37 protein-coding genes and 3 riboswitches are annotated in these 54,238 nt (G+C 43.0%); of the genes, 15 read left to right on the top strand and 22 right to left on the bottom strand.

All coding sequences use genetic code 11. From position 1 onward, the window contains the following. The 6 genes from BM736_RS23355 to BM736_RS23330 form a co-directional block, all read right to left on the bottom strand. Positions 1–215 (bottom strand): transposase domain-containing protein (locus BM736_RS23355; RefSeq protein ID WP_179079049.1); only part of this gene is annotated, 215 nt, incomplete at its 3' end. Between the two features lie 131 nt (positions 216–346). Beyond that, complete coding sequence (locus tag BM736_RS23350; protein ID WP_076416688.1) at positions 347–1,492, bottom strand: GGDEF domain-containing protein; 1,146 nt, start codon at positions 1,490–1,492, stop codon at positions 347–349. A 142-nt stretch (positions 1,493–1,634) separates the two neighbouring features. Beyond that, positions 1,635–3,212, bottom strand: coding sequence for an alkyl hydroperoxide reductase subunit F (gene ahpF / locus BM736_RS23345; protein ID WP_076416687.1), 1,578 nt, complete (start codon positions 3,210–3,212; stop codon positions 1,635–1,637). Between the two features lie 215 nt (positions 3,213–3,427). After that, positions 3,428–3,997, bottom strand: coding sequence for an alkyl hydroperoxide reductase subunit C (ahpC, locus tag BM736_RS23340; protein WP_076416686.1), 570 nt, complete (start codon positions 3,995–3,997; stop codon positions 3,428–3,430). A 408-nt stretch (positions 3,998–4,405) separates the two neighbouring features. Beyond that, entirely contained in the window at positions 4,406–5,149 is a 744-nt protein-coding gene (locus tag BM736_RS23335) for a spermidine synthase (RefSeq protein WP_076416685.1), read from the bottom strand. 117 nt (positions 5,150–5,266) lie between these two features. Next, positions 5,267–6,004 carry a dienelactone hydrolase family protein gene (locus tag BM736_RS23330; RefSeq protein WP_076416684.1) on the bottom strand — a complete coding sequence of 246 codons (738 nt, stop codon included), beginning with the start codon at positions 6,002–6,004 and terminating at the stop codon, positions 5,267–5,269. 217 nt (positions 6,005–6,221) lie between these two features. Here BM736_RS23330 and BM736_RS23325 point away from each other — a divergent pair, with 217 nt between their 5' ends. The 3 genes from BM736_RS23325 to BM736_RS23315 all read left to right on the top strand — a co-directional run bounded on the left by BM736_RS23325 (position 6,222) and on the right by BM736_RS23315 (position 7,547). Continuing rightward, a complete protein-coding gene (locus BM736_RS23325; protein ID WP_076416683.1) occupies positions 6,222–6,632 on the top strand; it encodes a hypothetical protein in 411 nt (136 codons plus the stop codon). After that, the gene (locus tag BM736_RS23320; RefSeq protein WP_076416682.1) at positions 6,607–7,137 is read left to right on the top strand and encodes a bifunctional 2-polyprenyl-6-hydroxyphenol methylase/3-demethylubiquinol 3-O-methyltransferase UbiG; all 531 of its coding nucleotides are present in this window, start codon (positions 6,607–6,609) and stop codon (positions 7,135–7,137) included. The genes BM736_RS23325 and BM736_RS23320 overlap by 26 nt, the downstream gene beginning before the upstream one ends. Positions 7,138–7,238: 101 nt before the next feature. Beyond that, complete coding sequence (locus BM736_RS23315; protein ID WP_076416681.1) at positions 7,239–7,547, top strand: hypothetical protein; 309 nt, start codon at positions 7,239–7,241, stop codon at positions 7,545–7,547. A gap of 241 nt (positions 7,548–7,788) precedes the next feature. Here BM736_RS23315 and BM736_RS23310 read toward each other — a convergent pair whose 3' ends face one another. Continuing rightward, on the bottom strand, positions 7,789–8,025 hold the full coding sequence (locus BM736_RS23310) for a hypothetical protein (protein ID WP_076416680.1): 237 nt from the start codon (positions 8,023–8,025) through the stop codon (positions 7,789–7,791). A 356-nt stretch (positions 8,026–8,381) separates the two neighbouring features. Further along, positions 8,382–10,598, bottom strand: coding sequence for a winged helix-turn-helix domain-containing protein (locus BM736_RS23305; RefSeq protein ID WP_076416679.1), 2,217 nt, complete (start codon positions 10,596–10,598; stop codon positions 8,382–8,384). Between the two features lie 208 nt (positions 10,599–10,806). Between BM736_RS23305 and rluA the strand changes: the two genes are divergently transcribed. From rluA to BM736_RS23290, 3 genes are all read left to right on the top strand, one after another. After that, entirely contained in the window at positions 10,807–11,484 is a 678-nt protein-coding gene (gene rluA, locus BM736_RS23300; RefSeq protein WP_076416678.1) for a bifunctional tRNA pseudouridine(32) synthase/23S rRNA pseudouridine(746) synthase RluA, read from the top strand. A 273-nt stretch (positions 11,485–11,757) separates the two neighbouring features. Beyond that, positions 11,758–12,219 carry a transcriptional regulator AsnC gene (asnC, locus tag BM736_RS23295; protein WP_076416677.1) on the top strand — a complete coding sequence of 154 codons (462 nt, stop codon included), beginning with the start codon at positions 11,758–11,760 and terminating at the stop codon, positions 12,217–12,219. A gap of 202 nt (positions 12,220–12,421) precedes the next feature. Continuing rightward, entirely contained in the window at positions 12,422–16,276 is a 3,855-nt protein-coding gene (locus BM736_RS23290; RefSeq protein WP_076416676.1) for a S8 family serine peptidase, read from the top strand. A 124-nt stretch (positions 16,277–16,400) separates the two neighbouring features. Here the strand turns inward: BM736_RS23290 and BM736_RS23285 are convergent, their stop codons facing one another. From BM736_RS23285 to BM736_RS23275, 3 genes are all read right to left on the bottom strand, one after another. Beyond that, positions 16,401–17,507 (bottom strand): succinylglutamate desuccinylase/aspartoacylase family protein, encoded by a 1,107-nt coding sequence (locus BM736_RS23285; protein ID WP_076416675.1) that lies wholly within the window; start codon positions 17,505–17,507, stop codon positions 16,401–16,403. Positions 17,508–17,590: 83 nt separating this feature from the next. Continuing rightward, positions 17,591–18,940: a lysine-sensitive aspartokinase 3 gene (lysC, locus tag BM736_RS23280; protein ID WP_076416674.1), complete on the bottom strand. Its 1,350-nt coding sequence runs from the start codon at positions 18,938–18,940 to the stop codon at positions 17,591–17,593. 147 nt (positions 18,941–19,087) lie between these two features. After that, positions 19,088–19,262: riboswitch (Lysine riboswitch) on the bottom strand. Between the two features lie 225 nt (positions 19,263–19,487). Then, positions 19,488–19,946 (bottom strand): DUF3293 domain-containing protein, encoded by a 459-nt coding sequence (locus BM736_RS23275; protein ID WP_076416673.1) that lies wholly within the window; start codon positions 19,944–19,946, stop codon positions 19,488–19,490. A gap of 577 nt (positions 19,947–20,523) precedes the next feature. Between BM736_RS23275 and arcA the strand changes: the two genes are divergently transcribed. Beyond that, positions 20,524–21,243 (top strand): two-component system response regulator ArcA, encoded by a 720-nt coding sequence (gene arcA, locus BM736_RS23270; RefSeq protein WP_076416672.1) that lies wholly within the window; start codon positions 20,524–20,526, stop codon positions 21,241–21,243. A 225-nt stretch (positions 21,244–21,468) separates the two neighbouring features. On the opposite strand, the gene BM736_RS23265 is transcribed toward arcA, so the two are convergent. Continuing rightward, positions 21,469–23,613, bottom strand: coding sequence for a DPP IV N-terminal domain-containing protein (locus BM736_RS23265; RefSeq protein ID WP_372828713.1), 2,145 nt, complete (start codon positions 23,611–23,613; stop codon positions 21,469–21,471). A 434-nt stretch (positions 23,614–24,047) separates the two neighbouring features. Here BM736_RS23265 and BM736_RS23260 point away from each other — a divergent pair, with 434 nt between their 5' ends. Then, the gene (locus BM736_RS23260; RefSeq protein ID WP_076416670.1) at positions 24,048–25,037 is read left to right on the top strand and encodes a class 1 fructose-bisphosphatase; all 990 of its coding nucleotides are present in this window, start codon (positions 24,048–24,050) and stop codon (positions 25,035–25,037) included. Positions 25,038–25,305: 268 nt separating this feature from the next. Here BM736_RS23260 and BM736_RS23255 read toward each other — a convergent pair whose 3' ends face one another. Then, on the bottom strand, positions 25,306–27,093 hold the full coding sequence (locus BM736_RS23255; protein ID WP_076416669.1) for a flavocytochrome c: 1,788 nt from the start codon (positions 27,091–27,093) through the stop codon (positions 25,306–25,308). A gap of 399 nt (positions 27,094–27,492) precedes the next feature. Between BM736_RS23255 and BM736_RS23250 the strand changes: the two genes are divergently transcribed. The 3 genes from BM736_RS23250 (at position 27,493) to BM736_RS23240 (ending at position 32,094) form a co-directional block, all read left to right on the top strand. Then, positions 27,493–29,568, top strand: a complete 2,076-nt coding sequence (locus BM736_RS23250) for an ATP-binding protein (protein WP_083700514.1) — start codon at positions 27,493–27,495, stop codon at positions 29,566–29,568. Then, entirely contained in the window at positions 29,565–30,947 is a 1,383-nt protein-coding gene (locus BM736_RS23245) for a sigma-54 dependent transcriptional regulator (protein ID WP_076416668.1), read from the top strand. Before BM736_RS23250 ends, BM736_RS23245 begins: the two co-directional genes overlap by 4 nt. Before the next feature lie 376 nt (positions 30,948–31,323). After that, the gene (locus tag BM736_RS23240) at positions 31,324–32,094 is read left to right on the top strand and encodes an ABC transporter substrate-binding protein (RefSeq protein WP_083700511.1); all 771 of its coding nucleotides are present in this window, start codon (positions 31,324–31,326) and stop codon (positions 32,092–32,094) included. 105 nt (positions 32,095–32,199) lie between these two features. Here the strand turns inward: BM736_RS23240 and BM736_RS23235 are convergent, their stop codons facing one another. The 7 genes from BM736_RS23235 to BM736_RS23210 all read right to left on the bottom strand — a co-directional run bounded on the left by BM736_RS23235 (position 32,200) and on the right by BM736_RS23210 (position 42,837). Continuing rightward, positions 32,200–33,465 (bottom strand): dicarboxylate/amino acid:cation symporter, encoded by a 1,266-nt coding sequence (locus BM736_RS23235; protein WP_076416667.1) that lies wholly within the window; start codon positions 33,463–33,465, stop codon positions 32,200–32,202. Between the two features lie 499 nt (positions 33,466–33,964). Continuing rightward, the gene (locus BM736_RS23230) at positions 33,965–35,185 is read right to left on the bottom strand and encodes a phosphoenolpyruvate carboxylase (protein WP_076416666.1); all 1,221 of its coding nucleotides are present in this window, start codon (positions 35,183–35,185) and stop codon (positions 33,965–33,967) included. A gap of 1 nt (position 35,186) precedes the next feature. Then, the gene (locus tag BM736_RS25490) at positions 35,187–35,315 is read right to left on the bottom strand and encodes a hypothetical protein (RefSeq protein ID WP_256717999.1); all 129 of its coding nucleotides are present in this window, start codon (positions 35,313–35,315) and stop codon (positions 35,187–35,189) included. Then, on the bottom strand, positions 35,315–35,968 hold the full coding sequence (locus BM736_RS23225) for a hypothetical protein (protein ID WP_076416665.1): 654 nt from the start codon (positions 35,966–35,968) through the stop codon (positions 35,315–35,317). Before BM736_RS23225 ends, BM736_RS25490 begins: the two co-directional genes overlap by 1 nt. Further along, the gene (locus BM736_RS23220; protein ID WP_076416664.1) at positions 35,968–39,648 is read right to left on the bottom strand and encodes an ATP-binding protein; all 3,681 of its coding nucleotides are present in this window, start codon (positions 39,646–39,648) and stop codon (positions 35,968–35,970) included. The genes BM736_RS23225 and BM736_RS23220 overlap by 1 nt, the downstream gene beginning before the upstream one ends. Before the next feature lie 485 nt (positions 39,649–40,133). Continuing rightward, positions 40,134–41,483: a sodium:alanine symporter family protein gene (locus BM736_RS23215; protein ID WP_076416663.1), complete on the bottom strand. Its 1,350-nt coding sequence runs from the start codon at positions 41,481–41,483 to the stop codon at positions 40,134–40,136. A 147-nt stretch (positions 41,484–41,630) separates the two neighbouring features. After that, positions 41,631–41,766: riboswitch (glycine riboswitch) on the bottom strand. 11 nt (positions 41,767–41,777) lie between these two features. Continuing rightward, a riboswitch (glycine riboswitch) is annotated at positions 41,778–41,882 on the bottom strand. A gap of 244 nt (positions 41,883–42,126) precedes the next feature. Then, positions 42,127–42,837, bottom strand: coding sequence for a DUF3581 domain-containing protein (locus BM736_RS23210; RefSeq protein WP_076416662.1), 711 nt, complete (start codon positions 42,835–42,837; stop codon positions 42,127–42,129). A 260-nt stretch (positions 42,838–43,097) separates the two neighbouring features. On the opposite strand from BM736_RS23210, the gene BM736_RS23205 reads away from it, so the two are divergent. From BM736_RS23205 to BM736_RS23190, 4 genes are all read left to right on the top strand, one after another. After that, a complete protein-coding gene (locus BM736_RS23205; RefSeq protein WP_076416661.1) occupies positions 43,098–45,293 on the top strand; it encodes a TonB-dependent receptor domain-containing protein in 2,196 nt (731 codons plus the stop codon). A 354-nt stretch (positions 45,294–45,647) separates the two neighbouring features. After that, positions 45,648–46,838 carry a porin gene (locus BM736_RS23200; protein WP_076416660.1) on the top strand — a complete coding sequence of 397 codons (1,191 nt, stop codon included), beginning with the start codon at positions 45,648–45,650 and terminating at the stop codon, positions 46,836–46,838. Between the two features lie 102 nt (positions 46,839–46,940). Beyond that, positions 46,941–47,471 carry an FMN-binding protein gene (locus BM736_RS23195; RefSeq protein ID WP_076416659.1) on the top strand — a complete coding sequence of 177 codons (531 nt, stop codon included), beginning with the start codon at positions 46,941–46,943 and terminating at the stop codon, positions 47,469–47,471. A gap of 59 nt (positions 47,472–47,530) precedes the next feature. Continuing rightward, positions 47,531–48,388, top strand: coding sequence for a PepSY-associated TM helix domain-containing protein (locus BM736_RS23190; RefSeq protein ID WP_076416658.1), 858 nt, complete (start codon positions 47,531–47,533; stop codon positions 48,386–48,388). A 109-nt stretch (positions 48,389–48,497) separates the two neighbouring features. On the opposite strand, the gene BM736_RS23185 is transcribed toward BM736_RS23190, so the two are convergent. Further along, positions 48,498–50,474, bottom strand: coding sequence for a VCBS repeat-containing protein (locus BM736_RS23185; RefSeq protein WP_076416657.1), 1,977 nt, complete (start codon positions 50,472–50,474; stop codon positions 48,498–48,500). A 948-nt stretch (positions 50,475–51,422) separates the two neighbouring features. Beyond that, positions 51,423–53,804, bottom strand: a complete 2,382-nt coding sequence (mrcB, locus tag BM736_RS23180; protein ID WP_083700508.1) for a penicillin-binding protein 1B — start codon at positions 53,802–53,804, stop codon at positions 51,423–51,425. Positions 53,805–54,238: the final 434 nt, after the last annotated feature.

Genomic DNA, 54,238 nt, shown 5'->3' with positions numbered 1-54,238 from the left:
CAAACCTCTTTGATGGACTGGTTACGTATTAACCCCATCCAAAGCACGAGCCAGACTGCCTGCTGTGCAGGCAAACGGCGATTACGGATACTTGCCTTGTTGGCTGTGAGTAATGACTGCTCTATCCACTCTGAATCAATAGCCTCCATTACAGAACCATAAGACCCACTTTCTTCAACAGACTCATGAACTAGCTCAAGCTCTTGCGCAAACATAAAAAAATCCCCACCAGAATACTGGTAGGGATTATCTTTCATCTGCAGGATCGTTCAAGTCCTCTTAAACGATCGGCATTATCTTTTTATAGGAGGGCTTTTTTAACTTAAGCACTTTTACTTAGGCGATTTTAATTTAGCGATTTACCGCATCCTGCAACATATCTATCTCTTCCCTCAGACTTGGCTTGGTAAAGTAAGTTATCGGCACTAGACATCAAAGATTCCATATTCAAGCCATCCTGCCATTGGCAGACACCTTGAGACACTGTGACCCATCGACTCACATCCGAATCAGGATGAGGCAACTTAATCTCAGCAATTGCCTGCTTGAGCTTCTCTGCAATTATTAGACAGCCCTTTAAATCAGTATCTGGTAACAATATGACGAACTCTTCACCACCATAACGCGCCGCGAGATCTCTGGGTCGATTGGCAATCGAGCTGAGTACTTGAGCAAGCTTTACCAGGCATTCATCACCCACTTGATGACCTAAACTATCATTTAGCTTTTTAAAGTAATCGACATCAATAAGAATGACACATAAAGGGTGGCCATTTCGCTCAGATGCCCTTACCTCTTGAGATAGAATCTCATCGAAATGACGGCGATTACTGATCTGTGTCAAGCCATCAATTAACGCCATTCGGCGAAAGTGTTTCAATAGGTACTGCTTCTCAACATCCCTGACGATAGCTTTTTTAAACCAAGAAAACAGTACCTTTTGGCCTGTAATAATGATGGCAAAAAAGCAGATAAACTTAGTCATAGGGAACAGGTAATTATCTGGGATTTCAGTTATTCGTAAAAAAAGCCCCATTAACATCAGAGGCAATACCCCCGTCCACATCACCCTAGGGTTTGGAAATAGCGCGATTGCGAATGTCAGCACTAAAATATCAATCAGCGTCTCTATACTTGCTAGGGCCTCATCCCCACCAACAAGGGTATCAGTGCTATCAAAGATCCTCCAAGTCAGTAGCAACCAGCTAACTTGCAGGATCAAAAGGTAAAATAGCAGTAGCTTATTAGGTACGGCACTAACAGAGCGGATTTTAATATTTACAGCACCAATAACGGCAATAATTGATGTAGGGAGCATATATAGAATTGCACTGGTAACACTGAGAATAGGCGTTACTTGCATCGCTATGTTGGCAAAAATAGCTAACATAATAAATACTGAGACTAAAGAGGCCCACATTACCCCTTTAATCAAGTAGAGATGACTTTCAATGTCCAACTGTTTTTCTGATGAGGGTAGAGCTAGTTCCATTTATACTCACTCATTGATAGAAAGCCAAAGCTCATAAATTCAAATTATCAGCTCATTTAACCACCCATTATAATTGTCCAAAAAAAAACAGCCAACATTTAAGCTGGCTGTTTTCAATGTAAAACAATGATCAAGCGTGATATTAAGCGGCGCTTTGCTGCTCAGGTTCGCTATTTCTGATTAAGAAATCAAATGCTCCTAGGGATGCTGTGGCACCGCTCCCCATCGCGATGATAATCTGTTTATAGGGTGAAGTCGTTACATCACCAGCGGCAAATACACCCGGAAGTGAAGTCTCACCTTTTGCATCGACAATGATCTCGCCTCGCTCAGTTAATTCAACGACACCACGTAACCACTCAGTATTTGGCACTAAACCTATTTGAACAAAGATACCTGCAAGCTCAATCGAATGGCTGGTATTGGTCGTTCTATCGGTATAGGTTAAACCGTTAACACGTTGGCCGTCACCATTCACTTCAGTGGTCATTGCCTGAGTAATGATAGTGATATTGCCCATAGAGGCGGCTTTACGTTGTAGCACATCATCAGCGCGTAACTTGCTATCAAACTCAAGCACTGTTACATGTTCAACAATATTAGCTAAATCAATCGCAGCTTCGATACCTGAATTACCGCCACCAATCACAGCAACGCGCTTACCTTTAAACAACGGGCCATCGCAATGTGGGCAATACGCAACACCTTTACCACGATACTCCTGTTCACCGGGAACATTCATTTCACGCCAGCGAGCACCTGTCGCCAAAAGCATAGTACGGCTGGTCAGGGTTGCGCCATTTTCTAATTCGATATCGTAATAGCCAGGTTTTGCTGCACTTTGGGCAAGCTTTACAGCCTTTTGATTATCCATCACATCGACATCGTAATCGCGCACATGGGCTTCTAAATTAGCCACTAGCTTAGGGCCTTCAGTGGCTTTCACTGAGATAAAGTTTTCTATGGCGACGGTTTCGCTTACCTGACCACCAAACTTGTCGGCAGCGATGCCAGTTTTTAGTCCTTTACGCGCAGCATATATGGCTGCTGAAGCACCAGCGGGGCCACCACCAACGACTAAAACTTCAAAAGGCTCTTTCTCGTCTAGCTTTGCTGCTTGGCGAGTTACGGCGCCAGTATCTAACTTATTAAGGATCTCGCTAAGACTAATACGGCCTTGGGCGAACTGCTCACCATTTAGGTACACAGAAGGTACAGCCATGATATCTCGCTCAAACACTTCTGTTTGAAATAGGGAGCCATCAATCATCACGTTAGTGATATTCGGGTTGATTGCCGCCATCATATTCAGCGCCTGAACCACATCTGGGCAGTTTTGACAACTTAAAGACACATAGGTCTCAAAGTGATATTCACCTGGAAGCGCTTTAATTTGTGCAATAACATCATCTTCTAACTTAAGTGGGTGGCCACCAGTATGTAATAACGCGAGTACTAAAGAGGTAAACTCATGCCCCATAGGTAAGCCTGCGAATGTAATATTAGTTGCAGTCTCGCTATTGGTAACCTTCATCGATGGCATACGCTCGCCTTCGACTTCAGACAATGAAACCAGTGGCGATAAGCTATCAATGTCAGCAGCAAGTGACTTAAGCTCTTGGGCTTTAGGGCTATCATCTGCAGATACGACAAGTTCAACTGGACGCTTGAGGTTTTGCAGATAGGTTTTCAGCTGACTTTTAAGATTCGTGTCTAACATAATGACTCCTAGGTTATCGCTATGAGTCATGCTCACAGTGAAGATATCTGTTTATAAGAAAAGAAAAATTGCTTTGAAAAATAAAAAAAGTTACTAGCCCGAACCTAAAAGGGGGAGCGCGGGCTAGCAATGGGGATGAAACTAGGATTAATGAGCTACCTCATTAATCAACAGCAGTTCAGGAGATGAAGCTAAACTACTGTTGAGCAGTCGAATTAAATCTTACCGACTAGGTCAAGAGATGGTGCTAGTGTCTCTGCACCTGGCTGCCATGCTGCTGGACATACTTCACCGTCGTGAGTAGCAACATACTGAGCAGCTTGGATTTTACGAACAAGCTCAGAAGCGCTACGACCAATACCTAGGTCATGTACTTCAGCAACCTTGATTTCACCTTCTGGGTTGATAACGAAAGTACCACGTAGTGCTAGACCGTCTTCCTCAATCATCACACCGAAATTACGAGTGATAGCGCCAGTTGGATCACCAATCATTGGGTACTGGATTTTGTTAATCGTGTCAGAAGCATCGTGCCACGCTTTGTGAGTGAAGTGAGTGTCAGTAGATACTGAGTAAACTTCAACGCCCATCTCTTGTAGCTTAGCGTAATGGTCAGCCATGTCGCCTAGCTCAGTAGGACATACGAATGTGAAGTCAGCAGGGTAGAAGAAAACAACTGACCACTTACCTAGAAGGTCTTGCTCAGAAACTTCAACGAAGTCACCGTTGTGAAATGCTGTTGCTGAAAAAGGTTTGATAGTTGTGTTGATAATTGACTGATGCATGTTGTGCTCCATAAAGGGTTATTAAATCTTTCACCTGACGCTGTTTGATGCGTCAGTTTGTTTTCGATGTGAAGATAATAACCAAGGAGAACGATTTAGGATAACGGGTAAAACCTATTATCCTAATCGATTTTTACGAAACATAGTTTAATGCACAATTAATAAACCAAATTAGGGGCTAGTTGTTTATGAAGCATACAAAGTGGATGAGTTACTCGTTTGCCAGAAGCAAATAGCTGTGAGTAGGCTTCACCTCGCGGATTAGTGCCAAGCTTGTTTAATGCAAATCGCCACGTAAATTTTATCCATCACCTGCTATGGGCTTAGCTGCAGATACTTAGGTGAAGATACTTAACTGCAGCTACTTCAAACAGACACTGGCACAGTATTAACCTCGATTGATTAGCGCTACTCCCAAATATCAAACCTTGTCAGTGAGCGTCCCAATGTAAAGTCCAATTGCTGAGAGAGGTTGTGGGCCTTAGCTTTCAGACCACTCGCTGTGATCTCCCGCTTTGATTTGCCGGCTAAAACCACCCAATTTCCACCTCCAGTAAGACAAGCTCTAACTTCTATAAAGTGCTTTTGTAAGTAGCTAAGTAAGAGTCTGTTATTGCTATGTTCTTTCCAACAGTTCAATACGAGGTAGCCTTCGGCTTTAATCATTTTGGCAGCATTTTCGATAAAGGGTTCTGATAACTGGTTTTCGTCGACCCCATCGCCGCCATAAATATCAGCAAAAATAATATCAGCTTTCTTATGGTCACCTTGCAACAGAAATTGGTTGGCATCTTGATGAACCAATGACAGCTTCTTTCCAATTGGTAATTGGAAGTATCGCTTAGCAAGTGATATGACCTGCTCCCTTAACTCTACCGCCGTCACCTTGATACCTGTATCAAAGTTTCGCAGGGCATGAATCAAACCACCTCCTCCCAAGCCAAGGATGATCACACGCTTAGGCTTTATAAATAGCAATACCAAGAGCATGGCTTGAATATAAGTATGCTGTGGAATGTGAGGTTCCGCTTTAAGGAGTTTACTTTGCTCGTCATTATCACCAAATGATAGTACGCGCATATGCTTGTCATCTAAGACAATGAGTGGACCGTATTCATCGTGACTTTCGTGGAGGATCTGTTCGTCTTGCATCAAATTGAGAAACTATCAGGGGTTGGGCCGAGCATTATACGAATTGCACTTAGTGAAAGGAAATTTGTATTAGGCATTACAGTACCAATTGTGCTGCCTAATACAGTAAATACACGGTTAACGTAATAATCGGTGAAAGAAATCAACTGCCTGCGCATACATCTGCATCGCTAATGCTGGATCGTAACGCGCTTCGCTATCTCGCATAAATGCATGTTGAGCATTCACCTCTAGCCAGCTAAAGTGTCGGCCTGTTTGTTCAAGTTGAGAATAAACGACACTTCTGCCTTCGCTAGATACATGGGGGTCTTGCTTGCCCCACACCATGACCAGCTCCCCCTGAATATCTTTGGTACGACTCAAGGAGTCATTCCCCTCTTCACAGGGCAAAGTATTAGAGTGAATATCGGTAGCATATAAACAGAAAGCGGCTGAAATATCAGGGCTAATCGCGGCGCGGTAAGCCAAATGACCACCGATACACACTCCCATACTTCCCACTGCACTGGTACAAAATGTTTGCGCCCGAACAAATTCAACTAATGCTTGTGTATCTGAGTCATGGTGCTCAAGTGGCTTAGTGAACTTATCTTGGTTGCCTTTATCTTTCCCTGCATCATCATAAGCTAACACGGTGCCGATTGGGTTTAACTCATGAAAAACCTCAGGAACCAACACAACAAAGCCATGGCCCGCTAATATAGTTGCAGCGCGAGCAATAGGATCTGTTTGCTGAAAAATTTCCGAATAAAAAATAATGGTCGAAAAAATCCCCTCTTCAACAGGGCGGTATAAATAAGTCCGCATCAAACCTGTTGCAGTAGGAATATCATGAACTTCCTGTTTTACCCTCATAACACTTGCTCTCCAGCTAAATATATCTAGTTAATTTATCAGTCACTGATGCACTTGTCAGGTATTATCGATGCTAATTCAATGAAATAGCTTATGCTTAACTCAGCTAATTTGAGCAAAGTAATTAGCTGCATTGTGAACATTGAAACCTAGCCCCCTTCACAGACTGAAATTTCCTGATAAGCTTGCTGCAATTACCTCGCTTATTCGCTGCAACATGAAAAAATCAAAGATATCTGAAAAGCAATTCTGGGCACAAAGGCTTGGAAAAACTAGCCTTAGGGCGCTACATATTCTTGGCATCACAGGAGCTGGCGGTGGGATCCTACTCGGAGTACCACAAACTGAATGGATCTTTTATTGGTGCATGGCAATGACCACAGGCTCTATCCTGATGCTATGGGAAATAGTCAGAGATTGGCGCTGGCTAATACAATTAAAAGGCGTGTTAACACTTGGAAAGTTGGGGCTGCTGGCGCTATTTATTCCCTTTGCAAGCTACAAGCCTGAATTATTAATTACTGTGCTACTACTCTCTGTTGTGGTTTCACACGGCCCTGCTGGGCTGAGACATTTTTCAGTTATACATGGACGACGAATCGATGGAAAAAAAGAAGTTAAGGGCTGAGCCTGCAGCACTCATTACTGAATGCACAGCATTAAAAGGTGTAGAGAAAGCCCATGTACTTGACCTTGCCTGTGGCAGTGGGCGTAATGGTTTATGGTTCGCGCAACAAGGGCATAAGATTACCTTTCTTGATAGAGATTTATCACAGCTTGAGAGGGATGCATCCGCGCATCAATACCTCGAATGGGATTTAGAACTGGAGCCTATTCCTCAACTGCCTAAAGAACAATACGACATCATCTTGGTATTTAACTACCTACATCGCCCACTCTTTCCTCAAATTGCTGCTGCCTTAAAGCCTGGTGGCATAATAGTTTATGAAACCTTTATCGAAAAACAAGCTGAAATAGGCCGCCCTAGAAACCCTGACTTTCTGCTAAAAACGAATGAGCTGAAATCACTATTTGATAAATGGGAATGCTTACAGTACTTTGAAGGTGAAGTTCATAATAACCAAACCATGAGCTTCAAGGCTCAACTTATAGCAAGAAAGCCTCAAGATTAGTACTACCTCTTTGAAGCATCTGTATTTGTTGTAAGCATCAAAATGGCCACTAGAGACTATAATTAACTCAGTGGTCATTCATTAATGAATATGGAGGTTTAATGTTTGCTAACCCAGAACAACACCGTCACGCAATGCCACCACTCATTACTGGATTAATGGTAATATGGGCGCTGATAGCACGCTTACTTTTTGCTGAATCTCATTTATCTCTTGCCCACGCGCTCAGTTTCTACCCGCTTTTTGCTTTTTTCCCTCTCGTTATTCTGCTACATACCAAGATGATTTGGCAAGCCGGTGATGGTATGGAGAGGCTTGACCAAATGGTTTATGCACTCATCCATTGCTTACTCTCATTTGTGGTTTGGACCTTTGCACTAATGCTTGTTAACGGAAATAGTTTTTCTTAAGTATCGCCTTCTACAGATAAAATTTATACATAGGTAATTTACAGACAAAAAAAGGCGTATTCAAAATGAATACGCCTATGTCTAAAAAGGGAGATGACTATATTTTTCTATCTAATACATTTGAAAACATACGTAGTTAGGTTAGCTGCCAACAAATTTAATCGGATAGTAAATTTAAATATTGATTTCATCTTATCGACAAATCTTACTTCAATATGGTTTAGCTAAATCTCAAATCAATCTACTTCTCAAGCTGCCCGCATAAAGGCCAAGGTGAACAATTTCCCATTGGGGAAATGATAACATCCTCATTCGGAGTGTTTTCACCATCTACACGGTATAGTTCATTTAACTTTTTAACTTGAAACTTTTGAATAACTGACAAATCAGACTCAATTTGTTCTTCATTAGAGTGTTGAGCTGCAAAAACAGAAGAACATACAACACAAAGTAGACTTGCCTTAATGATATTTTTCATGATTCACCCAAGTATTATTTATATTAAATTAAAAATTACACTTTCAATTTGCGACCGGTTAGCCCATTCATAAATCAGCTAAAAATTTAATCTACCAATACTATATGAGGCTGCATTCCTGGCTTAAAAATTATCAATCTAAAACTATATAGTTATTAAACCGTATGGACCAGATACGGATAGATAACAATAAACTGTATATGCAGTTAGTACTGAATAAACCCAGGGTAAAGTTTAATTAAAAATCAACCTACCTAAAAATGAGCTAACCCGTCTGCAAACAAAACTACATACCAGTAAGACAACAGGCAATAATGAGAAAGTGATAAAAATGTGATACCATAAAAAACAATAACTTAACTAGCAACGTAATCCTTGTACTGCAACTTTATAATATCAATATTTTTTGCTGTTGAAGTTACAATCAATACTATGCCATTTTCATCGACTGATATTGAGTGACCAACAAGACCATCAAAAGGGATTGTTAGCCTTATTTTATCCATTGTTGAAAGCTCGATACGATCTAAAAAGTAAATACCATCATCAGAGGTTAAGTTATACAAATAACCGCCAACAACGGTCCATGAAAGATTACTTTTTATCGTAAAATCTTTAATGAGTATTTTTTCCTCTCCATTAATTACTCTCCAAAGTCCATCTTTCTCTCTCTTGGTATAATAGAAATCCCCATTAAGTGCGTACTTTCCATACTCCCCCCCGGAGGCCATCACCTTAATTACTTTGCCACTGTCAATATCTAACAACTTAAGCTTTGACTCTCCAAGTACATCAACGCTCGCCACTATACTATTACTGTCAGGCCCCCAGGATATGCTGTAAGCTTCACTTTCAAAATTAAACTTAATAAACTTAAATTTTTTCAATGTTAGATCATAAACAAATGGTCTATTGTTTACTCTGCCCAATACCTTAGTGCTATCTAAAGAGAAACTAACGTCTTTAATGTTTTTTATGCTTTTAAAATGACTAAGCTGTACCTCATTACCACTGCTAAGCTTTAGCCATAATTCAGGCACACCGGTTCGATTCGAAATAAAGGCGACTTTCTCTCCATCAATACTAGTGGCTGCCATGTGATTACCACCATAGGATGAAATATAAACCAAAGATGATGAGTTTTTACTGTCTACTTCCTTATAACTTGAAAGTGATGACATTTGTTCAATCATCTTAAAACTATCAATTCTTAATATTTTTGTTTTAAAAAAATCTCCTAATACCGCAACAACCTCTCCATTTTGATTAGATGTTGGCGATATAATTGGCTGCATGATGTTAGTCATTTGCGCATGGGTTTTATTCTCTAAGTTATAACGAGTCAAGTTTCCAGTCATTGAACGGTATATTAATGATCCACTTTTTCTATCCCACGCTATGGTGTGTAGTAAATGAGATAACGTAAAAAGGCTTTGCAGATTGCCAGTTTCTAGTGAAAGTAGCATGACTTGAGTTTGATACCAGCGTACATTTCTTATTACAGCAATAAAACGGCCATCTGGAGATAAACTTAATGAATAATCCCCTCGACCAATAGAGTATGGCTGACTTAGTTGCTGCCTATTGCTTCCGTCTATACCTATTGAGAAAACTTTCTTTTCAGTTAAGTAATCATATTGATGGTCTTCATCGATAAAAAATAAACCTTTACCTGAACGTTTCCACACGATGCTCGTTTCTTGCATTAGCCTCTTACAAGATGTGATCGTATTGATCTCAGAAAAACTGCCGGCTTCGATTTTTACAAGATTAATTCTACAATCACCGGACTGATCATATGACAGATACGCAACCTTGCTTCCATCAGGGCTAAAAGCAGGAAAACCTTGGCTATCCATAGGATCATCGAGGTAAGTAATAATTCTACTTTCTAACTCCATTAAACCTATACGCCAATTTTTCTCTCCTAACTCTCGTTGCGAAAAAGCCAAGTACTTTCCATCAGGAGAAAGTATTGGGCTAAACTCCTGTCCATCTAAAAATGTTAAACGCTTAAGTTCTGTACTATGGTGAAGAGGAACATCAACATCACTCTTGAATAGAAATTGCCAGCCAAACCAAAAAGATACCCCAACTAAGCCAACAAACAATAAAATAGAGGCTTTTGAATACTTATAAAGTAAAGAAAATATTTTTCTTTCTAGCGACTTCTCGCTATTTACTCCTCTTTCTTCAATATTGCTTCCGGCAATCACCTCCTCAGTAAACTTTTCTTCTCTCGAGGCAGCTTTAACAAAAGCAACCTCGGCAATCAGCACATAACCCACTTTTGGAAGTGTCTTAATAAAGCTTGGAGACTTAGCATTGTCACCTAATTGGTTACGCAGTAAACCTATTATGCGATTTATCGCATTATCTGAAACTTCCCCCCCTGACCACACCTCTTCAAGCAACATATCTCGACTGACTGGCTCTCCAGCGTGCTTTATTAAACACACCAATACCTGCATCGCCCTCAGCTCGACCTTGAGCAAGGTGTCATCTTTAAGAATTGTACATTGGCTGGGGTCAATCAGCCTGTCAGCCAAGCGATATCTAGGTTGAGTTATCATTAAATACCAATCAATTAATCAATGACTTAAATTAGGTCTACATTAGAAAGAGGTGAAATTAGAGCAATATCTGTAGACTAAATCAATACTGCTCAAATATAAGTACAGTTATATAATTAAAAGAAATGCCTATAGAGTTGATTTTTACCTTGCCTCAACTATCAGCTAAAAGGTATCTTTGCCCCGAATTCACTCAAAGGCAGTTCCTATGTCCCACTTTATTTACGCCCCGCCAACCGAACCTTGGCTCGAAATACTCTATCAAGATAAAGATATTTTGGTTGTAAATAAACCTTCTGGATTACTTTCCGTACCAGGAAGAGCTCCTGAACATCAAGATAGCGTATATAGCCGAGTGCTTGCTGAACACCCAAATGCTCAGATAGTTCATCGACTCGATATGTCTACTTCTGGTGTCATTGTTGTCGCTCTTAGGCGAAATGCAGAAAAAGAGTTGAAAAGGCAGTTTAGAGACAGAGAAACCAAGAAGACATACTTTGCTCGTGTGGCAGGGCATCTGAAACAACAGAGTGGAACTATCGAACTTCCCCTCATCTGTGACTGGCCTAACCGCCCTAAACAGAAAGTCGACCATGACATTGGTAAAGCATCTGTCACTCACTTTGAAGTGATAAGCTATGCTAAGCGTTCCACATTGGTGAAATTAACACCTATCACAGGCCGCTCTCACCAACTCAGAGTGCATATGATGGCTATGGGGCACCCCATTTTAGGCGATAACTTTTACGCAGATCCTTTAGCTAAACGCCTATCAAGTCGCTTATTACTGCATGCCCAAGCACTCACAATTAAGCAGCCTTACTCGGGAAAAGAACTCAGTTTCAACTGTGAGGCCTCATTTATACATCCTGTAAACGAGCAGTAATGTAGATTTCGACATATCTATTTACCTTTATACCTCATTACTTCGAGATCCAAGCTTATCTACCGCCACTTGCTCTGCTTTAGACGATAGCCTCAATATTATTGAGGCTACTTTACTGCCTTTAATCACTATACCTCTCACTACATACTCTCATTTTGCTCTCAGTCCTCACAGTACAATCATAAATGATAACCAAAGCTTAGTTGTAGCTAGTAAATACTCAAAGTAAAGGGTAAATTAACATCTAATTATTACTAAAATTATAAGTTAACTATGGAAACCGCATTTCAACGTGATCAGCTGGACAACCAAATTTTATCCGCATTAATGAAAGAGGCTAGAACGCCTTTTGCTGAGCTGGCAAAACGCTTCAATGTCAGTGCAGGAACGATCCATGTTCGAGTAGAAAAAATGAAGCAGGCTGGCATCATCACTGGCGCACAGATAACCGTTAACCCTAAAGCACTTGGCTACGATGTTTGCTGCTTTATCGGTATCAATCTCAAGAGTGCCGGTGACTACCCTGCAGCTATCTCTAAACTGAATGAACTTGAAGAGGTCGTAGAAGCTTATTATACCACCGGTAATTACAGCGTATTTGTAAAGGTAATGTGCCAATCCATCGATGGTTTGCAACATGTACTCATTAATCGTATTCAATCTATTGATGAGATTCAGTCAACAGAAACTTTAATCAGCTTGCAAAACCCCATTGTTAGGGCGGTAAAACCATAGAACAAATAGAAATAAGTTATTTCGTCTATTTAGTAGACTAAATAATGTAAATTACAACTTTTTTCTCTTTCAAAGTTAAATATGTAAAGCTTTTGTGTTACAAGTTACACAACCCCAACATAGGGGCAACAAAATAACAAAAGCATATGAATGACATTGCACGGTAACTATATCTGTGCCATCAGTTGACAAGGAAGAAGTTGTGAAAACAAAACTATCAATAGCTATAACAGCCGCGCTGGTATCAAGCGCAGCTATGGCAAGCAGTGAATACTCTGCTAATAAATTTTCTCCAGAGATCACCTCAGTAGATAACTATAAAAAATCTGCAGTGTCTAAATCAGCTGTGAGCGCACCACAGCGATTTATTGTTGAACTTGAATCTCCTGCTATTGCCAAATATCAGGGTGGCATAGATACATTCTCTGCGACTGCTCCAACTAAGAAGGGTGAGCGAGTAAATATCCAGTCAGCACCCGCTATAAGCTATGCGAGTCACCTTCAATCAGAGCAGCAAGCTTTTCAGTCTGCACTTTCAAAGGCTACACCAAACGCTAAAGTTGAGCGTAATTTCAAAACATTATTTAATGGTGTGACGCTCGTAGGTCAAGGCCTTACCCTTGAACAGCTATCAGCTATGCCTGGTGTTAAATCTGTTTACCCTGAAACCATGTACCAAACCAGCATGGACGCATCCCATGAGGTCATCAACAGTGCTGCTATGTGGGAAGCGGTATCGGGCATGGAAAATGCGGGTAAAGATATTCGTGTAGCGGTCATTGATACTGGTATTCGCCCTGAAAACCCAATGTTTTCTGGTGAAGGTTTTAGCAAACCTACAGCCAACATGCCTACCGATGATTACTGTTCAACGGTCGATACTAGCTTTTGTAATGACAAGCTGATTGTTGCGCGTTGGTCTCAACCAACATTTGCTGTATGTGCCGATGAACATATGAGCCCATTAGGTTATGGCGGTCACGGTTCACACGTTGCAGGCACCTCTGTTGGTAACAAGGTTTCAACCACATTCAAGGACATAGAAGTAGAGCTTTCTGGTGTCGCACCTGCAGCATATTTGATGTCTTATAAAGCGCTCTTTACTAAAGAAGATTGTTCTGGTGGTAGCGGTTCAAATATCATGTTGATGGAAGCTCTAGAGCACGCTGTTAATGATGGTGCCGACGTTATCAACAACTCATGGGGTGGTGGCGCTGGTGGCGATCCTGCAAACAGCCCATACAAGACGATGTTTGAAGCAGCTGAAGCTGCTGGTGTCGTAGTCGTTACCGCTGCAGGTAACGATGGTAATGGCGCACAAACTATCGGCTGCCCTGGTTGTATCGAATCAGGAATAACTGTTGCTAACAGCACTACCGGTCGATTCTTTGCCAATGGGTTTACAGCTGGCGGCGATGAACTTCTAGCGATTGAAGCTAACAACGGCCTACTCACCGAAGATATCTCTTTACCTGTTATCGCAGCAGTTAACATTAACGCAGATAACTTCGAAGGCTGTTCTGCATTCCCTGCAGACTCTTTTAAAGATGGTATAGCACTGATTTCTCGTGGCCTATGTGCATTTTCTGATAAAGCGGCAAATGCAGAAGCTGCAGGTGCAAAAGCTATGGTTGTCTATAACAGCAAGCCTGGTGCACCAATTAGCATGTATATGCCAGATGCAACATTACCTGGCGTAATGATTTCTGATGCTGATGGCGCTGCAGTTATTGATGGGCTAGGCGATGAAACAGTGGGTACTATTGGCGCTGAAGTAAAACGTATTTCGGATATGGCACTTGCTGATCTCATAAATGCCTCTAGCTCACGCGGTCCGAACGGTAATCAAAATATTCTTAAGCCTGATTTAGCCGCTCCTGGTACCTCAATCCTTTCTGCAACATCACCAGATGAAGATGGGACTGACTTTACCACTATGACGGGTACAAGTATGGCCAGTCCTCATGTAGCCGGTGCTGCTGCGCTTATGAGCCAACTTCATCCAGAGTGGAGTGCCAATGATATTAAAACGGCGCTAACCTCTACTGCACATATGAGTGGCGTACTTGACGATGATGCTGAAACGCCTGCATCGCCGTTTGCTATGGGCGCTGGACGTATGGATCTTGATGCCGCAGCAAAGGCTATTCTAACCTTTGATAAGCCTTCTGTAGCTTCTGACTCATGTGTTGGTCCATGTACATTTACTCGTACCGTATACAACAAGAGTGATGAAACGACATCATGGACTCTGTCAGCATCTGCAGATAGTGCCGGTGTTAGCGTTTCTCCATCAACACTTGAACTTGAAGCAGGTGCATCCGCTGAGTTTATGGTTACTGTTGATTCAACATTTGCTGAATATGGTTCTTGGATCTTTGGCAATGTGATGATTAAGAGTGATGAAGGTAAGCAAGATGCCCACCTTCCATTGGCAGTTATGGCAAAAGAGTCGAGCGACTCATCCCTAATTTCTGCAGTAACAACGGCTACAGATATTAAAGCGAGCGACGAGTTCCCTATTAAGGCTGTGGTAAACAACTCTATTTTTGAAAATACTGTTACCGTAACGGCAAATGCTCCAGAGGGAACGGCACTCACCTCTAAAGATGACGTGAGTGTTACCATCAATGGCGCTAACCAAAATGGCTTTGACGTCAATGAAGACCTAGGCTTAATAACTTGGGTTGGTAAACTTGATCTGCCTGAAATGTCTTCAGTAAAAGGAACTGGAGCAAGCCCTAGTATCTTCGACTTAGGCATCGCTTACGTCCCAGCTTGTGACGAAGGTTGTGATGAAAAAGCATTTACCTTTGGCACGCCAGAATATAAGTATAACGGTACGACATACGACAGCATAACCATCTCTGATAACGGTATCGTTATTGTTGGTGGTGGTACTACATCAGGCACTTACCTAAACAAAGAGCTACCTGATTCATCAAATCCAAACAATATCTTAGCTCCACTATGGTCAGATTATGATCTATCTGACGGTACATCTGGCGACACAGGTGGTGGTCAGCTAGGAATTCAATTTGCCGAGTCTGGTGACGATACTTGGATTGTAGTCGAATGGAACAAAGCCCAAGTCTATGGCGACACATCTGGTGATGCTTATACGTTTAGTGTCTGGATTAAGGCTGGTGCAGAGGAAGATATCTGGTTTAACTACCATGATATTCCAAACATGCCTGAAAATGTAACTATCGGTGCTGAAAATATTGGCGGCAGCGTAGGTACTACCTTCCATTACAATGGTGAGGGTAACACTGTCGTCACTGACGATTATGTACAACTGCAACAAGCAGCTGCTGGTAGCGTTGAAATTGATTACATGGTCAAAGCGACGAGCTTTAATCACGGTCAGGCAAACACTGCGACAACAGATGAAGAAAGCAGTGTCGAACTCAATGTACTTGAAAATGACACCATGCCAGATCAAAAAGTTGCTCGAGTTTCAGTGACTGGCGACGGCATGACAGCCAATGCACAGCGCCTTATTGACGTATCCCCAGATGGTGCTCTAGGTAAGGCAACTATTGCAGATATGCCAGAAAACGGTACCGTAACTTTAGCTGAAGATGGTGCAGCGGTTTATACACCGAATGATGACTTCTTCGGTAAAGATACGTTCAGTTATACCTCTGAAGATGCTGCGGGTAATGTATCAACACCAACTATTGTTACTGTTACAGTAAATAACATTAACGATGCGCCTACAGTGGCTCCAAGTGCTGGTAATACCATTACAGGTCGCCCAACTATGGTCGAATCAAATGCTTTCGATGCAGATGGTGATGAGTTGACCTTTAAGTGGACTCAGACAGCAGGTGATGCAGTAGACTTTAATGAGACAGATGAAGATATCAGAATCACTCCAACTAAAGCAGGAACATACTCATTCAGTGTAGTCGCTAGCGATGGCACACTTGAAAGTGAAGCTGGTTCTGCAAGCTTTACAGTGAAGGAGAGAGATGAGGATAGTGCTGGCTCTCTAGGCTGGTTAACTATGCTACTTCTTCCACTTGCAGGCCTACGTCGTCGTAAGCGTTAATGGCAAGTTGATATAGTCAGTAGTAAAACAAAAAGGGAGCCAATTTGGCTCCCTTCTTTATATCTTACGCCCCCAATACCTTCCAAATAGATATCTACTTACTCAGATTGGTATTAGTACTGAGCTATATCTCAAACACGTTAGTCATGACTTTATAAAGCTCAGTTCCCTGATATACGGAAGCGGAAGCAAAATGAAGAATAGGCACACAGTCTTGATTTAAACTCAGCGGGGTTAACACCTCATCGGTACCATACTTGTCTATACGTAAAATATTTGCCAAAGCCTCGCCTGCTGGTATCGGTTGCCCCACTTCAGCCAAATACTCGACCATCCCCCCAAGAGGAGAGTGATACTTTTTATAATCCTTCAAATAGCAGGCATGACGAGACATAACTAATGGCTTTACCCGCTCCTCAATCACACCACGCTCACTTAAGTAAGCCAATATACCATCGGCATCCACTAAGGCATCATCGAGATTAATATTCTCCTGTGAACCCAACTCTAAGGTAAACGCTGAAACGGGTATTTCAAAGTCACGACCCATTGAGCGCATATGCTCAGCAAGTTGCCACCAAGGGCAGAAGACCGACTCATCCATAGCACCACCAAAATCATTGGGAATGAATAAGGTGTATGGAATAGAGAAAAACGATGCTGCATGGGCATCATATTCAGGACAATAAAGGTGCTTGCTGGATTTAGGGCCAGTGTGAAGATCAATGACGATATCAGCCTGATGTGCCATCGTTTGTAGCATCACAGCCTGTTGATGACCTGTAGTTACGCCCCACTCAGAGTTTAAGCGGTCATGACACGCGTCCACCAGCATAGCTCGATACTTTCCTATTATCTCACTATCAGACAGCGCGCTATGACTCTCAAACCAAGCAGCCAGATCGATTTTATGATCTAAATATTCTCTATTCCAATTTACACCTGTGATGGGATCGAAGCGACCTAAAGTAAATTCACCACTTTTCTGGTTAATCCCAAGCGGATTAGCCAGAGGCACTAAGGTGATATCAGCACAAAGAGTGTACTGTTCTAGCCGCTTCATCAACTGATAGATAACGGCATTACCCTGCACCTCAGCCCCATGCACATTCGCTTGAATGTAGACACTCGGTGCCGATGAACGACCGCACTTATGGTTAAATATAGGTACAGTAAGATCTTGGCCAGTCGCTAATTCACCGACCTTCAACGATGATTGGGTAAAGCTCATTTTCAATCCTTCAAATAATCACTCTAGGCTGACGTCCTTGTTAACGAGAGCCCAGAACTACAACAGGTAATACTTTGAGTTCATTACTCAAACAGGTTTTCGTGTAAAGCACTTACCACTTGCGCAGCCTCAGACTCAGCAACCAGAACACATAAGTTATGCGGACTCGCCCCCTGGCAGATCATACGCACATTATGAGGCTCTAAAACCTCAAATACTCGACGACAAACCCCCGGTGTTGATGCAATCTTATTACCGACAATAGCGATTAAAGCTAAACCATCTTCAACACGCACACGACAATGTTGTGACAACTCTTGCAGCAAGGATTCACTCAGTAGGCCGTTACCCGCAGAATCTGATCCTGTCTTATCGAGTGTCAGTGACACGTTCACTTCAGAAGTCGTGATCAAATCAACACTGATCTTATGCTTAGCTAAAGTTGCAAAGGTTTCAGCAAGAAAACCTTGTGCATGAAGCATCTGCAAGCTGTGAAGGTTTAACAATGTTTGATCTCGGCGAACAGCAACCGCACGATATACAGGGGCATCTTCCACCTGATGGCGGATCCAGGTTCCACCACGCTCAGGCTCCTTGCTAGACCCCACAAACACTTGAATTTTTTGTCTAACAGCGGGAAGAATAGTTGCAGGATGAAGCACTTTAGCACCAAATGTCGCCATCTCAGCAGCCTCATTAAAGCTTATTTCTGCAATAGGGCTCGCCTTTGGTGCAATTCTAGGATCCGTAGTATAGATACCTGCTACATCCGTCCAGATCTCAACGGCAGTGGCCTTTAAGGCTTCCGCCAATAGTGCAGCTGAATAATCACTACCACCACGGCCTAACGTGGTTGTTGCGCCAGCAGCATCGGCACCGATAAAGCCTTGAGTTACAATTCGTTGACTAGTTAATAGCGGTGCTAAATGCTCACCAGCAAGTGCTTCGAGTTGTTCAATTTGTGGTTCCGCGCGGCCAAAGTGGCTATCGGTGCGCATAACCTGACGAACATCAAACGCACTAGCAGCTTCACCCTTCTCTCTTAAAACCGCAGCAAATAGCGCAGATGAGCATTGCTCACCTTGAGCTAGTAACTCATCCGTTGTCGCTTTATCCCTGCTCTGGCTTAATGATTCACTCAGCACTGAAATGCGGCTTAATATTGTATCGATACGTGCAGCTAACTCTTGAGGCCGCCCGAGATCGTCTAAGATCTGATACTGAATGTGTGCGATCTGCTTGATGAGCTGCATTCTTCGCTCATCACTCGTTTGCTCTTGCGTCAACTCTACTAATAAGTTGGTAACACCACTCGATGCGCTAACAACAACCACTCGAGCATTAGGGTTAGCAAGAATAATATCGGCACAACGACTCATAGCGGAGTAATCAGCAACCGAAGTTCCACCAAACTTTGCGACTATTAGGGACATTACACAGCCTCCACAGAAAGTAGATACTGATAAAATTGATTTGTAGATAAATAAGGGTATAAAACTAACATGATCACGCTCCGAACTAACTTCGTTCGAAGAGCCTGGTGCAAAGAATACGCAGCCCAAAGACGGGAAACAGCAATCACCACCAGAAGCTCTCCACCAATAAAAGGTGACAATCTAAGGGATTCAGCCCTTTCGACCGATATTGAGTAGATCCAAATACTGCAATACCTCGGCGCTAACCTCCCTCATAAGCCATCATCAGAGTTTGGGCTCTTCAGACTTACTACCTAGTTAACGCTCCTCTTCTGTACCAAACCTAGACATAAAGATGAACTGAAGTTTGGAGAATGAAAATTATCAAATTTAGATAGTTTAAGTCAATGGCAGAACGTCACTTAATGGCTAAAGAATAGCGGCAGGTATAAAAAACAGTGTTCGTTTAGAGGAAAACTTTCACCAAGCAGAGATAAAGCCGACGAGAGGGCATCATTTTCTATTCTCTTAAGTAACGGGTTCTCAAAAAGTAAACAGCTTCTTGTTAATAATCGAAATCAGGTAATTCACTCACCAGTTTAACCCGTGGTGAAAACTCACCGATAGTGATCTCTTCATGTTGTTGGCCAACTTCAAAAAGACAGGGAACTAAATGTAACTGACCATTCTCAATAAAATAGATAGCGTTTTGCTTAAACTTCATTCCCAAGTGAATGGCCGTCAGTTTATCTATAGCGACTGCCCAGCTCTTCTCCATATGAGACTGATCTGCAGATGTGCCAACAACGGCTCGATAAGGAAGTCTAAATTGCTCAATGGCGTTTTGGAGTTGTCTATCAAGAAGACGGTTTTGACAAGAAGTAAGGATCTGCCCTCTAGGATTGTGAGCAGTAATAATGGCAAAAGATAACTGAGACGATAATGTTTGAGTAAAAAGAAACTCTGTTTGCTGATAATGTTGCCACAGTCTCTTATTCAGGAGTCGCTTGTTCGAGTCGATCATCTGGACTATATCCCTCTATTTGATTCAAATGATTATAGCAAACTCACCCAATCTTCCTACCCCTGTGATATAGATCACCAAAGCTCATTTTTCAACATCCTTAAAATTCAACACTTTACAGTGGTTAGTGTGATATAGGTCAAATCCACAAGTAAATTTGTTAACATTTCATTTGTTAACAAATGCCTAAAACGAGTACAATAGATGACGTTGCTCCTTGTACCATCGCGGATAAATGCGATGCACCTTGTTACAATTGGGGCTAAGATCAAACTTAGTAGTTAGCCAGAATTCTGTATAAAATGTGAGCAGGCGCCAATTTCGCGTTTTAACTTCAAAAATATTAATAAATAGAGGGAACTAAACTCTACTATTGTTAATCGAAGTAAATACAGTTCGCGTTCCCATTTATTGAGATACGCATACTTTACTAATCATGGAAGTGTGTTGTTGTTTCAGCCGGTTTGAAAGCACCTACGTAGAGCAGTATAAGTCAGCATGACGAGATTGAGTGCCACAGCAAGTTGTTGCATGTACTCATTGTTAGAACAGATTTGAACAAATTAGGTAATTAAATATGCAAAACCCGCACATTCTGATCGTTGAAGATGAAGCCGTTACCCGTAACACGCTAAGAAGTATTTTTGAAGCTGAAGGATATGTGGTAACTGAAGCCAATGATGGCGCAGAGATGCATAAAGCCATGCAGGAAAATAAAGTCAACTTGGTTGTAATGGATATCAACCTTCCTGGTAAAAATGGTCTTCTGTTAGCACGTGAACTACGTGAAATTAACAACATCGGCCTTATCTTCCTAACTGGCCGTGATAATGAAGTAGACAAGATTTTAGGACTTGAAATCGGCGCTGATGACTACATCACTAAGCCATTCAATCCACGTGAACTGACTATTCGTGCTCGTAACCTATTAACTCGCGTTAATAGCACAGGTGCTGAATCTGAAGATAAGAGCAGCGTTGAATACTACCGCTTCAATGGTTGGAGCTTAGAGATCAATAGCCGTTCTTTAGTTAGCCCACAAGGCGAATCTTACAAACTGCCACGTAGTGAATTCCGCGCTATGCTGCACTTTGTAGAGAACCCTGGTAAAATTCTTAGCCGTGCCGACCTTCTTATGAAGATGACTGGTCGCGAGCTTAAGCCACATGACCGTACTGTTGATGTAACAATCCGCCGTATCCGTAAGCACTTCGAAAGCTTGCCTGATACGCCAGAGATCATCGCAACGATCCACGGTGAAGGTTACCGTTTTTGTGGTAACTTAGAAGAGGCATAAAGCTAACGCTTTATTCCAACTCATAAAAAACCAGCCTAACGGCTGGTTTTTTTGTATATGGAATAGAGCTGGGAAGCTTCTAAAGGCTAAGAAAGTTTTTATACCAATCGGTATTAGAATCTAAGAAAGCTATAAGGCTCAAGCCCTAAGCTTTACTTAAAACTTAGGGCTTACAACCCTTAGGTTCTAGCTCGCAACTCGCAGCTCGAACCTTATTTCAACTTTTTACTTCAACTCTCTCTCAAGGAAATCAGCAAGCGAGCGATACAGATGAGTTCTGACTTTATTGCCTCGCATTGAGTGTTTAGAGCCGGGATAATCTATCATCTGAAAAAGCTTACCTTCATCCTGAAGTGCCTTGTAAACCTTAGTGCTATTCTCAAACAGTACATTGTCATCAGCCATACCATGATACATCAATAGACCCGACTGATACCCTTTGACATAAGGGAATACACTGCTGGCTTCATAGCCCTTAGCATTTTTTTCTGGGTGACTCAGGTATCGCTCAGTGTAGTGAGTATCATAGAGCGCCCAATCTGTAACTGGTGCACCCGATATAGCAGCCTTAAAGTAATCAGGTGCTTTAAATAGCCCCATTAAAGCCATGTATCCGCCATAACTGTGGCCATACAAAGCAATATTATCACCATCCACAAATGGCAAACTCCGCAGGTAGTCGACACCTGATTTCTGATCATTAACTTCCGCTTCACCTAGCTGCTTATAGATAACATGCTCAAACTGAGTACCACGATGCGCAGATCCCCGGTTATCTAATTGAAAGACAATAAAACCTTGCTGCAATAGATATTGAGTAAAGTAATCATGCTCACTCCAGCTATTAACGACTAGTTGAGCATGGGGCCCACCGTAAACTCGCACAACTACAGGGTATTTTTTGTCCGCACTAAAATTGGTGGGTTTAAATAAGCGGTACTGCAGAGCTTGTCCATCTTCAGCGCTAATATGGCCAAACTCAGGCATCTGCCACTGACCAAAAAAAGGATACAAGGGATGCTGTTTATCAACTTTATTTTGCTCAACCCAAGCTAAGTGCTCTCCAGTCGCATTATGGAGACTGATCTGAGGAGGTTGAGACAGGCTATTAAAGTAGTCTAAATAGATCGCCTCTTTGTCTGCAAACACCGTCGAGTGCATCCCACTGCGTTGACTGATTCTTTCAATATCACCACCTGTTAAAGGCACACGATATAGGTGTTTTTCCGTCACTATGGTTTTGCGGCCAGTAAAATAAACCCAACCCGCTTGCTCATCGACTAATTCAACCGCATCAACAGTCCAATCACCAGATGTTAACTGTTTGACTTGACCATCTAGGCCAATCAAATAAAGGTGATTAAACCCATCACGCTCTGAGGCCCAAATAAAGCTTTCTTGCTGCTTTAAAAAGCGGAGATCATTGTGCAAGTTAATCCATGCATCACTTCTCTCCTCAACAAGATTAGTAGACACTTTAGTGTTATCTACTGATACCAGCCTAAGATCCAGAGTTTGCTGATCGCGACTCTGCCACTGATAGGAGAGGCGTTGACTGTCAGGTAACCATTTAACACGTGGTAGGTAGATATCTTGCTCTTCACCTAAGTCGACCCAACTCACCTTCCCATCTTTTAACGTCACAATACCTAAAGTAACGGCGACATTATTTTTACCTGCATAAGGGTATCGTTGCTCAGTAAGCTTAATGCCATCAGCATAGATCTCGTTACGGGTAACTAGCTCAACAGCTGACTCATCGATACGGGTATAAGCGATAGCACTCTCGTCAGGTGCCCACCAATACCCTGTCATGCGCCCCATCTCTTCCTGGGCAACAAATTCTGCCATCGCATTCTTGATAGCGCCGCCGCCATCATTAGTCATCGCAGTCACTTTATTGGTCGATAACTCTAGAACATAAAGGTTTTGCTCTCGCACAAATGAAACAAATTGCCCTTTAGGTGACAAACGAGCATCAGTAACAAAGCCCTCACCTGTCGGCAGCAGGTTCACCTTTCCATCAGTGAGAGAATAATAGTAGAGCACACCAGAGGCAGGAATGAGCAGCGCCTTGCTATCTTTAGCCCAAAAGTACTCCATGATCCCTTGACCATAGATGCGTTGGCGCTCACGTCTTGCTTTCTCTTCATCAGAAAGCTCACCTATCGTGAGCTTGTCAGCATTAAGCAAGATACTCTGCTTACCTGTGGCAACATCCATCTGCCAAAGGTCATAAAAATGTTGGTTATCCTTACGCCCAGCAAGGTAAGTGACACGTTTACCATCAGGAGATAATTTAAGTCCCCTAGGGCTTTTGCCAGCAAGGGCTGGTGAATCATAAAGGCGCTCGATAGCCAGAGGGGTCATTCCCCCCTCCTGCGGGTTTTCAATAGAGCTAGAATTTAAATTAACACTCGAACTCGAGGTTAAATTTGAGCAAGCAGAATTTGATAAGATCATAGGCGCTGTGAGAAGAAGAGCTCTCATCCATTTTGTTGTCATTATTATTTCCTGGATTTGAAATTAACTGCACATCAAAGCTGACCACTTTTATCTATCTCTTCAGCTCAATGAAACATCTAAGAAATAGTTGAGAAACAGATCGTGCGATGATGAAATAAATATCGATAACATTGTGCACTAAACTTACAGAAAACAAAAATTGCGATCGAAGATATAATTTGACTCCTTGCTACGCTGAAAAAAAGTTCAATCTCAGGTATGATCGCGCCAAATAAAAAATTACCCACTTTACCTGACCTCAAACTCGAGTTTAGCTCGAAATTGTCATAGGAAAAAACATGCAGACCTTGGCCCAAAACCTGACCTCTCAAGGGGTTGATGCTTCTTTAACTCAGCTAATTCATACCTTAGCTAACACATCTAAAGAGATTAGCCACGCTGTACGCCATGGCGCACTAGCGGGTGTACTAGGTGCAACTGAGCAAGAAAATGTTCAAGGGGAAACCCAAAAGAAGCTTGATGTTATTACTAATGACATGCTTAAAGATGCGCTAGACAAAGATAGTACTGTACGCGGCCTAGCCTCTGAAGAGGAAGATTTCATCGTCGAAGTGGGCGCAGAAGGTGACTACCTAGTCTGTTTCGATCCACTTGATGGCTCATCTAATATCGATATTAACTCACTAGTTGGCACTATCTTCTCAGTACTGCCAGCCCCTAAAGGCGAGCTAAGCGAACAAAGCTTCCTGCAAGCGGGACGTAAACAAGTTGCTGCTGGATACGTACTTTACGGTCCATCAACTATGTTAGCGCTAACCACTGGTAAAGGTGTGCAGTTATTTACGTTAAACCCAGAAACCAATGAGTACCTACTCACCACTGAAGCGATGTCGATCAGCAAAGATACCGGTGAGTTCGCCATAAACATGTCTAATCAACGTTTCTGGGAAGCGCCGATGCAGACCTATATTGCCGATCTACTTCTAGGTCAAATCGGCCCACGAGAAAAGTCTTTCAACATGCGCTGGATCGCGGCCATGGTGGGTGATGTACATCGTGTGCTTTCACGTGGCGGTATCTTTACCTACCCAACAGACAACAAGAATCCTGAAAAGCCATACAAGCTTAGACTGATGTATGAAGCTAACCCTATGTCGTTCCTAGTTGAACAGGCAGGTGGTAAAGCCTCTACAGGTTATGAATCTATCATGGATATCGACCCAAGTGAGATCCACCAGCGAGTAGCGGTGATTTTAGGTTCAGCCAATGAAGTAGATGCTTGCCTTGAGTACCACACTCAAGATTACAGCGAAGAGCCACAGGTATAGGTTCGAGGTTCGAGGTTCGAGGTTCGAGGTTCGAGGTTCGAGGTTCGAGGTTCGAGGTTCGAACAGAATAGAATAGATAAGAGTCGCATTTAGCGGCTCTTTTTTTGTGCCTCTTTTATTACTATCTTTGAGGAGACTCGAGACAAAAAAATACCGCTATCCACTTAACTAAAAGTAGTGATAACGGTATTTTCGGAGATGAAGCTGACTGTGGGGATGAAAGCAGTCAGCTATTTCCTATAACTCTTTATCAGCGCTACTTCTAGCGCTACTTCTTAGAGTATTTAGCAGCCTCTTCACCAGCTAGTCTACCGAAGGTGATGATATCAGAGATCGCGTTACCACCTAGGCGGTTAGCACCATGGACACCACCAGTAACTTCACCAGCACCGTATAGGCCAGGAATAACTTGCTGTTTGGCATTCATGATCTCAGCTTTAGAGTCAATTTTAACACCGCCCATTGTGTGGTGAACACCTGGAGTCACTTCAATTGCATAGTAGTTTCCTTCGTTCAGAGCACGAGGTAGGTTAGGACGCTCAAAGTCAGTATCTTTACCGCTAGTCACTAAGCTGTTGTAGCGTGCAACTGTCTCAGTCAGTGCTTTACCATCTATATTTTCAAGCTTACCAAGTTTAACCAGAGAGTCTGCAGAAGGTACTACGCCTAGACCGATGTACTTATCGATTTTCTTCAGTGACTTACGTACTGAATCATCAAAAATCAAGTAAGCCGTTTTACCTGTTTGCTCAAGGATTGCAGCCGCCGCTTTATCACGGGTCGTGATTTCATTAACGAATCGCTTACCTTCACGGTTAACCAAAATCGCACCATTACCACGTACCGCTTCAGTCACCATCACACCACCTTTAACAGAAAGCGTTGGGTGAGCCTGAATATATTGCAGATCTTGCATTGCTGCGCCTGCGTTACCCGCTACATCAATACCATCACCTGTAGCACCAGGTTGGTTAGTCGATACGAAGCCTTTTAGTTTTGGATCTAGCTTAGATACACGTTCGTTATTCTTAGCAAAACCACCAGTAGCTAGAATGACTGAATCAGCCTTAATCCAGTAGTAACCTTTGTACATACCTTTAACTAGCAGGCCTTTCACCTTACCAGAGTCATCTTTAAGGATCTCAATACCACGGGTATTCATACGCATATCGATATCACGCTTAACAGCGTTATCATAAAGCACCTGAATCACATGAGCACCAACACCAGCACCACCTGTTGGACGGTGAGAACGGTTAGCAGAAGCACCACCCATACGACCGATATCTTTAAGATCCGCGCCCATATCTGTCATCCAATCAACAGACCCCTTAGAGTGAGAAACTAAAACATCAACCAATTCAGGGTTGTTAAGATCGCGGCCACCTTTCATGGTGTCCTTTCTCATTGACTCGACGCTATCTTCAATACCTTTGGCTTTTTGCTGATCAGTCCACGCGGCATTCATACCACCAGCAGCTAGCTTGGCATTCCCACCGATAACAGGCTCTTTCTCAATAAGAATAACGGATGCACCTTTATCGTGCGCTGCAACAGAAGCTGAGAAGCCTGCTCCACCAGAACCGACAACAACCACATTCACAGTATCATGAGGCGCCGCTGCTAATGCCGCTTCACGGTCAGACTTATCTTTTGCAAGCTCTGCAATAGTTGGCTCATTACGCTCCCATTTGGCAGCATATGGCATATCGAAATCGAAGCTATGGCACGAGTCACAATAAACCATAGATTTTTCGTGAGCGCTGTGACAAGAAGTACAAGCTATTTCACCAGGGAAGTGGGAGTCATGAGCATTGTAATGTTCATGTTTAGTCTCTAATGCGACCTCTTCCATAGTGCCGTGACAAGAAACACACTGCTCGTTTTCATGGCTAAGGTTATCATTTGATAACTCACCATCTGCAGTATGGCAGCTTTCACACTCCTGGTTTTCAGAATGAAAATCAGCTAGGTTATCGGCAGCTAGTGTATTAGCAGCAAAACCAGTTGTACCTAATAATGCAGCTATACAAATTGCACTTTTCAACTTTTTCATCACGTCTCCTCACTATTAAACCTAGCACTCTTCGTTGCCCTGCTTAACAGCTCATCTCTATAGTTCCTGAAACTGATAACTATCAGCTTACAGATATTGTTAACTCACTAATTCGAGTTAATCTTCCGCCCAAATGTCCCCCTTCTCAAGCGCATTAAAAGAGTTATAAACAGAAAGCTCGGCCGCTTCACAGCTCATCGTCATAGCCATGCATAGATGCATAAATACATAGGCTGTTATGCAAATTTGCATAGTGGATATATAGCCAGATCACAAAGTGACATTTCAACCCAATGAGAGTTAATCAACTCTGTGTACAATGGCGATAAGATTGAAACTGTTCTGTTAAAATCATTTTGGAACTCTTCGCCCTATGTGCTCACATGCTAAGCTCAAATTATGAAATATTTTGGGATAACAGCCTTTTTACGTTTCACACTCAGCCTAACGCTATTAGCAGCGCTGGCACTTTGTGTACTGTTTAGCCCACAGTCTCAGGCTAAACATCATGACGACTACATCATATTTGGCGTTCACTCTAAAACTCCGCCATTAGAGTGGCGTAATAACGGAGTGGATCAGGGCTTTCACTTAGAACTTATGAGACGCATTGGCCAACTAACCGATAATCAAATTGTCGTTAGGCGCAAAACCTTTCAACAGCTATTAACTGATGTACATGATGAAACGAGTCCAATCGATGTAATTGCTGTAGTCAGCCCTGTCACCATAGATAGACAGCTAAGCCAGTCTGATCCTATCTATGCGACCCATGCGAAAGCTTACACCTTACAAGGCAAAGCCTTTGTCCATGGCTGGCACGACCTTGCAGGTAAACGAGTCGCGATAAAAAAGGGCGCATTTGTTGATGTGTATATCTCAGGCCAAACTCAAGAGTTTGAGCGTGTTGATGTAGACCTCTATGAAACGGGATTTCAACGCCTTATCGCCGGAGAGGTCGATGTGGTGATAGCTGAAAACTTTGTAGCGAGACGATTACTCCCCCATTACCCCTCAATCAGAAGCTCAAGCGACCCTTTGATCTATGGTGCCTTTAATTTTGTCAGCAACCATAAAAATGCACCACTGATGGGTGAAATAAATGATGCACTAAGACAGCTAAAATTATCGGGCGAGTATGACAGGCTAGTCAATAAGTGGTTCGGTACAGGTCGAGAAAAGGTCGATCTGTCCAACACACAACAAAGAATGTTTTGGCTCGCCATTATCGTGAGTATCATCTCAGCATTAGGTATGCTTTTTACGGGATTTATCAGTCTAAGTTTAAAAAAGCGTACCTTAGCGCTCAATCTCGAATTGGCCCAAAGAAAAAGGGCTGAACATCAAATATCTAATCTATCGAAACAGTTCCAATCGGTACTCGACGGTATTCCTCATGGGGTAACCTTGCTAAACCGGGAGTGTGAAAGGCTTTGGAGTAATGACAATAACAACGAACTCCTAACCAGTAGTGATTTTCACTTTCTGCATGGCGACTCATTTACCTTGAGCACATATTTAACCCAAGTACTGGATAGCCAAAACTCACTCATTGCAGATATGGTATATCGCTCCCAATATTGGCAACTTCAGATCCACTCAATTGGTGACGACCAAGCAGTTATCTTGCTGGAAGAAGCCACAGAGCAACACAAGTTAAGACAAGCGAATGATGAGGCCAGTCGCCTCGCTTCTCTAGGGGAGCTTTCAGCTGGCATTGCCCACGAAATTAATAACCCAACAGGGATTATCATTCATTCAATCGCCTTTTTTAATGATGCATTAAAAGACTTACAGCTCGCTGCAGATACATACCAAAAACAGAACCCTTTTTGGCTCGTAGCAGGTTTAGAGCCGCAGCATGCACTGACAGAGCTTAACCAGAGCAGTATCACTATCGAAGAGGGTGCGAATAGAATTAGCCGCATCGTTAATGACCTTAAACGCTACGCTCTGCCTAATATTACCGATGAGCATCAAATAATTGACCTCAATGAGGTCGTGAGGGTATCAGTTAGGTTAACGGCTAATCAGACCAAAGTATTTAAGCTCAATATCCAGTTAGCCGATCCGTCCCCTTGTATTCTTGGCGATGCTCAACAGCTTCATCAAGTGCTGATTAATCTCATACAAAACGCCTGCCACGCTTGCAACCCTAACGGTATCGATGATGAAGATAGAAACGTCATTTCAATTGAAACAGGTATCACTGATAGCGCTGTGTTTATCATAGTGAGTGATACTGGAGCGGGTATGGATAGCACGACCTTACAACGTATCACTGAGCCTTTTTTTACCACTAGACGTTCATGTGGTGGCAGTGGTTTAGGTTTATCTGTGTGCAGTCGGATCATTAAAGAACATCAAGCTGAAATGCAGTTCACCTCAAGGCTTGGTTATGGCACCAGTATTAAAATACTCTTTACCTCTGCTGCAGAATTAAAGTCAGCCCAACATTTGGAGCAATACCAGTGAAGTTAGCAAGAAATATCCTCTTAGTTGACGATGAACCTTCATGGCTTAGAAGCTTAGCGATCACATTAAACCGTCTTGTGCCTGAAGCACATATAGATACCTGCGTTGACAGTAGGCAGGTTGAGAATAGACTTGCGCTCAGTGACTATGCATTGGTATTACTCGATCTCACCATGCCATTTCACTCTGGTGAAACCATTTTGGAGATGATTCGCACTCACTTCCCTAAAACCCGAGTCATCATAGTAACAGGTGTGAACGAAGTCGATACTGCGGTGCGTTGTATCAAAAATGGTGCTTATGATTATTTTATCAAGACTGATAATGTCGACGATCTCGCCAGAACAGTAAGAAGAGCACTCGAGGTAGTTGGGCTTGAAAGGAACTACTTAAGAATTAAAGAGAGCTTTCTAAGTCGCACCTTGAGTCAACCAGAGGTCTTTAACAATATTCTGACCTGTGAGCCGGTACTGCTGGATCAATTTCGCTACTTAGAAGCAGTAGCACATAGTCCAGAGCCTATTCTTATTTACGGTGAGAGCGGCACAGGTAAGGATGAGTTTGCTAAATCATGCCATCAGCTAACGAGCCAAGATGCCCCTTTCATCAATATTAACCTTTCAGGCATTAATACTAGCGCATTTGAATTACAACTTTTTGGACAAATTACGATCTTTGATGACGGCCAAGTTAGCGCGCAAGCTGGAGCACTTCACCAAGTTCAGTCAGGCTTGCTCTATCTCAATGAGATAGGCGACCTTCCGCTAGAAGCACAAGCTAAGCTGGTCGATGTCATCGAGCATAAACAGTATTACCCAGTAGGAAGCGACCGTCCCTATCCAGTTAACTGTAAAATAGTGACCTCAACTCAACACGATCTGCTGGCACTAAACCAAAATGGTAAGTTTCGCAGTGATCTTCTATACAGGCTTCGCTCTCACAAGATAAAACTGCCGCCACTACGTGAGCGAAAACTCGATCTATCTATGTTGATCAACCATTTTATACAGATGGCATCAAAAGAGATGGGGTTAGAAGCACCTCAGCAACCAATGAACCTCGCACACCAATTGGCCGAATACCAATTCCCAGGTAACCTGCACGAGCTTAAAGGTATGGTATTTGATGGAGTCAGCCGAAGCGATGGCGTGCAGCTCAATATCACTCCCTTTATGGAGGCTATCAATGAGCATAAGCATGAAGTAAGCCAGCAAACGGATACACTGCACTTTCCAAAAAACTTGCCGACACTCGCCCAAATGAGCCAAGCACTCATTGATGAGGCTATGAGTCGTACCGCTAACAATCAAACTGTGGCAGCGCAGATGTTGGGTATCAGTCAAAGTGCACTGAGCCGAAGAATTACAAAAGACAAATAACCAGAGCTGCAGTCATAGCAGATTCTGCTAATGCTTAAATACTTAAACCCTTAAACCCCTTAACCCCTTAACCCCTTAAACCTATCAACTCATCGTAAGTGAGTGAGCCCAATTTCAAGCTCACTCACTGATAGCAATACCAGAGCTAAATGAAGCGCAACAGTTACAGGACTCGGTTAAAATTTTTTCAAGATCAAAAAAATTATCAACACCTTAATCCTTTACAATAAAAACAAGAATAAAGCTCCCTTTTCAATTGGTTAACGTAAAAACCTTTATACTCACCAATAGTGACGGCGCTAAACAGTATTAACCTATCAAGCATAATATTGTTACACTAACAAGTGTGCTCAGTTAACAACTGGTAACAACTACAATGATAAAGCTTGTAATATCAGCTTGCTTATATTGCTTACTTTCACTGTATCCTTTTACAGCGCAAAGTGATGACTTCACAAAATTAGAGTATCTGACTGAATCATACCCCCCATACAACTACCTAGAAGACGGTGAACTCAAAGGCATTGCAGTAGACTTGCTCTATGAAGTACTTATAGAGTTGAATGAAGCTCCTCAAGATATCAAAATTGGCCTATTTCCGTGGCCAAGAGCCTATCAAATGCTAGTTAAAGGCTCGAATCAGGTATTGCTTTCGACCACAAGAACCCAAGAACGTGAAGCCCTTTTTCAATGGGCTGGACCAATCACTCATACTAATATCGTGTTACTCGGCCTAGCTAATAACCAGATAGAGATCCAGTCCCCTCAACAGTTACCAAACTACACCATAGGCACAATAAAGGATGATATTGGAGAACAGCTGCTGCTCTCTCTTGGTACCCCTAAAAGCAGTATTAGACGTGCTCATCGCGCCGACTCCTTAGCTAAAATGCTCTATAAAGGGCGGATTAAACTCTGGGCGTATGAGGAGAGAGTCGCTCATTGGTATCTCAATAAAGCAGAATTAGATCTAAAGCTGTTCACCTCAGTATTCACCCTAAAGCAAAGCGAGCTGTTCTTTGCGTTTAGTAAAGACATAGACCCTGAACTCGTCTCTCGCTTTCAAGAGGCGCTAGATAAGCTTAAGCGCCCTTCCCCTGAGGAAGGCGACAGTCGCTACCAAAAAATACTCGCTAAGTATCAGTGAATAAAGTTATTAGATGACACCAATAAAAAAGCCCATAAACCTTCTAATTAGGTCAATGGGCTTCTCTAATGAGATGTATCAGCTTAACGATACCAACAATTGCGATTAAGCTTGTTTAGCGGCTTGAGCAGTCACTTGCTCTGTGCTCTCATGTATCTGCTCAGTCGCATCAACTATTGTCAATACTGCCGCATCACCCACAACATTACATGAAGTCAGTACCATATCAATTAAGCGATCCAAGGCTGCAACAATAGCAAAAGCTTCAACCGGTAGACCCATCTGGTGAATAAGCACACCAATCATTACCATACCACCACCTGGTACACCACCGGCGCCAACAGACAGTAAGAAGATGCTAAATAGCAGTGCAGGTAGTTGCTCCATCGCTATAGGTGCACCAAACGCATTGGCCACAAAGAAGATAGCGATAGTGATATAGATAGATACACCACCCATATTCATCGTCGCACCTAGCGGTACGCCAAAACCTGCAACAGAGCGCTTAACGCCTATTTTTTCAGTCAGGGTGCGCATAGTCACTGGAATGGTTGCATTTGAACTCGCTGTCGATAGCGAGAAGAGGATCTGCTCACGGGTCTTAGCACGGAACTCACTGGCTGATACCGACGTGAAAGCACCTACAGCCATCGGATAAACAACAAATATCCACAGTAGTAACAGGCCTAAGATAACAACGAGGTACTCGACAACACTCAAGAAGATGCCCGCTTCCAATGTTGCACCAAGCTTAAGCATCAAGGCGAATACACCGATAGGTGCCAGCTGCATCACAACAGTGATGAGCTTCATCATTAGCTTATTGCCTTCCTGAAAGCCCTGTACCAGCAGAGGAGCCGCATTACCTAAAGACTTAAGTACGCCACCAACAAGTAGCGCCATAAAGATCACTTGCAGCATATTACCTGAGCTAAACGCTGCAACTGGGTTACTTGGCACTATGTTTACAATCAATTGAACAAGGTTAGGTAACTCTGTTGCTGTGATTGTTGCGCCAGTACCACCTGACATATCGACGCCCAACCCAGGCTGAAGCAATAACGCTACGGCTAAAGCAGCAAAGATTGCCACTACAGTATTGATGATATAGAAACTGAATGTCTTACCGCCTAAGCGACCAAAGCTTTTAAGATCTTTAAGCTCGAGTACACCACAAACAATACTGACAAATACCAAAGGCACAACCAGCATCATGATCATGCTAACGAACATGGTACCCACACCGGAGGCTATTTCGACCACAGTGCCAGAGAAGAAACTTACGTCCCCAAGTAGGTATTGAATGATGGAACCGAATATTAATCCGGAAAACAGACCAATAAAGATCCGTGATGAAAGTGATTTAGTCATATGCCTGCCTTCGATTCAGCATCTCATTTATGTATGCTTTCTTCATTTTGCATCTGTATCGATGCTTATATTTGGGGGTTCTACCCCGCTTGTGGACAGTGATAGTGAATCATGCTGAACACAATTTCAACCACAATTGAGGCGAGCAACAAAGTTACAAAAAAGCAACTAAATCGACAATGACTATGTTTACTTACACATAAAGGAAAACAAGGAGTATGAGGAGATTTTAAATTTTACATAACCACCAACTAGTTAACACAAAACAAAATACCACAGCACACAAACCAGTGAATAACACCACCAAATAGGGATGGCAGAGAGGAAATCACCACCATAAAAACACAAAACAGATAGAGAAACTATACATATGCATAACTAAGGATGTTCATGATGAATATCGCTCAAAATAAAAGCCGTCAAAGTTACTACAGTGACGGCTAATATTAAGCGATTATATTTGCGCTTCATGATTCAATATAAGGAAAAGTTTAAGTATTTAAGCTAAACCTAACTCCACATCTCGAATAATGAAATTACCACTATAGACAGAGTCTGATTGACCTATAGGCTCTAGTTCAAAGTAAGCTCTATGCTCCTCAGGTAAACCTTCATAGCCGCAGATAACTTGGTAGAGCCAGCTTTCACTATCCCAAGACAATGCCTGCTCATTAAGATAAGTCAGCGCCGACTGGCTGCGACCCGAATCAATGACACTACAGAAATATTGATCGACAGCTAGCTTTAATGGGTTATCCGGGATATCAAAATCTTCAGTCTCGGCCAGGGACACAGACACATCATGACCCAAAGTCTGCTTCTCAGAAGGTAAGCGAGTGATAGCTTTCAATCGAGAGACAATATCAAGCAGCTCTGGCTCATAACCTGTGTTACTGACATCGACTGCTGCTGGCGCTAATATCGCCTCGGCTCGATTAAACAGGGTTGGTAACTGTTTGTGACTGACGTGATCATCCGGACGATAATCAGGGTGAAGATCGGTATAGAGTAACCAACCTTTAAGTAAACGTGTACGGCCACGAATTTGACGGAAACGGCCAAGTAGCTCAAGTAAACGTCCCTGCACCACACTGAGCTCCTGAGTGCAGTCACTCAAGGTCTCCTGCAGCGTGGTAACCAGTAATCTTCGTAACTCACGAATATCGCCCGCAATCTCACCGAGCTCACTAAACTGGAACATCTCTAGGCCGTTAAGCAACTCTGAAACTTGGCTCTGAGCCAGCTCATTTTCACGAATCTTGGCATTGATAGTTCCAACATAACCAAATTCGTTATTAATACGGCTCCACAGCACGCGTATAGAGTATCTAAGCCCCTCAGCAAAGCTATACACATGCTCGCTAAGATCGGCAAGGTAAGCTTCTGAGGCACTGTAATCGACGTTCTGACGAGCCTCTTTATAGTGATCCGCTAAAGTCTTAATACTGGCCAGTGAAGAGCCTACATTGGAGTCAATCTGACGGTTACGCTCATCACTAAGCGCTTCTTCCAGTAAAGCACGTACCGAACGCTTGAGACGCAGCTCTTGATCCGCTTCGGGTCGCCATAGGATCTCACTTTTTCGCAGCTTCTCAATATCAGCGGCATTGTCACCGTCTTCTCGCACTGAGCCCGACAGGTATACATCCATGACCAGATCGGCATGACGGCCCAACTGCCTTAACAACTTGGCACCCGCCTGATGTAAATTATTGCTCATACTAAAACAGCTCCCTCTGAGTCATGGCTTTAACCTTTATCTCTATGCTCAAGCCTGCTGTTCCATTGATAATGTGAGCACAGTAATCGCCTTGTTTCACACCCAAGAGTGCTTGATTGCTCTCCACCATTAAACCAGATCCCTTTGGGTCGCGGTTTCAGCTTGAGCTTCCAGGCTCAAACCTTCTGTTTCATCGATAAAACGAATCACCTCATAGAGATAATCTAGCTTACCTGTAGCGATAAAGATCTGTTTCTCAGCATTTGGGCGAGCAAGGTAACCCAGTTCTACTAAACGTTTAAACACCAGCTTGATTTGAGCGTCCACATTACTACTGGTCGATCCAAATAGGCGATAGTGGCTGATCTTAGCTAGCTGCTCTCTAAATGCTGGCGTATCTTCGATACGCGTCATCAACTCACTCAAACGCACTGCAGCGCCTTCTGATAAAGGCGCATCTTGTCCACTCGCCTCTTGGACTAATACCAACCACTCAACTAATGGCACTAAGGCATTACAGATATCTTTAAACTGAGAGGAGATAACTTTACGCTCGCTATCCCCAAGCTGCTGATAGCCACAGAAGAAAACTTCACCTTCACCAGCCGATCCTATAGTGCGGTTGATTTGATTGAGATACGCTTCCACTCGTTCGCGAGTGCTAGCACTTTTAAGCGCACGCCACCCCTCTTCATCTGTGGTGCGGCAGATAAACTCGCCTTTAAGTAACCGCTCAATTAATGCGCCAGTGCCAACAATGGCAGTCTCTGTCATATCAGTCATTACACAGCTTCCTTAACATTAGCATTTCGCTGGCTTAGCTTATCGGCAATAGGGTTAACTTGAGGTTTCACCACTTGGAGTTTCTTAGTTTGCTTATTGATGATGTAGCGATTAGCAAACAGGTTCAATACTTCCGACTCTGGGTTAGGGAATGCACCCAGCACTGAGATATTGTTGTTTTCACAAGCATCGAAAATTTTCTTTACGTTACCGTGATGTAAGGTACCAAGTTCATCGATAGGCCAATGAATGGTCACCTCTGCACGGCCTCGAAGCAGACGTGTGAAGGCCAGCAAGAACTTACATAAAATAAGGTAAGCCATACCATGGCTCGAAGATTCATTGAGCTGACGGTCGGTACGAATAACAAGATCGCTATTGCCCTCTTTCAGTCTCAACTCAATCTCAAGCAGCTTAGATATCCCGCCAGACAGCGCACTGCGGCCAATAATATCGAGTGCACGGCGCATGCTATTGGTGTAATGCTCATTGGGAAGCTCACTAAAACCATCTGCCTTCCACTGCTTGAAAGCCTTCACAAAGACCTCCAGTTCAGGCCAAAACTCTAGCTCGCTGATCCGTGATCGTATCTTAACCGCTGACTCAGATACGCCATCAAGGAATAGCTCCTCACCCACTTCACGGGTAATACGTGCACTTTGGCTGGCAATACGTCTATCGATATCAGCAAGCACATCGTAATAAGCAGTGAGATCAACACCAAAGATACGACCCTGCTCACGAAGCGCTGTAATAGATTGTGGCACCATCACATTGAGTAACTGTTCTAGCTGAGGAACCAGTTTACGATAATCGATTAGGCGAATGCCTTTATCATTAAGGAAGCTCGACTCCTCTCGGGCACGCTCCCAGGTCTCTGACAGGCTAGAACCTGATTTACTGGCGATAACAGAGTCGAAATGCTCTACATACTGTTTCACTGAGCTAAGTAAGCTATCTCGTTTAAGCAGTAACTCTTCACCTTGACGCAAACGCTCAGTTAAGCCGCCTTGCGGCTCATCGGTATTGGCTGGTAACTTGAGTTCACTGAGTTTGCGCATGACACTACGCAGCTTAGTTAAGTTCTCTGATGCCTCAACCTGAACAGCATCAGACTGTTTGCGATCATTATCAAGTACCTGACGACGAGCCTTAACATCTGCAGCCTTAGACTTTAATTGCTGCTCTAATTCAGAGGTTGCATGTTTGACTGTGCTTAAATCTGTTTGCAGCTTTGGCTTACGTTTAAGCCAAGTATGCTGATACCAATCATCATACCTAAGAACTTCACTGCGGCGTTGCTCCGCCTTGCTGATACTTGTCTCTAAGCTTCGGATCTCTTGCTTAAGCTTAACAATCTTATCTTCATCTACGCCGCGATCTTTAAGCTCATTCTTGTACCATAACTCACAAGCCTTTTGCTCACTCTTGGCATGATCACGCCTTTGCTGAATATTGCTTTTAACTTGGCTAAGTTGACTGTCTAGCGCACCAACCACCTCCTGCCAGTACGCCTTCTTCTCCATACGATCTTCAAGGGCCTGCTCTTTTTGATCTTCCAGCCACGCTTGATGCTGATGCGTTAACTGCTTAAGCTCATCATCGAAACGGGCAAGCTGTTTTTGAGCACCGGACTTACGCTCATTGAGTGATTTGTTGATCTTCTCCTGCTCGCTACGTTTTTCATCAAATAGGCGACGTAGATCATCACGGCTATTTTTGTAGGCTGTGCGAGCAAAAGTAAGATCACGATTTAATTGGTCGAGTTCACTATTAATCGCTACAAGCTGATCTTCAGCTTCAGCCTGGATCTCTTTTGCGGTATCTAAACTCTCTTCAGACTTTGCATGCCTGCCACGCAACTCCTGCTCCGAAGCGGCATATTCTGGGGTATCAATGGCCTTAAGATCCAACGCGATACCATAGAGAGACTCTAAGTTATCCGCCAACTTTGCAGGATGTAGATCGCTACGGTGTAGTAGTTCAGGAGCAATCACTTTTCCTAAAGTATTCTCCCAATCACCTGCCTCTTTTCGTAGAAACTCGAGTAAAGTGTGCGACTGAGGAAATAGCATATGCTGTAGATCGTCGAGCTCAGTTTGGCGCTCAGTGACACGGATCCCAGCCACTCTTAGGCTCTCATTAGCCTGATCTCGCTTGGCCCTAAGCTTACGCTCTTCGGCTGTAAACCTATCGACTTTGGCGCTACAGACCTCCTGCTCTTCGTTAGCGAGTGTAATGCGTTCATCGAAAATCGCTAATGCCAGCTTCTCTTCATCGTTATAAGTCACGCTGTCGACACGGACTTTTAACTCAGCAGCGGAGAGCTTTAACTGATACTCCTGCTCACTAAACTTGGCTTTGCCCGCCTCCATCTGCTCACGCCATTGACCATCTAACGCTTCTAACTCGCCTCTCGCTTTATCTGATTGCTTATCTCTTGCTTCGCGTTGCTGGTCTTGCTCTTTATGCAAGTTCTCCAGCTCGCGGTTCAAACCTTCACCTATCTTGCTACGACGAGCATTGTAAGCCGCTTCAATATCTTGATGCTTTTCGGTCTGTAATTTATGACGCTCACTCAAATTCTCTAAACTGCCACGCCAATTTGGCAGCTGCTCAAGATCTTGTTTTGCCTGTTCAATATCAGCATCTAAGAAAGCGCCGTGCTGATCTTCTATGGCATCGAGCTCATATTCACACTTAGCCACGTCACCTTTCGCCGCAGAAAGATCTAAGTTGAGTTCATCTCTGAGCTCTTTCCACTCTTCATCGAGTTTTCTCAGTTCAGCATTGAGGGCTTTAGACTGATCTTGATGGTGGTCTTGGCGCTCAACCTCTATGGTTTCATCTTTGCTATAGCCACGCTTGAGACTTGCAAGACGTTGCTCTGCACTGAGTAGTTGGTTAAATTCCTGCTCAAGCTTTTCAAATTCGGGACGGATCTGCTCAAAGCCCTGGATCAACTGGCTGTCACGGATCCAAGTTTCTACGCGTTGAGGATTAAGACGAGAGGATGGCGGGTTGACACCATCCTCTTCAAGAATGGCAGCGATCATAGATTTGATCGTCTCCATCTTACCCTCTTTAGAGTGAACCGCTTTAGCCAACTTCTCGATATGGCGCAAAGAGTGCTCAGCCTCACATAGGGCAAATTGACGCGCATAGGTTCTTAGCTCAGTACGGTTACTCCCTGTACTTTGCAATGCGCGATCATTTTGGATAATGGCACGAAACTCACGAGTATTAAGCAAGTTAGTAATCGCCACGCCAGCACGTTTCATCTCACGGCCAAGTTCTGCCATGGTATGACATAATACGTTATCGCCATCTCGACTCTTGACGTAATCTTCAAGCTCAAAGCCTTTAGCAATAAAGCGGTAGTTAACCCCTTTGCCATCGCCTGCCGACGCCAATACCGCCTGGTTTAGTTGACCGTCAGCACGCTTATATTCGTAGATTATAAAACTTGAATCATGAGGCAAGTACCAGCGTTCAAAACTATCACGTGTCGATGGGACGACACGGCTGGGGTATTCACCATAAAAGACTGGTACCAAACGCTGTAGCGTGGTCTTTCCTGAGGCATTAGTACCACAAATGTTAGTATGACCATCAAGGGCGAGTTCAACTACGCCAGGGAGGTGCGTATTAATCAGCACGATTCGATTCAAGCTTGGCATCTTTTTCCTTATCAAAACATTGCCGTTTACCTACGGCAACAGATCACCACAAGCCCTGTTTACATAAGTAATAAACAGGCTTATCAAGTTTCAATTTTGAGAGTCTAAAATAAAGCAATCTGGCCTGCTTGGCAATCAAGGTTCCATCAGTAAACAGGCAGGATTTATTCGTGTGAGATCATACGCTAATTTGTGATAAAAAAATGCTTAAGTAAACCGCAATTAATCTTCAATATCGGATAGGGCTAAGCCATAAATACCAAGACGATATTGAAGCTGAGGCGGCGACTACGTCTGAAAATTAAAGACGACGGCCTTCATCCTATCGCTCCGCGGACGGCTACGCCTATTGAACAGGCTCCGCCCTGTTAGTTAAAGCGAAAAGCGAAGCGTCACCTGACCGCCATGGAGGGTGGAAATGTCGGTTATGTAGGGAATATAACCGACCCACCTTCATCTTCGCTGCACAAGAAAAATGATTTTAACTAAACGACTATCGCCCTTGTTTCTCGCTTAGAAAAGTAATTCATCGTCTCACCATAGATCACATGCCTCAGCCCCAACAAAGCAATCAGGTTAGGAATAGCCATCAAGCCATTTACGGTATCGGCAAGCAGCCAGATCATATCTAATTGAATAAATGCACCGACTGCAATCAGAAACAGAAACAAGCCTTGATACAACCTAAGGCCTCTATCACCCACGAGATAATACCAACAGCGCTCACCATAGTAGTGCCAGCCCAAAATAGTGGTAAATGCAAAGCACACTAAAGCAATAGTCACTACATATTGACCAACAATAGGTGAGCTACCCGCCATAAAAGCGGCACTAGTCATAGCGGCTCCTGCGGCATCACCACTCCAAACACCTGTAATGATTAATACTAAGCCAGTCATGGTACAGATGATGATGGTATCGAAAAAGGTGCCCGTCATACTCACTAAGCCTTGCTCAACAGGCTCGTCAGTTTTCGCAGCGGCTGCGGCAATTGGCGCACTCCCCAGCCCAGCCTCATTGGAAAATACCCCTCTGGCAATACCAATTTGCAGTGCTTGAGCAACGGTAGCCCCCAAAAATCCCCCCGCAGCTGAGATAGGCGTAAAAGCTGAGGTTAGTACCAAGTCAAATGCTGGTATAATTTGCTCACTAAAGCTAAACAGTATGCCTAAGCAGGCAAGGATATAAGCCAGTGCCATACTAGGCACTAACCTTTTAGCCACATTGGCGATACGTGTCACCCCACCGAGTGTTACTGCAGCTACCAGCAGAGTTAATACTACTGCCGTCACCCAAGCTGGTACTTGAAAAGCTATGGTCATGGCATCACTGATGGCATTGACTTGAGCGAACGTACCTATGCCAAAAAAAGCGACCGCTACACCGAAGATGGCAAATACCTTTGCCAACCAGCTCAGCCCTAACCCACGCTCTATATAGTACATAGGGCCGCCAGCAATCTGACCTCTAGCATCTGTAGTGCGATATTTCACCGCTAACATACATTCGGCGTACTTAGTTGCCATGCCAAAGAATGCCGCCAGCCACATCCAAAACAGCGCACCTGGGCCACCAATTTTGATGGCAGTTGCAACACCGACAATATTTCCGGTGCCTATAGTGGCCGAAAGGGCGGTACAGAGTGCAGCAAAAGAGGACAGATCTCCCTTACCAGTGGCGGGTTTAAACAGAAGTTTCAGGGCAAACGGTAAGTACAACACCTGAATGAGCTTTAATCTTATGGTGAGATATAGACCAGTACCTACCAGTAAGCAGAGGGTAATTGGCCCCCAAACTAAGGCATTAATTTCAACTAGAAGTGATTCAAAATTCATTGCAGTTCTCGATTATTATACAGCTTAAATAATAAACGGAAGTGAACAAGAAATGGCTGTAACGCGCCGCAGCCGGACGCAACACAAAGCCTTATTTAGCGAGCGCTAAACAAACTTTATAAAGACAAACGACAGGACTATGCAGTCATCCTCTCCTCTGTCCTTTTGCCTGAGCGTTTCGCAACTAAATGAAGTATTCACTTAGTCACTTTCGCCTTCGGCGCCGTAATACATTTAAAACTAACGAGTATTATCTGTTTACGATCTCTCCAGAGGCTCGTCCAGTAACAGTCCTCACCAATAAATATTGGCACCTGAAAGAGTGGTTTAGCGATTTTACAATCAGCTAAACTTGCCTCGTCGGTGTGGGGTGACTCCCCACTCTCCTGCTACCTTCATCCGAACGGATTGCTAAAACAGAGATAAGCGCTGCTTTAGCGGTCGCACAGCATGCATGATTGCTATAAAGCCAACAAGCGGTCTGATCACAGTTTTATCATCCATTACTTAATTGGGGATTTTTCAAACAAAACAGTCAACAGGAATTAGAAGCATGGAATGAATATAAAAAGAGCGCGAATAATAACTACCCACGCTCTGACTACTTAGCCATTTAAAACAATGAAGTGATATCGTTTAGAAGTTACGCTTGCTCAAAATCGGTTCGATAACTCTCATAGTCTGCAACCATCGCTTTGGCTTGCTCAGCATCATAGGGACGCAGGCCACTCATCACCAGTGTTTTAAGTCCTGTCCCCACTAAGGCTCCGTCACTATGAAGCTCAAACTTTAGGGTCACATCACCACGTTTGCCATCGATTTTCAGCTCTTGCTCAACCAGTGACAGGCTTACTTGGTCAAAATCTAATGTCGTCAGATCAAATGACATGCTTTCATAGATAACCAAGGGACGTTTCGGATTAATCATCATCTGATGCTGCTGCATCATAGGCACTAGAACATGGGTAAAGTTGTGGCCCGAAAAGGAGACGTAGCTACGAATAAATGACTCAAGTTGAGTTTCACATCGGCTCACTTCACCATGACGCTCAACGTCAAGATAAAGCTTATCTTTATCGTCTCTAATCTCGAACTTATCGGTTACTTCGTCTGGAAACTGCAGTTCAACACCCGCTCCCACCATACCGGTAAAGTTAAAAGCCATCTTCTGGCTTAAACCGTACTGACCTAACACCAGAGAAAAAAGAAGATCGCCAGGAACACAGAAACGCTTAGCCCCAACACTATGAATAGGGTTAAAGTCTTGCGCAATTCCCTTAGCAAAATTACTGGCCTGAATAGGCGTTACTGATACAGACTGATTTTCTTTTTTAAAATAAGGCTTTAGAAACATATCTTCTCTAATGTTATATCGGTATTTCAAATTTGAGCACATTCTATATCAGTTAAGCTCAAACACTCACCCGATGACTTCCTTTATCTAGCTATCAGGCTATTTGAGTTCGTGTTAACAAATGTAAAGAAATTGAGCGTTAAGTTAGTTTTAATAAAGAAAGATTAAGATTCGCCGCAGAAATGAGAATAACTCCTACTTAGATTACCAATATCGGTTAATTAGGGTTATCTCGAGTGTTGTAGTGCAACGGAGAATCTATGTCACACCCTAAATCTTTATCGCTTAGCTTACTTTCAACTGCGCTGTTAACTGCGTTATCTGCTCCAGTGTTTGCGCAAAATAGCCAAGATGAAACACTCGCCCCTATGGAACAAATAACCATATTCGGTAAGAACAATCCTCTCAATACCGTACCAGGCAGTGGTCACCAGATCACCGAAGCTGAGCTGGAAACCTTCAAATACACAGATATCATGCGTACGCTTTCAAGTGTTCCTGGGGTGTATATTCAAGAGGAAGATGGCTATGGGCTTAGACCAAATATCGGCATGCGCGGGACAGGTCAAAACCGCACAGAGAAGCTAACTATCATGGAAGATGGTGTGATTGCAGCGCCAGCACCCTACGCTTCACCAGCTGCTTACTACTTCCCGACCTCAGGCAGAATGCAATCGGTCGAAGTATTAAAAGGCAGCTCAACAGTCAAATACGGCCCACGAACGACTGGCGGCGTTATTAATATGCTGTCTCGTCAAATTCCTGAAGAGGAGTTGGCTGGTAAACTTGATGTGGCAGCAGGACAGGACGGATTTGGCAAGCTACATGCTTATGCTGGCGGACAAGGGGAACGCGTTGGTGGCGTTGTCGACCTTTATCGTTATCAAGCTGATGGCTTCAAAGATATCAATGGTGTAGGTGGTGATACAGGTTTTGTTAAAAATGATGCCCTAGCCAAAATCAGTATCCGCTCAGCAAAAGATGCTAAGTTTCAGCAAGTTGTTGAGTTTAAACTTAAGTATTCAGACGAACGTTCAAATGAAACCTACATGGGTCTCACTGATGAAGACTACCAGAGCTCACCTTATACTCGTTACTCAGCATCTCAAAAAGATGTAATGAATACTGAGCATAAGCAGTTTCAGGTTAACCATATTATAGATTTTAGTGACAGCCTAACGTTAGGGACAACAGCTTACTACAACGACTTTGCACGTAACTGGTACAAGGCAGATAAGGTTGATGGTTTAAAGCTAAGCAAAGGTGGTGTTGAAGCGGCATCCGCTTTTGATAAAAACCCTAGCTCAGAGCCTATGGATGTGCGTGTCAAAGCCAACAACCGCGCTTATATCTCTCAAGGTATTCAAACTGAACTGAACTGGTATTTAGACAGCCATGAGATTGCCTTCGGTGCTCGCTACCACGAAGATGAGATGGACAGATATCAGTGGGCAGATCATTACGACTTAGATGCAAATCAAGTCATGACTCTTACTGAAAGTGGTACGCCAGGTAGCGACTCAAACCGTATTGACAGCGCGGAAGCTTTAGCGCTTTACGTACAAGATAAAATGACATTCGGTGATTTTAATATCACTGCTGGCATTCGCTATGAAGATGTCAAAACGAATCGAACTGATTGGGGTAAAGAGAACGCAGGACGTGATGGTACACCGGAAAAGGATATCAGCAACAGCTTCTCAGCTGTGCTGCCTTCATTCTCTGTAACCTATCAGATCAATGATGAATTATTGGTCCTTGCTGGTGTTCAAAAAGGCTTCTCACCTGCCGCTCCAGGCAATGCCGATCGTCAAGAAGAGGAGAGCTGGAACTATGAAACAGGCGCACGTTATAACGCTGGTGCCTTAAGTTCTGAAGCCATCTTCTTCTACAGTGATTACAGTAATATGCACGGAAACTGTACTGCAGCTCAAGGTTGTGATGATGAGAATATTGGCGACCAATACAATGGTGGTGAAGTCGATGTTAAGGGACTTGAATTAAGCTTAGGATATAGCTTCAACCATGATGGCGATATCAGCTTCCCAGTAAAACTGGCTTATACCTATACCGATGCGCAGTTTGCAAATAGTTTCGAGTCTGACTTTGATCCATGGGGCGACGTAGTCGAAGGCGACAAACTCCCTTACCTGCCTGAAAATATGTTATTCGCATCTGCAGGTGTGGCCGGTGCTAGCTGGGAGCTCACTTTAGCAGCCCGCTATACTGACGATATTCGCACTACCGCAGGTCAAGGTGATATTGCCTCGGATGAGCTTATCGAAGCAAAAACTGTTGTCGACCTTTCTGGCCGTTACTTTATCTCAGAGGAGCAGGAGCTTTACTTAACTGCTGAGAACTTGTTCGATGAAAAGTATGTCACCTCAAAGGTCTATGGCTCAAATTTTGTCGGTAAACCTATGACTGTCACCGTTGGCTATTCGTACAAGTTTTAAACAAACCTGTTATGAGTATATCCCTATGATTTATATAGGTATATGTTAGATGATATTCACACATAGCGATATCGTTCATAAAAAGCACAACTTTTATCGAAACAGATAAAAAATTTACACTTTAATAAGGCGAGCCATTGGCTCGCCTTTTTTTCTTTAATTTGTGGTTATCCCTTTAATTTACAAAGTAAATACCCTCGCTAGCATGTTTTAAACCTTCCTCTATACTATTTACGAATCATTTACATTTGTTGATCTTTATCAAAAACCAAATGATAATAGTTTGCATTATTGAAACCAGTTACATAAAATCGCCACAAATTTAATAACCCTTATATAACAACAGGGAAGAGAATGATGATGAAGAAAACGATAATTGCTAGTGCATTGTTTGGCATCTTAGCCTCACAGACTGCTTTCGCATCTGATGAGACTGCTGAACTACGCAAAATCATTGAACAACAACAGAAAGTGCTTAAAGATCTTGAAAAGCGCCTCGATGAAACTGAAAAGCGTGTCGAAAAAACTGCAGACGTAGTTGAAGAAACAGCGAGCTCTTCTAAAAGTGCTACGACTATCGGTGGTTATGGTGAACTTCACTACAATAACATTACCGATAACAAGTCTGGCAGCGATAAGAAAGCCATCGACTTCCACCGTTTTGTTCTATTTATCGGTCATGAATTTACTGAAAGTACTCGTTTCTTCTCAGAAGTTGAGCTAGAGCATTCACTATCTGGCGATGGAAAGCCTGGTGAAGTAGAGCTTGAGCAAGCTTATATTGAGCATGATTTCAACGAGATGTTTACCGGTAAAGCAGGTCTATTCCTTATGCCAGTGGGTATCATTAACGAAACTCACGAGCCACCAGCATTTTACGGTGTTGAGCGTAACCCAGTTGAGAAGAACATTCTTCCAGCCACTTGGTGGGAAGCTGGTGCTGCACTAAATGTTAAAGCTGCGCCTGGTTTGGCTTTCGACGGTACCATCACTTCAGGCTTGAAGGTTGATACTGACGGTAGTAAAGCTTACAACATCCGTAGCGGTCGTCAGAAAGTTGCTAAGGCTGATGCTTCAGATCTTGCTTACACTGCACGTGCTAAATACACAGCTGTGCCTGGTTTAGAGCTTGCAGCTACTGCACAATACCAATCTGATATTACTCAAGGTGCAGGCGATGTTGATACAGCATCATCAGTTCTTCTTACTGCACACGCTATCTACAGCATTCAAGGCTTTACAGTTAAAGCCCTTTACGCACAGTGGGATATCGATGGTTCAGAAGCTGAAGCACTTGGTCGTGATGAGCAAAATGGTTGGTATGTAGAGCCTTCATACCGCTTCAATGATAGCTTTGGACTATTCGCCCGTTACAACGAATACGACAATGAAGCTGGCAACAGCGATGACACTAAAGTAACTCAAACCAATGTAGGTGTTAATTACTGGCTACATGAAAACGTGGTTTTCAAGGCTGATTATGAAACACTTGGTGGTTCAAAAGACGCTGATGGATTTAACCTAGGTGTAGGTTACCAGTTCTAAGTAGCCCCTTCTGAGCATTTAGCCCAGTTATGAGTGCCCTTTTTAGGGCACTCATCTATATTTTAACTAGTCACATTTCACTCTTCTTGCATCGAGTCTTTTATGAAGCAGCTCTCTCTCCTCATTGCTACTGTTACGTTGCTTTTCAGCGCAACCTTTAGCGTCAATCTTGCAGCTAAAAGTGTCTTTCAAGAGCCTGAAGATTTTATCAGCCAAGCCTTCAACGCCCCAGCGCCTAAAGCCAAAGTATTCTGGATAGATGATGAGGCCCAAGACGTTATCGAACAGATCCTTGCCCATAAATTTAGAAAAATGCGTTTGAGATACTGGCAGCAAGAATCTGAGACAGTCTGGATATTAGAAGAGATTGGCAAAGAGTCCCCTATTACTGTCGGCATTCATATTAAACATCAAGCTATAGCCCAGACCAAAGTGCTGGTATATAGAGAAAGTCGTGGTGATGAAGTTAGACATGACTTCTTTACTGATCAATTTAAATCGGCCAAACTAAAAGACGATCTAAAGTTAGATCAGCATATTGATGGCATAACAGGGGCAACTCTGTCAGTCAGAGCATTAACAAAATTATCTCGCATAGCATTATGGCTCGATGCCTACGTCACTAAAAGTTAAGCAAATGTTTGGCTGTGATGCAGGAGGCAAGTCCAACAAGACACACTAAGATAAGAAGAATGACTCAAAATCACCGCAGCATACATAAAGCTAGTCTCAAGCGAAAACGTCACAAGACACACCTAGGGAAACGGTTAGCAAAACAGCTGCGCCCATGGCATAGACGACTTGGGATCTTCTGCGCCATCTTTATTATCTTAATGGCGACTTCTGGAGTAGTCATAAATCACAGTAACCAACTAACAGTAGACACAGCCAGTGTTGAGCAAAAGTGGCTACTTGATTATTACGGTATCAAACCTCCCGCAAACATCTCTATTTATCAAACGACCCCAAATAACATTGCAAGTTCAGATAACCTTATCTGGATAAATCAACAACTGGCTGTAGAAGGCGACTCTGATATCAAAGGCATAGTCTCCGTGGGTAATATGTTTGTCGCCGTCGACAGTAACCAACTTTATATACTATCCAAAGATGGCGAGCTGATGGAGAAACAAGATACCTCCATGGGCTTACCCAGAGGCATAGAAGCTATTGGGGTAGAATCAAGGGCTATCGAAGCGACTGAAAGTCGAGGTCAAATTTGGCTCAAGGCGCAAGGTGGTTACTTTATGGCGGATGATGATCTTATCGAATGGACGCAAGCGATGCCCTTCGCCCCAATCCCTTGGGCAGCCCCAATCACTACCGAACAAGCGAGCAAAAGCAGCCAAGATATCTCACTGATGGCTCGTTCAAGCCACCTCACTTGGGAACGTGTATTACTCGATGTCCACAGCGGCCGCTTCTTCGGCAGCCTAGGCCCTTGGTTTATGGATCTCGTTGCGCTTTCGCTGATCGTTATGGCTATATCAGGGATCTACCTCTGGCAACAGGGAAAGCCTAAGAAGAAAGGAGCAAGTGCAAGAAACTAAAAACGAGCTTTAAATTACTGGAATGATTTGCATTCGGAGATAACCTTATATGAATAACGAACTATGCACATAAGGTTACTCTAATAATAATGACCTAAATCTAAGCTATTTATTCGAAAGGGTAGCCTTCTATATTCTCAAGCCATAGGGTCACATTTTCTTCCTCATCACCGCTAGCTTTAACACCAAACTTTATATCTAAAAATCCGTTATTATTCATATCTTCTACCCCGAGAAAATCAGGAGAGGAGATTCCGTTATATGGCATAGAAGTGATCAATACTCTCTTGTCAGAATTAGAGAGATTATACGTATAGTAAAACCAGCCTGGCGTTGCAGTAATGGCACTGTAATAATTATGATGTTCAGTAAAAGAGTCTTGCTGGTTATCTTGATTAACATCAACTTGAGTTACTGTTTTATAATAATAATAAAAAATGTCCGAATAATAATTATCTAGCATTTCAGTGCTTGGCTCACCGCTTTGATCTAAGCTTAAATGCAATTTAAATTCAGGCAGTGTTATGTCGTACAAGCCAGTCTCATAAGCAGTTTCCCCTACCCACTCCAAAGCAGAGTTGCCATTAAGATCTTCTTGAAATATAGAGTAAAAGTTTTCAGGAAATACAGTTGAACTCGTATAGTTATCTTTAATGACAGCCAATTTTTTTATCCTAGGAGCAGATCCAGGGAAGGCACCAAGCTGAATTGACTCTTTGGTTATCAGCAATAACTCTTTTTCAGCCGGCAATCCATTTAAATCACTTAGGACGAGGTCTTCGATACTACATTCAGAACACTCGTTGAATACGAATGAATTTTCTAGCGTGAGCTCAGCCTCAAAAATGTCAAAAACACTCACTTTAGGAATGTGATGAGCCACTCCTGAGGTGATATAAGCCATGGAGAGTTTATTATTTTCTTCAACAAAATCAATATCATAGGAAATTTCAGGCAAATCAAAAAGTCCCCTCTGAGTAAAACCTTGGCTTAAGTCATCGAAGACTAAAGCTGCAATGGTATTTGCCTCGGATGGAGAGGTGATATTTCCACCTGATTTAACCGCCAACACCAATTCTGGGATGCCACTATTGTCGAGATCTACAAGTACTGCCCCATCAGTATTGTATTGATTATCTACCAATACAGATTCGTTATAAACTAGATCACCTGAAGCGCTAAGATCTGTTAGGTAGAAATATAACTTGTCACCAAAGCTACAGAACACATCATCGATACCATCTTGATTATAATCATAATACTTCTTAACTGTTGTTTCACGGCTTAAGCAATTATCCACTGCTTCTACATAATTTCGATTCGAAGTACTAGGCACAGATTCTTTAACTGGTGCCCCCGAAGCAGCAACATTGTGTACAGCCCAAGCAGTCACTTTTTCAATTGGCTGAACCGTAATAGTCTTGTTAAAGCTAATAGGAGTACTTTCATTTTCAACAGTAAGCGTTATGACTAAATCTTCAGTGATCCCCTCCCCCCGAATACGTTCAGGCTCTGCATTTGGATCGAACTCCTCAGTAAGCTCCTTAGCGGCAAAAAAACGAACTCGATTAGCAGAAATACTCGTTAATGGGTAATCAGAACCCTCACTAATCTCCCAGCTGTAATTCACATCTTCAGAAGCAATATTTAGCAGCTTAGCTTCAGTATCAACATAACGCAGTGAAATGGCATCAAAGGGGTGAGTAAAATTCACATCAAGGGCTGGCACGGTAAAACTCGATGATTTTGATGCTTGATTTCCATGACTGTCTGTAGCCGTTAGAGAAACCGTATATTCTGTATCAAGGTGGGTAAGTGGAATTTGGTAACTTAGCTCATCGACATCAGTAAGTTCCATTTTAAAACCTGAATCTGCACTTAACTGCCACAGCAATGAGACACTATCACCTTCAGGGTCTATAACTTTAGATGTAATTGAAATAGCTTCAAGAGATAGCGCTGATGTTGGCGCTTGCAACTCTATCACTGGTGCAAGGTTTTTCTCTTCGGAATTATCATCCCCTCCCGAGCAGCCAATTAAAGCAAAGCTAACTCCAGATAAAATAAACCCATAAATTTTCAGCATGTTATGATTCCATTCTTAACTAAGTTACACTGAATAATATATAACCAACAATTTTAAATCAACATTTACCATCACAATTTAATTCATATTTACTGTTTCAAATTGCATCAATAAAACCTCTATAAAAAAACAAAAAATAAGCACTATTAGGTATTAAATGGTAAGGTTTCTCATAGAGATTACTCAGTTATTTAGCACACCGCATAACCGATAAGCTATTTAATCGGGTAAACCTATTGCCCTCCCCTTAAATTGTATTGCTCCCTATCAGATTGGTTAATAGCCGTAATACAGGTAGTGATTTAGTGAGCTCAACGACTATATACATTCAGAAGAATAATACCAATACAACTTATTAAGCTCCCCCTGACTATAGGCTCATAAATTTCTGAAATTAAAAAACTCTATTAACCTGTGGTAAAAATAAAGCTTCCTGCATGTTTAGCTCGTAAAAAAGTTAGCTATACATCTGAATCAACCGCTTGTAATAGCCAATAAACTCAAATCAAAGAGATGAATAACCTGATGTAGATGCGGCTGTGGGCTCCAGTTGCAAGGTGAGATATCACTCAGTGATACTCTTCGAACTAGAGATAGGGATATCGAACAGGCTCTTAAATATGAAAGTTGTTTGAAGCCATAGCACGCCCAGGGATGGGTTCTCTGAATAAAGAACTAGTATACCTAGAGATCACATGCACTTAAGGCCACTCATTCACATCTGACCCATAGGGATATGGGACATGTCTTGAGATGCCGGGAGCATCTCAGACCTTGTGATCGTGACATTCGTAAATCCATTTACAGCACCTGCTGCAGGCAATTGATAACAACGAAGTTGTGCGTACCTGAAACATATCAGGTACCAATAACAGCCAAATGAACCGAAAGCTAAAAGATATTTAGGGGATTGTTATCTGACAACCCCCGTCACTTTCCCTTAAGTAATTAACCGCCTGTAATCTTCTGCCACCAAGACAGTGGCTCACCGCAATTCTTGGCTGGGCGGTAGCTACCAGACAGGGCTGGTAGTGCAATGGTGTTATCACAACCAGCTTCCATCGCTTTACCTGTTGTACGGTCAAAGTGGCCATTGACGACCCCATTGACGGGTGTGCGCCTTAAGCTAATCGGAGGGCGGTTCTGGAGGAAGTCTTGATAGACCGCCATGGCACCATTACTGCCATAAAGTCCTGTTTTGCCGTTATCATCACGCCCCATCCAAACAGCAGCAACATTTCGCTCATCAAAGCCTGCGAACCAAGAGTCGCGGGTATCGTTACTGGTACCGGTTTTTCCCGCAAGCGTTGCCCTAGGGAATGCCTGACCTAAACGCGAAGCGGTTCCCGACTCGACCACTTGAGTCATGGCGTATTGCACTAAGAAGTTGGTGGCAGGATCGATCGCTTGACTCTGAGGCACACGCTTAACTGGCAATGGATTGTTGTCCTTATCTAATACTGCGGTAATAGAGGCAAGTTGTCGGTAGCGACCATTATCAGCAATAGTTTGATACACCTGAGCCACCATCAATGGGGAGCCATTTATCGCGCCAAGTAGCATTGATGGATACTCTGAAATCTTGTCACGCCAACCTGCCTTATCCAGTGTGGTTGCAACACTGCTGACACCGATTGCCATACCTAAATTAACCGTTGGTACATTCATCGACTTCTTAAAGCCTGTCAGCAAGGGCACTTCACCGCGGAATTTTCTATCGACATTTTGAGGTGACCAGGTTTTCCCTTGACCGTTTTTAAGCGTAATAGGCTTATCTTTTAGTGGCGTGGCTAGCGTATATTTATCTCCTTGCCCCAGCGCAGTGGCATAGACAAAGGGTTTCATTAATGAACCGATAGGACGACGTATCTCAACCGCGCGATTAAAGCCTTTATACCCAGGCGATTTATCACCGACCATGGCGGCAATGCCAGCATTGACCTTATCCGTTAACACCATGCCCACTTGAAGATCTTTATCATTTTTACCTAGGCGAGCCATCACTTTCTTCACTGACTTTTCAGCCGCTTCTTGTGCCATAGGATCAAGAGTGGTGTATACCTTGATACCAGATTGGCTCAATAAAGAGTCGCCAAAACGTCGAGTAAGCTCATGCTTCACTACAGCAAAAAATGCTGGTAATTTCTGATGCACAGGTTTATCAGACTTACGTAACCCCAAAGGAGACTCTGCAGCAGCTTGATACTGGGCAACAGAGATCTTCTCTCCTTCCAGTAATAACCTTAATACTAAGTCGCGACGGCTTTGCGCACGCTCAGGGGAGCGCCACGGATTGTAGTAGGATGGACCTTTAATCACTGCAACCAAAAACGCCTGTTGCGATAAGGTCAACTCAGCGATGGGTCTGCCAAAGTAAAACTGAGAAGCTAGCCCCATACCATGTACACCACGCGCCTTATCTTGTCCCATATACACTTCATTGAGGTAGGCTTCTAAGATTTCATCTTTCTCATATCTAAAGTCGATAATCATCGCCATCATAGCTTCACGTGCTTTACGGATCAGCGAGCGCTCACTTGAAAGAAAAAAGTTCTTTGCCAATTGCTGTGTCAAGGTAGACCCACCTTGAACGGTACGCCCAGCACTGATATTGACCATTAAGGCACGAACAATTGCAAATGGGTTAATGCCGTGGTGCTCATAAAAGCTTCTATCTTCGACAAGAATTAACGCATCTATGATTGAAGATGGCATCTTATCTTTATCAACAAATAATCTGTCCTCACCATCCCCTGTAATAATGCGATCTAACAGCACAGGTTCTAGGTGAAAAACGGCCAATTGACGTTGATCTTGCGCACGTGACACAGCACTCACACCTTGCGAATCAAAACTGATCATCACTCGCTGCTCAGCCTGGTCCCCTTTAGGGTGTAGGAAGGGACGGCGCCAAAGGTCGACTTTAGTTTTGGAAGCTGAAAATTCTCCCACCTGTCTTGGATTCGCGACTTTACGATAGCCAAGCAGTTTGAGCTCGGAGATCAACTGACCATGGCTCACTGCAGCTCCAGGATAAAGCGCCATTGAGCGACTAAATACCTGCGCCGGAAGGTGCCATTTTTGCCCCTCAAATTTTCGAGCAATGATCTGATCTAAATAGATGCAATAGATGGTCACGGCGGCGATAACAATAATGCTAAGCTTCCAGCCTATCGACCAGATTTTACGTCCCCAGCCAGATGACTTTTTACGAGAGCTCGCTTTTATAGCTGACTTAGCCTTACTCTTTGTTGCAGTACTTGCTCGCTTCGCCCCAGCTTTAGTCACTTTTTTAGGCACGGCTTTCTTTACTGTCTCTTTCTTTGTCATCTTAATTCCGATAAATCTATTATTACTTGCAGTGTTCTGCCTTACGTCTCAACGTTAGGTCTTTGCGCTTAGTGTTTTTTTCTTAGTGAACTTTGTCGGTAAAGTGTTAGCCGGATCATCGGGCCACAGATCGTTTGCATCGTTGAATTGTATAATCAATTGACTCTGAATAGCCTTAATTAAAATTCTTTTACAGCAATGAATTACAGTCAAAATATATAACTCACTCTTACCCAAATAATTGACTTCGCCCCTATAGGAATAAATTGACATAAAGCAGTCAGGTATCAGCTAAATAAAATCAACTATTGACACCAAACTTTGCTAGTTCTCGCTCCATGTTATCAATTTGATCAAGTAACAGTACCTCACGTGCGAGCGCATTATGTAGTTTGTTCTCAGTCAAGTCCAATTGAACCCGAAGGCTCTCTACC

Origin of the sequence: Shewanella sp. UCD-KL12, assembly GCF_001957125.1 — a bacterium.
Lineage (GTDB): Bacteria > Pseudomonadota > Gammaproteobacteria > Enterobacterales > Shewanellaceae > Shewanella.
The sequence above is the reverse complement of the archived record's forward strand: the minus strand, read 5'-3'. Positions and strand labels throughout refer to the sequence as shown.

Excerpts from the sequence above, each read along its gene's own strand:
- BM736_RS23195 (WP_076416659.1), top strand. The coding sequence starts at position 46,941 with ATGAAGCAGCTCTCTCTCCTCATTGCTACTGTTACGTTGCTTTTCAGC.
- BM736_RS23315 (WP_076416681.1), top strand. The coding sequence starts at position 7,239 with ATGTTTGCTAACCCAGAACAACACCGTCACGCAATGCCACCACTCATT.
- lysC (WP_076416674.1), bottom strand. The coding sequence starts at position 18,940 with ATGTCCCTAATAGTCGCAAAGTTTGGTGGAACTTCGGTTGCTGATTAC.
- asnC (WP_076416677.1), top strand. The coding sequence starts at position 11,758 with ATGGAAACCGCATTTCAACGTGATCAGCTGGACAACCAAATTTTATCC.
- BM736_RS23200 (WP_076416660.1), top strand. The coding sequence starts at position 45,648 with ATGATGATGAAGAAAACGATAATTGCTAGTGCATTGTTTGGCATCTTA.
- rluA (WP_076416678.1), top strand. The coding sequence starts at position 10,807 with ATGTCCCACTTTATTTACGCCCCGCCAACCGAACCTTGGCTCGAAATA.
- BM736_RS23325 (WP_076416683.1), top strand. The coding sequence starts at position 6,222 with ATGAAAAAATCAAAGATATCTGAAAAGCAATTCTGGGCACAAAGGCTT.
- BM736_RS23220 (WP_076416664.1), bottom strand. The coding sequence starts at position 39,648 with ATGCCAAGCTTGAATCGAATCGTGCTGATTAATACGCACCTCCCTGGC.
- BM736_RS23310 (WP_076416680.1), bottom strand. The coding sequence starts at position 8,025 with ATGAAAAATATCATTAAGGCAAGTCTACTTTGTGTTGTATGTTCTTCT.
- BM736_RS23285 (WP_076416675.1), bottom strand. The coding sequence starts at position 17,507 with ATGAGCTTTACCCAATCATCGTTGAAGGTCGGTGAATTAGCGACTGGC.
- BM736_RS23235 (WP_076416667.1), bottom strand. The coding sequence starts at position 33,465 with ATGACTAAATCACTTTCATCACGGATCTTTATTGGTCTGTTTTCCGGA.
- ahpF (WP_076416687.1), bottom strand. The coding sequence starts at position 3,212 with ATGTTAGACACGAATCTTAAAAGTCAGCTGAAAACCTATCTGCAAAAC.
- BM736_RS23210 (WP_076416662.1), bottom strand. The coding sequence starts at position 42,837 with ATGTTTCTAAAGCCTTATTTTAAAAAAGAAAATCAGTCTGTATCAGTA.
- BM736_RS23225 (WP_076416665.1), bottom strand. The coding sequence starts at position 35,968 with ATGACTGATATGACAGAGACTGCCATTGTTGGCACTGGCGCATTAATT.
- BM736_RS23185 (WP_076416657.1), bottom strand. The coding sequence starts at position 50,474 with ATGCTGAAAATTTATGGGTTTATTTTATCTGGAGTTAGCTTTGCTTTA.
- BM736_RS23275 (WP_076416673.1), bottom strand. The coding sequence starts at position 19,946 with ATGATCGACTCGAACAAGCGACTCCTGAATAAGAGACTGTGGCAACAT.
- BM736_RS23320 (WP_076416682.1), top strand. The coding sequence starts at position 6,607 with ATGGAAAAAAAGAAGTTAAGGGCTGAGCCTGCAGCACTCATTACTGAA.
- BM736_RS23350 (WP_076416688.1), bottom strand. The coding sequence starts at position 1,492 with ATGGAACTAGCTCTACCCTCATCAGAAAAACAGTTGGACATTGAAAGT.
- BM736_RS23260 (WP_076416670.1), top strand. The coding sequence starts at position 24,048 with ATGCAGACCTTGGCCCAAAACCTGACCTCTCAAGGGGTTGATGCTTCT.
- BM736_RS23190 (WP_076416658.1), top strand. The coding sequence starts at position 47,531 with ATGACTCAAAATCACCGCAGCATACATAAAGCTAGTCTCAAGCGAAAA.
- ahpC (WP_076416686.1), bottom strand. The coding sequence starts at position 3,997 with ATGCATCAGTCAATTATCAACACAACTATCAAACCTTTTTCAGCAACA.
- mrcB (WP_083700508.1), bottom strand. The coding sequence starts at position 53,804 with ATGACAAAGAAAGAGACAGTAAAGAAAGCCGTGCCTAAAAAAGTGACT.
- BM736_RS23305 (WP_076416679.1), bottom strand. The coding sequence starts at position 10,598 with ATGATAACTCAACCTAGATATCGCTTGGCTGACAGGCTGATTGACCCC.
- BM736_RS23255 (WP_076416669.1), bottom strand. The coding sequence starts at position 27,093 with ATGAAAAAGTTGAAAAGTGCAATTTGTATAGCTGCATTATTAGGTACA.
- BM736_RS23205 (WP_076416661.1), top strand. The coding sequence starts at position 43,098 with ATGTCACACCCTAAATCTTTATCGCTTAGCTTACTTTCAACTGCGCTG.
- BM736_RS23250 (WP_083700514.1), top strand. The coding sequence starts at position 27,493 with ATGAAATATTTTGGGATAACAGCCTTTTTACGTTTCACACTCAGCCTA.
- BM736_RS23330 (WP_076416684.1), bottom strand. The coding sequence starts at position 6,004 with ATGAGGGTAAAACAGGAAGTTCATGATATTCCTACTGCAACAGGTTTG.
- BM736_RS23240 (WP_083700511.1), top strand. The coding sequence starts at position 31,324 with ATGATAAAGCTTGTAATATCAGCTTGCTTATATTGCTTACTTTCACTG.
- BM736_RS25490 (WP_256717999.1), bottom strand. The coding sequence starts at position 35,315 with ATGGTGGAGAGCAATCAAGCACTCTTGGGTGTGAAACAAGGCGATTAC.
- arcA (WP_076416672.1), top strand. The coding sequence starts at position 20,524 with ATGCAAAACCCGCACATTCTGATCGTTGAAGATGAAGCCGTTACCCGT.
- BM736_RS23335 (WP_076416685.1), bottom strand. The coding sequence starts at position 5,149 with ATGCAAGACGAACAGATCCTCCACGAAAGTCACGATGAATACGGTCCA.
- BM736_RS23215 (WP_076416663.1), bottom strand. The coding sequence starts at position 41,483 with ATGAATTTTGAATCACTTCTAGTTGAAATTAATGCCTTAGTTTGGGGG.
- BM736_RS23265 (WP_372828713.1), bottom strand. The coding sequence starts at position 23,613 with ATGACCCCTCTGGCTATCGAGCGCCTTTATGATTCACCAGCCCTTGCT.
- BM736_RS23230 (WP_076416666.1), bottom strand. The coding sequence starts at position 35,185 with ATGAGCAATAATTTACATCAGGCGGGTGCCAAGTTGTTAAGGCAGTTG.